The sequence below is a fragment of the Metabacillus arenae genome, from assembly GCF_014773385.1.
Lineage (GTDB): Bacteria > Bacillota > Bacilli > Bacillales > Bacillaceae > Metabacillus_D > Metabacillus_D arenae.
This window is the reverse complement of record NZ_JACXAI010000002.1, coordinates 1-57,671: the sequence shown is the minus strand read 5'-3', so window position 1 is coordinate 57,671 and position 57,671 is coordinate 1. Positions and strand designations below refer to the sequence as shown.

Sequence of the window (57,671 nt, the reverse complement as noted above, 5' to 3'; positions counted from 1 at the left end):
GGAGTTCTCTGGTCAGAAGAGCAGCCAAACATGATTTCCTCTTTAACTTCGGTTGTTAACCATGCAGAAAATGCTCTTTTTGGAAATGGAAAAGAACGGGAAAGAGCGATCATAGAATTATATAAAGCAGGTTTACCGAAAGGTTCGGAAAAGCTCTGGAACTATTACGATCAAATCTATTGGTTCATTACTTTAAATATTTATAGGGATCATTTCGATCCTACATCACCAAATAGAATTCACTGGAAATATTATTTGAACTTTACAGCGTCTGGTCTGCGAGATCGAAGCAATGATCATATTTTTCAACAATATGATTATGAAACTAGACCTGATAGCGTAAAAGAAAATATAAAAGAAGTTTCTAATACCGGGGATATAGATGTACCTTTAATTAGTTTAACAGGTTCCTTAGATGCTTTAATATTTCCAGAAATTCATGCAACAGGCTACCAAAAACTTGTAAAAAAATCTGGAAAAGAAAAATTTCATCGATTTTATACAATAGAGAACGGAAATCACGTCGATAGCTTAGTCTGGGAATGGAAAACAGATGCTGACCGAACTTTACAACCTATTCTGCCATATGTTCACCAATCATTTGATCTATTAGTAGAGTGGGTGGAGAAAGGGTATGAACCACCGGAGAGCAAGAGGGTTCCCCGACCTGAGAACTCAGAAAAAGTTATAGATTTAAAGACTGGGAACGAAGTAGATCCGTTTTAATCTCCATACTAAATAAGATGAAATTATTCATATCGATCTCAGAAAATCACCTACTTTCATAATGGAATGTATAGACAACATTTAAGCTGCTGCCCGGTATTCTGCGGGAGGGCAGTCCAAATCATTTACCTTGGGAGTGATAGAAATGGGAGTTAAAGCAGATAAAATTTTTGTTAATTTACCGGTTAAGGACCTGAATAAAACAGTCGAATTTTTTACTGAAATAGGCTTTGAATTTAATGCACAATTTACCGATGAAAATGCAACATGTATGGTCATTAATGACAATATTTTTGCCATGCTGCTAGTTGAAGATTTTTTCAAAACCTTTACAAATAAAGAAATTTCTAATGCAACAAAAAGTACAGAAGTTATTGTGGGTTTATCAGCTGAAAGCAGGGAACAAGTTGATGAGATCGTAAATAAAGCTCTTGCAGCAGGCGGAAAGCCTTCAAAAGAACCGGTTGACCATGGGTTTATGTATGGATGGAGTTTTCAAGATATAGACGGTCATATTTGGGAGTTCATTTATATGGATGAAAGTGCTATCCCTCAAGAGTAAGTTTGTAACAGGAGATGTATAATACCTCCTTATGTCTGAATCTATAAGAAAAAATAAAAACCATAATATGCAAGTTTAATATTCTTGTATACTATGGTTTTTTCTTTTCGCAACCTTATACTGACAATTCTAATTTTGAAAAGGGAAAAGGATAATGTCCTGGATAAGTCGAAAGTATTATATGATCGTCTTTTTTGCTGAAAAACAGAACTATTTCGGTATAGACCTCTTAATTACAATCCTTGTAAACTGGAAATGTAAGCGCTAATTATGTGAGCGAGGAGGTTGTTTATGTTCAATAGGAAAAGATTACAGATTTTTTTGTTGATGTGTGGGTCCCTCTTTCTTGGGAGTATTTCAGTATTTGCTCAGGAAACAGAAAAAGGAAGGGGTGAACAAATGTTCTCCATTTATCCTTTTCCTTGGGGACAGCCTGGAAAATCATCCAATGTGCTGCACAAAGGACCATTTCAATCCGCGGGATTTACCTCTAACTTAGACTCAATCGACCCCATCATCGAATCTGCATTAACAAACAGAACATTTTCAGGAGCAGTTATGCTAACAGCAAGAAAAGGTGTTGTAGTGAAAGAGGGTGCATATGGATATGCTTACCAATATGAGGATGGCTCTTTTACTAAAGATGAACAACCGATCCGAACCACTGAATCTACTATTTTTGATATCGCCTCTATCAGCAAATTATTCACCTCTACAGCTATTCTTATGTTATATGAAGATAACAAACTTCAATTAGATGATCCTGTTTCCAGGTACTTACCAGAGTTTGCTGCAAACGACAAGGAACAAGTTACAATTAGGCAATTATTAACTCATACATCAGGATTCAAAGCTTGGATACCCTTGTATCAAACAGAAGGCAATCGAGACGAGAAAATTCAAACTGTTCTTCATTATCCCCTTGACCATGCTCCTGGCACAACTTATACATATAGTGATCTAAACCTTATTACTTTAGGAGCATTAGTTGAAAAATTAACAAATCAACGTTTAGATGAATTTGTTACAAAACATATTACAAAACCGCTTGGCATGAAAGATACGATGTATAACCCGCCCAAAAAACTAAAACACCGAATCGCTGCAACAGAGTATCAGCCAGCAATTAAACGGGGCATGGTGTGGGGAGAAGTTCATGATGAAAATGCGTGGTCTCTCGAAGGGATTGCAGGACATGCAGGAGTTTTTTCAACAGCAAAAGATCTTGCCATTTTTGGCCACATGATTTTACAAGATGGAAAATATAAGGGAAAGCAATTGCTTGAAAAGGATACAGTAAGATTGTTGTTAGATAATCAGACCCCAAAATTTCCTGGTGACGATCATTCATTAGGCTGGGAATTAAATCAAAGCTGGTATATGGATGCCCTATCCCATTCAACAACACTCGGGCATACCGGCTATACCGGCACATCTCTTGTGATAAGTAAAGAAAATGAAACGATTGTAGTTCTGCTTACAAATCGTGTACATCCTAACCGAACAACTCCAGCTATTAATCCAGTTAGAAGAGAAGTGGCAAGGAAAGTAGCAGATGCCATTCCGATACCAGCTAAAAAGCAACATGCAATGTGGTTTGCAGGCTTTGGAGATCAGTTGGAAAATTCATTGGAAGCAAACCTATCGCTAGAAAAAGAAGCAAAGCTTACGTTCGACAGCTGGTATCGGATGGAAGGGAGGGCAGATAGCGAGAGGCCTGATCACGGCTCCTTGCAAATAACGAAGGACGGAGATAAATGGGAAACGATCAAGACGTTTAAAGGATTTTCTTCTGATTGGGAACATTCTGAACTAATTTTACCTAAGGACACGAAATCTATCCGATTTTTGTATGAGACAGATGATTATGGAAATGGGCGCGGCTGGTATTTGAATAATATAAAAGTACTTTTATCCGCAAAAGACCAAATTTCTGTTAATTGGAAGTCTGACTCATGGATAAAACGTAAAAATTGATAGGAGCTGGTTATAATGAAAAAATGGACACTCTTTTCCGTTATCATGTTCAGTCTCTTAGCTTTATCCTTTCAATCATCACAGGCAAGACCAGATAAGAAACAAATGAAGCTGGGAGTTGAGGTTTTACTTGATGAAGAACTTGAACTTCTGAAAGGGAAAAACGTCGGCTTGATTACGAATCCAACAGGGGTAGATAAAGAACTTAATAGTGTTGCGGATCGGTTATATGAAAATTCTAATGTAAATTTGGTAGCTCTCTACGGTCCTGAGCACGGGGTTAGAGGGGACGCGCAGGCAGGTCAATACGTTGAACAATATACAGATGAGAGGACAGGGCTTCCAGTTTACAGCCTCTATGGACAAACTCGAAAACCTACACCAGAAATGCTTGAGAATGTCGATGTATTACTATTTGATATTCAAGATGTAGGCACACGATTTTATACTTATATTTATACGATGGCCTACGCGATGGAAGCAGCTGCTGAAAACGATGTAGAATTTATTGTACTGGACAGACCAAATCCGCTTGGCGGAATACAAGTTGAAGGCCCCGTTTTGCATCAAGATTACTCATCGTTCGTCGGTCTATATCCGATTCCGTTAAGACATGGAATGACAGTAGGAGAATTAGCGTTATTATTCAATCAAGAATTTGAGATTGGAGCAGATCTTGAAGTCGTTGAAATGAAAAATTGGAAGCGAAGTATGGATTATCATGATACAGGGTTAGAATGGGTCATGCCATCGCCAAATATGCCCACGCTTGATACGGCATTCGCTTACCCTGGCTCTGCATGGATTGAAGGAACAAATGTATCAGAGGGCAGAGGTACAACAAAGCCTTTTGAATTAATTGGTGCACCTTTTATGAATAGCTTCGATACAGCGAAAGCCTTAAATGACCTGAATTTACCTGGTGTAACATTTCGGGCTGCATCATTTACCCCTACTTTTTCAAAGCATGCATCAAAGCTGTCACACGGAATCCAAATTCATGTATCCGATTATGATTTATACGAGCCGGTTAAAACAGGCTTATCAATCATAAAAACCATTCATAATCTATATCCGGAAGAATTTCAATTTAGTCCTGAAAACAGCAAAGGTCAATCATTTTTTGATTTATTAGTTGGTAATGGATGGATAAGAGAAGAAATTGAAAAAGGTTCATCAGTCAAAAAAATCGAACAAATGTGGAAGGCTGAATTAAATGACTTTAAGGAAATAAGAGAGGATTACTTATTATACAGCAATGGTAAGAGGACTAAATAAATCCTAATCCCTTCATTTTTGTGAAGGGCTTTTTAATATTGTCTTTCTTTATTTGTTTTCTTTTTATACAAGCACTAGAAAATTCTAACATCATAGATGGATGGCGACTGAAGTTATCAGAAATTCTACTCATATTTTCATAGCTCAGGCTGGATTATTTCTAAAGCTTTGTTTCATTTGTTTTTTGGATTATAAAAATGTTCGAATCAACAAATTGGTTGATGCATAAGGTACATATGATAACTACGTATATTCTTTTTCTATATAAAAAAATATGTTACGTTTGATTGAGAAAATATATGTACGATAAAAAAGGAGAAAAAAATGAAGTCTATTAAAATAGCTTTTTTTGACATTGATGGGACGATTTTTAATCATAATACGAACAGTATTGCTGAAAGTACAATAGAAGCTATTCAAGCTCTAAATCATAAAGGAATAAAAACGATTATTTCTACGGGCAGAACCCGTCAAAATTGTATAGATGTTGCTGAGAAAGTCGGTATTACTAACTTTATTAATGTTAACGGGAATTACGTGACAATTGATGAAAAGGTCATCCATAAAACAGCTATTTCATTAGAAACATTAAAAAAATTTGATGAATTTGCAAGGTCTAATAACCATTGTTTTTATTATTGTGGTGAAATGGATAATAATATTTCTAGTGCCAATCACCCCTATACGGAAAAGCATTTTAATCAACATTATTTAAAACAAATGAAAAGCGAAGCAGATTTTCATTTAAAAAATGAAGTGTTACAAATCGCTTTATTATGTGAACATGAATACCTGCCTCTTTATCATCCTCAATTCAATGATCTTACCTTTAAACCGTGGATTTCGATTGGCACAGATATTTTTGTAAAAGGTCAATCTAAAGCAAAGGGTATTGAAAAAGTGTTAGCATATTACAATTTTCATGCAGATGAGGCAATCGCCTTCGGTGACGGCGTGAATGATATTGAAATGCTGCAATATGTAGGTACTGGGATAGCGATGGGGAATGCGAATGATGAGGTGAAATCCGCAGCAAACATTGTTGCAAAATCAATTGATGAGGATGGAATCTTCCATTCATTAAAGCAATTAAGTATTATATAGAAAAAAGAGAGATCCATGAAACTCTGGATCTCTCTTTTGTATGATTGTAATTGAATAGTATGGCAAACCTTAAATTTTAACCGCATCTCCCTTAGTATCCCAATTTCTCTTCCAAGAAAAACTAGCCAAAAGAAGAATACCGAAAGCGATGATCGTAATGATAGAAAAGGTAATAAATCCCGAAGTGTATGTTCCGGTAAATTGTTTTAATGTACCTAAAATGTTTGGTAAAAAGAAACCGCCAATCCCACCTGCAGCCCCAACTATCCCGGTAACCATGCCAATTTCTTTTTGAAAGCGCTGGGGTACTAATTGGAAAACAGCACCATTCCCCATTCCTAGACACATCATTCCTACAAATAATAGAGCAGTAACAAGTAAAATAGGTGGCAGCTGGCTGACTCCAACCATACATATAGCTACAATTATAAATAATGTAGACAGAACCCGAACACCGCCGACTCGGTCCGCTATATAACCCCCAACAGGCCTAAAAAAGCTTCCTGCTGAAACACATATCGTTACAAAATCTCCTGCCTGAATCGATGACAATTGATATTGATCAACAAAAAAGATACTTAGAAAACTAGTTAGTCCTACAAACCCACCAAATGTCACGCTGTAAAGTAAACAAAAAAACCAAGTATCCTTAAAAGAAAAAACTTTAAAATAATTAGATAATGGCTGTGGTTCAGGCTGGGACGGTGCATCCTTAGCCATGATTGTAAAAATAATGAAGACGATCACTAAGGGTATAAGAGCAAATCCCATTACACTATGCCAGCCAAAGCTTTCTGCTAACCGAGGGCCGAATAAAGTCGCAAAAAGTGTCCCGCTATTTCCAGCACCTGCTATTCCCATCGCCAATCCCTGCAGATGTGGGGGATACCAGCGGCTTGCCATTGGCAAAGCCACAGAAAAACTTGCTCCGGCTACTCCTAATAATATCCCAATCGCGTAAAGCTCTGGTAATGAGGTTCCAGCAGTAAATCCCCAAATTAGAGGTATCATTGTAACCAACATCCCTATGGTAGCCGTTTTCTTTGGCCCGACCCGGTCTGTCATGATACCAAGAATGATTCGAAAAAATGAACCGGCTAAAGTTGGAATAGCAACCATTAATCCTTTTTGGGCTGGTGAAAGGCCAAAATCTTGCGAAATGAATACTCCAAGAGCACCAAGGAGAACCCAAATCATAAAACTAATATCAAAATACAAAAAGGAAGAGAAGAGTGTTGATGGATTACCATTGTTTTTCAATTCAGATAATTTCATAAAAATCTCCTTTCAAACATTGTTGTAAGTTTCAGTAAAACATTTTGCTTGTCTTTCTTTGTTGCTCATCAACCTGTGTCGATTATAAATGGAGTAATTCAAAGATAAAAGCTTTATGTTAGGAAATGTAACATCACAAATATTCATTTTTGATTAAAAGTAGATTTGGAGACTAATTAACCAATTCAAATAATTCCAATCGAACGAAATATGTGGTTGATGCTCCCCATCCATTTAATTACCTCTATATGGAAATGTAATTTTCTTGTTAGATTATATGACATGAATAATTTCAAATCTTAAATTTTATGAAATAATACTTACTAGCCACTTAATAGCTGGGGGTTTTAAACTATGGATAAGCAAAAGCTTGTACTAATTGGGAATGGAATGGCAGGTGTCCGCTGCATTGAGGAAATTTTAAATATTGATCCAACCTCATTTGAAATTACCATTTTTGGCAGTGAGCCCCACGTTAATTATAATCGAATTATGTTATCGTCCGTATTACAGGGCAAGACATTGCTGAAAGATATTACGATAAATGAACTGGATTGGTATAAAGACAATCAAATTGAACTCTACAGCGGAGAAACGGTTATTCATATCGACAAGGAAAACATGACGGTCACAACTGATAAAAACCGCACAGTTGCTTATGACAAACTTATTTTGGCAACTGGATCTTTGCCGTTTATGCTTCCGATTCCAAACATTGAAAAAGAAGGAGTTTTCACGTTTCGAACAATAGAAGATTGCGAGAAAATGATCGAAAGCTCCAAACAATATAAAAAAGCAATTGTAATAGGCGGGGGACTGCTAGGTTTAGAGGCTGCAAGCGGACTCGTGAACCTTGGTATGGAAGTAGATGTCGTTCATAACACTCCTTATCTCATGCAGAGACAGCTTGATTCAACAGCTTCAATCATGCTGCAAAAAGAATTAGAGAAGCAAGGGATTCGAGTTCATCTCGAAAAAAACACAACAGAAATTATCGGAGAAAACCGGGCTGAAGGTTTGAGGTTTGATGATGGTTCAGAATTAGAAGCTGATTTAATTGTCATGGCAGCTGGTGTCATACCTAATACTCAATTGGCTAAGGAAAACGGTATTCATACAAATCGTGCAATTGTTGTAAATGACTATATGGAAACAGATACACCTCATATTTACGCTGTAGGAGAGTGTGTAGAGCATAAAGGGATTGCATATGGTTTAGTAAAGCCTTTATACGAACAAGGCAAAGTATTAGCAAAACACGTTTGCGGCATTAGCTGTGAGGCCTATCAAGGATCCGTTTTATCTACACAATTAAAAGTATCTGGAGTCAATGTATTTTCCGTCGGGGTCTTTGAAGAAGATGACACGCTTAAAGCAGTAAAGGTTTTTGATGAAGTAGATGGAGTTTATAAAAAGATCGTCTTCGATCAAAATAAAATCGTCGGCGCTGTATTGTTTGGAGACACAAGTGATGGTACAAGACTGCTTGATATCGTTGTGAAGCAGAAGGATATAACGAATTTGGAAAAAGTAAGGCTTCTTCATTCAACAAGTGGAGAAAATCATTCCATTTCTGCCATGGCTAATAATGAAATACTTTGCAACTGTAATAATGTAACAAAAGGAACGATTATTGAAGCTGTTCAAACGAAAGGATTAACTACAATTGAACAAGTGAAACAATGCACGAAGGCTTCAGGCTCCTGCGGGGGTTGTAAACCATTGGTTGAAGAACTTCTCACCTATATTAAAAGCGGGGAATGTGAATCGCCGATTAAAGAAAAACCAATGTGCACTTGTACAGCTTTAACAGAGGATGAAGTTGTAAATGAAATACAGAAAAGAAATCTCCTTACTGTTCAAGAAGTAATAGAGAAGCTCGACTGGAAAGAAAAAAATGGATGTGATATATGCCATCCAGCTTTAAACTATTATCTAGGAATGATATACCCGGAATTTGAGACGAAAAAAGAGAGTTTATTTGTAAATGAGAGAATGAATGCTGCCCTTCAGCAAGATGGTACCTATTCTATCTTTCCACAAATGTACGGTGGCATGACAAATGCTGAAGAATTGAGAAGAATTGCAGATCTAGTAGAAAAATACCGGATTGATAATGTGTCATTAACGAGTCATCAACGACTCCTTTTAAGCGGTATACGGCAAGAAGATCTATCTAATATTTTGAATGATTTAAATATGCCGTTATTTTCAACGAATGGACATACAGTTCAAAATGTAAAAACCTGTAATGGTGACCATATATGCCAATGTGATAAACATCACGCTACTCATTTAGCTGTCAACCTGGAGAAGAAACTTGAAGGATTAACAACCCCTTATCTATTAAAGATGGGAGTCTCAGGCTGCATTCATAATGGCGGAGACGCGAAAGCGAAAGATCTAGGAATTATTAGAATTGAAAGAGGCTGGGAGATTTATATCGGAGGCAGCAGTGGAAATAATGTTCGTGCAGGAGAATTATTATGTGTAGCCTCAACAGAAGATGAAGCAATCGAAATAATCTATGGATGTATTCAGTATTATCGTGAAACAGCTATTTATTTGGAGCGAACTTGGGAATGGATGGAACGAGTCGGCTTGATTCATATAAGAGAAGTATTGTTTGATAGTGAACTTCGCCTTCAGCTGCTTGAGAGGCTTGAGGAGGAAGCTTCTAAGCGGAAAATTATTTCCGAGAAGACTTATTCAGAACCATTAATACAGTAAATATTGAACTACTAGGGGAGAGGTTGATGAGCTTTGACTGATTTGTTATTAAAATATTTTCGATCAAAACAGCAAGAAATTGAATCAGAAAAATCTTATCAGACACAATGCCCATTTTGCAGTATGCAATGTAAAATGGAATTAATCGAACAAACAAAAGTGACAAGAAAAAAGTATACTACGGTTGGAAAAGATAACCCGACTTCTGAGGGCCGTTTATGTATAAAAGGAATGAATGCACACCAGCATGCTTTGCATAGTGATCGGATAAAATATCCTTTATTAAAAGTGGACGGAGAATTTGTCCGAATCTCATGGGACCAAGCCTTAGACATTATTAAAGAACAATTCACTAAAATTCAAGCTGAAGATGGCTTTGATGCTTTAGGGGTATATGGCAGTGCATCCATTACGAACGAAGAAGCGTACCTTCTCGGAAAATTTGCAAGGGTTGCTTTAAAAACAAAATACATCGATTATAATGGGCGATTGTGTATGTCGGCAGCGGCAACTGCTGCGAGTCAAACGTTCGGAATGGACCGGGGATTAACGAATGCTTTAACAGAAGTCCCATTTTCCCGCGTAATCATCTTGGCAGGGACAAACATTGCAGAATGTCAGCCAACCATCATGCCTTACTTTGAACGAGCAAAGGAAAATGGAGCTTATATTATAGCTATTGATCCTCGTGAAACAGCAACAACAAAAATAGCCGATTTACATTTAAAAGTGAGACCAGGGAAAGATGCAGCTCTTGCAAATGGATTATTAAAAGTAATTATTGAAGAAAATTTAATTGATGAGGAATTTATTCAAGCTCGGGCAGAAGGGTTTGAAGAAATTAGAGAATACGTTTCTTCTATAAATTTAGAGGATATTGAAAGCTTAACAGGGGTACCTGCTAAGCAAATCCAAACAGCTGCTAGAATATTTGGCAGTGAAGAATCAGGTATGATTTTTACTGCAAGAGGTGTTGAACAGCAGACTGATGGATCAGCGGCTGTTCGTAACTTTTTAAATATTCTAATTTCAACTGGAAAAATTGGGAAACCTTATAGTGGTTATGGAGCAATTACTGGCCAGGGGAATGGCCAAGGAGCAAGGGAACATGGACAAAAAGCGGATCAGCTGCCTGGATACAGAATGATTGAAAACGAGGAGCATCGGGAATATATTTCATCTGTATGGGGGATAGGTAAAGAAGATTTACCAAGGAAAGGTGTATCCGCATTTGAAATGATCCAGAAAATAGACGAGGGTCAAATAAAAGGTATGTTTCTCATGTGCTCAAATCCAGTTGTTTCTAATCCTAATGCCCATTTTGTTAAACAAGCATTAAAGAAATTAAAATTTCTGGTAGCTGTAGATTTATTTGAATCTGAAACAGCAAGGCTAGCCGATTTAATTTTGCCGACATCATCCTATTTAGAGGATGAAGGAACGATGACCAATCTTGAAGGTCGCGTGACATTAAGAGAAGCAAGCAAACCGATGCCCGGAGAAGTAAGACATGATTGGCAAATTATATGTGATATAGCACGAGCCCTCGGAAAAGGAAATTATTTCTCTTATTCAAAAGCAGAAGATATTTTTAATGAGCTAAGAATCGCAAGCCGTGGAGGAATAGCAGATTATTATGGGATAACTTATGAACGACTGAGAAAGGAAGGGGGAATATTGTGGCCATGCCCAGACCTTGACCATCCGGGGACTCAAAGGATGTTTGAAGCAACCTTTGCCCATTCAAACGGAAAAGCGAAAATGGTTACTGTTCCAAACGATCCAGTCGTTTCAAAAGAGAAAACGTGTGATGAGTTTCCACTTTACTTAACGACTGGAAGAGTCATGTCCCATTATTTAACCGGAGTCCAAACGAGGAAGAGTGCGTCATTATCTGCGAGAAATTTTGAATCCTATTTAGAGGTTCATCCATCAACAGCCAAAAAATACAACATCCAAGACAATGTTTTAGTAAAAATAGATTCAAGGCGAGGAAGCATCGTTGTTAGAAGCAAATGGTCAGACAAAATTAGACAAGATACAGTTTTTGTTCCTTTTCATTGGGCAGACACTCAAAATGTGAATCGATTAGTAGCAGAAGACTTAGACCCTGCCTGCAAAATGCCAGGCTTTAAAGTAAGTGCAGTTAAAGTAAGCCCGGTTTTGTCGGAAAATTAGGAGTAACAAATTTCACCAAATACATTTTTGATAGAAATAGCCGGCTTTCCTTACTTTAAGAAGGTGAAGTGACCCCATAAAGTTAGACAAGTTTTTGTTTAGGCGGCTTGTAGGGCATGTGCTCGGTATTGTACTGGGCTCATGCCTTTTAATTTTGCCTTGATTCGTTTGTGATTATAAAATACTATATGCCAGCCTAAGATGGTCAATTTGATTTGAAATGATAAATGGAAAGTACAAAAATAATCAGCCATCAAAATTTCTGAAGGCTGGAGTTTCAAATAAAGGATAAACGAAATCATGATATAGTAGACCATTCAGAAAAAAATCCCCAAAAAAGGGGCTAGGTAAATAATGAAGCAACTATTCCTAAGAAGCCGCCGGCAAGGAAGCCGATTGAAATACACTTGGTATACTGTTTATAAAAATGAAGTTCCACAGCAATACCTCCTTTCACCCCAAAAATAACATACGAATATTACCTTGTGCAAACACTATTTTTCCTATTCAATTGATTTATTTATCTCAAATGAAAAGCCTTAAATATACTATTTTTTCCTTTAAACCATTTAAATCATGATATAATATAATGAACTATTTTAATATTCTAATAATTATACATTTGTCTGTAAATAAGGAGTGTCCACGTTGAAATCCTTTAAAAACTTATATTTTAGACGTATTTTTTTATTCGGAATTCTTTGTATTACAATTCCCATTTTATTATTTTCTATTGTGTCCTATTCCATATTCACTTCTTATTTAGATGAACAGGTTCTTCAATCAAATTTAGCAAATATAAGTCAAGTGAAAAAAAGAATGGATGCTGAGTTAGAATTTATAAGTAAATCCACCAAAAATTTAGTAGGGGATTCTGATCTCAATCAATTAATCTATAATTCCAACTTGAAAAATGAAAATGATCATATTCAAAGTATTCATACTAAATTGCGGGATATAAAAAAATCAATTAAAGATTCATACAGTATCGATCTCTATATACCAAAGCTGGAAATGATCATTTCCAGCGAGAAAGGCGTAATAAGTCCTTTATCTAATCAGTTACTTGCAAGCTATCAAAATGTTGAAGCAAATAGAAAACCAGTCTGGGACTACTATAATGAGCAAGGTGCAGCTGACCTGCTGGCTTATTATCAGCCTCTTCCTGTTATTTCTAATTTCCCGCAAGCTTACTTAACAGTTCATACATACGAAAGTGCTTTTTCAAGGATATACGGATTAGATATATACCAGACAGTTGGTGAAATGTATATTTTAAATCGTTCAGGAAAAGTAGTTTCCCATTCTAATAAAAAATTTCTTGGGACCTATCTCTCAAATAAATATCAGTCAGCTTTAAAAGAAATAGACAGGTCATCTGAACAAGATAATTATTACACTGATCAAGAAACAAAGGAAACTTATTTTTACAGTAAATCTACCACAAGTGATTTAATTGCTGTTTATCGTATTGATAATGACAGACTATTTCCACACCGTAAAACGGCTTCGATTTTCTTTGTACTTGCCTTTTCTTTAATCTTATTAGGTAGTATCTATATTTTTTATCAAGCTAATAAGCTATTGAAACCTATGGTTCTGTATTTAAAAGAAATGAATGTTCCCCTTGAAAAGTTAAATAAAGAAGAAATTTGGAATATTCTCCGAAAAAATAGAAAGCTCCTATTGAAGGAAATTTTTTCATTGGAAAAATGGAAGAAAAAAAATTCACTGGAATTAGAAAAATATTCGTGGTTAAAATTATTGCATGGACCCTGTGAAATGGGCACAAGTAAACAATCAATCGATCTCTTATCGAATCAATTGAACTTTGACAAGCCTTACAGAGTCATTTTTATTGAACCTTATGCAGGCTTGTCTAGTCAAAATTCTCTACTCCATGATAAAGGATTAATGTTATTCGCGATTAGGAATATTGGAGGTGAGGTATTAGATCAAAAAAATATAGAGGGATTTATTGTTGAGGCGATTGAAAATAACGGAATTGTATTAATCCTCTGGCTTTCAACTATAAGTGAAGAAAATTATCATGTGGAGACAAATCAAGTAATTGCTCTCCTGCAACAATCATTCTATTCAACATTAAAAATAGCTGCATGTATCGGAATTGGAAAAGTCTATTTTTCCTTAGATGGTATAAATAAATCGTTTAATGAAGCAACTGAAGCATTAAAAGAAAAATACATAAAAGCAGATCAAAAAATTTATTACTATGAAGAAGTTGAGACTACCAGACCTTTTTCCTATCCTTACCAGATTGAGAGTGAACTTATTAAAGAACTTAAAGATAATAATCTTGAGAATACATTGCAAAAATTTAATGAATGGTCCATTCAAATAGAAAATAACTGTAAAAATTGTCAAATGATTTCCGATGCTTACTTTATATTGTTTGTTTCATTTAAAAGAATACTCGATGAGATTAGCGACAACCAATTTGATTTGTTTTATGAAGTACCTTTTCGGAAGCTTTCTCATTTTCAGTCCTTCATCGCATTCAAAGCATGGTTTGAAAATAAAGTGGTTATTTTCGTTTTAAACCAAATAAAAACGATTAGTGAAAAGAAGGGGATAAAAGCAGTTGAATTTGTGAAATCTTACATGAAAGAACACATTTATGAAGATCATACTTTGACATCAGCAGCAGAGAAGGTAGGTTTAAGCAGTGCATATTTAAGCAGACTGTTTAAAAAAATAACAGGAGAAAGCTTTTTAAACTATTTATCTCATATAAAAGTTGAAAAATCAAAAGAGCTGTTACTTCAGACAGACATGAACATATCTGAAATTGCGGTGAAGATCGGTTATTCAGAAAGAACATATGGGAGATTGTTTAAAAAAATCACTGGAACTACTCCTAATAATTTTCGATTATCCCATTCTAAACAATTTTCTGAGAAATCAAAGAAAATAGGTGGGGGATAAATGTTCGCAGATGGCCGATATTTTCGGGCTGACAAAAGGAGAAAAACCCAGATGATGAAATTTTGTTTTTATTAAATAAGACAGTTTCGAAATGGCGGGGATTATTAACCGTCATTTTTTGTCTTTACGAAAAAATACATAACAAAAATTGACCAAAATTAGCATAGAACCTTGATATATCAACACTTCTTGATATTTTTGTACATTTAAAAATACTGACTATTGTATAAAAAATTCAGAAAACTTAGAATAACGATTAAGCAGGAATAAGTTTCTGAAAAATAAAAAAGGGGGGATTTGTATTATATACGAAGCATTAAAAATGAAAAATGATCTCATCCATTGGAGAAGAGATTTTCATCAGAATCCAGAATTGGGATTCAAAGAAGTAAGGACATCTAAGATTATTAGAAAAGAACTAATGGACATGGGAATCAAAGAAATTAGGATACTTGCAAAAACGGGGATTGAAGCATTAATAAGGGGAAAGAGGGAAGGCTCCACAATCATGTTAAGAGCAGATATGGATGCACTTCCTATTCAGGATCAAAAAAACAAGGCTTACTCTTCAAAAGTGGATAATATCGCTCATTTGTGCGGGCATGATGCTCATACAGCGATATTACTTGGTGCAGCAAGGTTATTGATGGATAAGCCGCTTGAGGCTGGAAATGTAAAACTGGTGTTCCAGCCTGCTGAAGAAGGCTTAGCAGGTGCTAAATCAATGATTGAGGAAGGAGTATTAAAAAACCCTGAAGTTGATGCAGTTGCTGCCTTACATGTTCAACCCTCTCTTCCAACTGGATACATTAGTGTTTGTCCGAATGATTGCACGGCAAACTCAGATCGATTTGATTTAGTTATCACAGGAAATGGCGGGCATGCGGGTCACCCACATAAATCAGTAGATTCAATAACAGTTGCCTCCCAGATTATTTCAAGTCTGCAGCAAATTGTAAGCAGACAAACTGATCCATTAAAGCCTGTTGTCTTAACAATTGGGAAAATTAATGGGGGTTTCGCAAGAAATGTTATCGCTCCATTCGTTTCCATAGAAGGAACGGTTCGTACATTAAGCGAAGAAATGAGAAAGGTTGTTCCTAAAAAGCTAGAACAAATTGTAAAAGGTCATTGTGAAAGTTTTGGATCTTCCTATCAATTTACTTATATAGAAGGTTACCCTTCTGTAAAAACTGATTCAGCTCTAATTCCACTATTAATGAATTCATCGTCATCTATATTAGGTGAAGGTAAATGTAAGCTAGAAAAACCTTCAATGGGAGGAGAGGATTTTGCTTATTATACGGAACAGGTTCCCGGTATTTATTTCAGGTTAGGGACAAGAAGTGAAGAAAAAGGGTGTATTTATCCTCATCACCACCCAATGTTTGATATCGATGAGGAGGCATTGCCAATTGGAGCGGCTTTAATGGCTGATTATGCTTTGAATTTTTTAAAAGAAAATAAAGGTCAGGAGCAGGGCCACATAATGGGAGGTAAAAATGAAAAAATTCACTAGTATTTTTGCAGTATGTATGGTCTTATTATCAGTTTTTATTTCAGGTTGTTCTTCTTCTGCCGGCACTCAGGGTGAAAGTGAAAAAGAAGAAACTGTAAAAAAGGATGATAATATATTAACCTTTGGCATGCCAGTTGATATGACAACTTTTGATATTCACAATCACAATACCATTTTAACTGAAGCCATTCATGTTAATTTATTTAATTATTTATTTAAACGGGATTCAAATCTTGAAATTAAACCTGATTTAGTGGATACCTATAAGCTTGTAAACGACACGACATGGGAATTTACGCTTAAAGAAGGTGTTACCTTCCATAATGGAGATGCTTTTACAGCAGAAGATGTGAAGTTTACTCTTGAAAGGGTTGCAAAGGACGAAAGCTTAAAGGAGCATTCCCAATACAAACAAATAGTTGAAGTGAAAGTTTTAGAGGAATTAAAATTCCAAATTATCACAGATGGCCCTCAACCTGCTTTGTTGAACAGACTTTCAAGGATAGGTTCTGGGATGCTGCCTAAGAAATACATTGAAGAAAATGGATGGGAACATTTTTTAAATAAACCAATTGGTACCGGCCCATTTGAATTTAAAGAATGGAAACGAGATGAAAAGATTGTTTTAAAGCCGTATGACAATTATTTTGAAGGAACTGTAACCGATTGGGAGCAATTAGAATTCAGAAAAATTGCCGAGGATTCTACACGGGTTAACGAATTGATTGCAGGCGGAGTTGATATTGTATTAAACACTCCTCCGAATGAAATTGAGCGGATTGAAAACAGCAGTGAAGCTAATGTCATAACAAGTGCCTCAAATGTTGTCGGATTGCTTGCTCTTAACCAGAAAGAAGAGTTTCCAACCTCAGACCCGAGGGTGAGGGAGGCCATCGATTTAGCTATAGATAAAAAAGCCCTGACTGAACATATTTTGAAAGGGGCAGGAGTGCCAACACGAACCCGTGTCACTCCAGGTAACTTTGGGGATCACCCTGAGCTTTTTGATACTTCCTTATATGATGTTGAAAAAGCGAAGGATCTCTTAGCAGAAGCTGGATATTCAGATGGATTGGAATTAACATTGCACGCTCCTAATGATCGTTATTATAAAGGAAAAGAAGTAGTTGAGGCTATCGCAGCCATGCTGTCTGAAGTTGGGATAAAAGTAAATATTGATTTGATGGAATGGAGTAAGTTTACTGAAATGAGAAATGCAGGAGCAAATAAAGAAATGTTCTTTGCAGCATATGGAAACTCTCTTTTCGATGCTGCAACTGCTTTGGATGTTTATACGACTGAAAGAGCTGAAAAAGAATTATCGTATTCGAATCCAGAGGTTGATTCCCTATTAGCACAGGCCAACACAAATATGAATCCTGAGGACAGGAAAAAACAGTACTTACGAGTGCAAGAAATAATTGCCGAAGAAAGACCCCATATTTATCTATACCTGCAAAGTGACAGCTATGGTGTGAGTAATGATATCAATTTTAAGCCGAGAGCGGACCAAATGCTGTACGCACAGGAGATTACGAAGAAATAGCATCTGAGATTTTATGACTGCCTGAGGTTACAAGACCTTGCTAACCTCAGGCTATATGAGGAGGGGATTAAAAATCAAGTACGTAGTGAATCGGATCATCCAAGCAATACCAGTTTTATTGATCATCTCATTTATTGTTTTTTCTCTATTATATATGGCGGGAGATCCAGTCCTTTTGATGTTGCCTGAAGATGCTACTGAAGAGGAACAACAAGCCTTAAGAAAAGCCCTTAACCTTGATCAACCTTTTTATATTCAATATTTTACTTTTCTGTTAAATATGCTGAAAGGCCAGTTTGGTGAATCCTATACTTACGGTCAGCAAGCCTTGCCATTAGTTCTCGAAAGACTCCCGGCTACATTTGAATTAGCATTTGCCGCCATTTTAGTGGCAACCTTTATTTCCATTCCACTAGGGGTTTGGTCTGCAACGAAGAAAAATTCATTTTATGATCTGTTCATTAGCGGGGGAGCGGTTTTAGGAAAAGCAATGCCTAATTTTTGGCTGGGTATTATGTTAATTTTACTTTTATCTGTATCATTTGGTTTATTTCCTGTATCTGGGAGAGGGACGATTGCTCATTTGATTTTACCAGCCATTACTCTTGGAACAGGCATTGCCGCACAAATGACGCGTTTGATTCGTTCGAATATATTAGACATCTTACATCAGGATTTTATTAGAACAGCAAGAAGTAAAGGTGTAAAGGAATTTTGGATCATTTATAAACATGCGTTAAGAAACTCGTTAATTCCAGTTGTTACGATTATGGCCTTGCAAACATCTTCCTTAATTGGTGGTGCAATTATAACGGAAACTGTTTTCTCGTGGCCAGGGCTTGGTCAATTATTAATACAATCTATTAATACGAGGGATATGGCAATCGTTCAGGCAAGCGTTTTTGTAATTGCTATTCTAGTTATCTTCATGAACTTAGTTGCCGATATTTTGTATCGTCTTTTGGATCCACGGATAACCTTAAAATAATGGAGGTATTTGATGTCTACACCTGTAACTGCCGCAAATCCTATAAAACATACCGGCAAAAAAAGAAAATACCCATTTAAAATCCTTTTCCAAAGCAGGACAGGAATCCTGGGGCTGATCATACTGTCAGTTTTCATTATTGTTGCATTATTAGCCCCTTTATTAGCTCCTCATGATCATACAAAGGTTGATATAACGGCAACTCTTATCCCACCTGTTTGGAGTGATGGAGGAAATCCTGATCATTTGCTTGGTACGGATCATATGGGGAGAGATTTACTTAGCAGAATTATTTATGGAACCCAAGTTTCTTTACTTGTGGGCGTAAGTTCAGTTGTTGTAGCTGGTTTTATTGGTATATGGATTGGTCTCATTTCAGGCTACTATGGCGGATGGATTGACAATTTATTAATGAGAATAGTTGATTCCTTTTTAGCAATCCCGAATATTTTATTTACTTTAGTCATATTAGGGGTGTTCGGTCCAAGTCTAGTTACGTTAATTCTCGTTATTGGGGCAACCAACTGGGTAAACTATGCAAGGATCGTTAGAAGTGAAGTATTAAGTTTGAAAGAACGTGAATTTATTAAGGCAGCGAAGACAGTCGGAGTAAAAGACTTCTATATCCTCTCTAGACATCTAGTCCCAAATGTTATGTCTTCTTTAACTGTTGTTTCAACACTAAGTGTTGCTACGACGATCATTCTAGAAGCTTCTCTTAGCTTTTTGGGGCTTGGCATCAAACCGCCTGATGTCTCATGGGGGGGAATATTAAGCGATGGCCGTGATTATTTGGCCACACATTGGTGGATTGCCACATTCCCGGGCTTAGCAATTACTTTTTGTGTCCTGGGAATTATAATGCTTGGTGACTGGCTTAGAGACATTTTTGATCCACGATCAAATATTAAAAATGATATTTAGATTGGAGGTTAATAGCTTATGAGCAAAAGAGATCCTTTACTAACTGTGAAGAATTTAAAGACATATTTTTATACGAATGAGGGGGTCATTCCCTCTGTAGATGGTGTTTCTTTCCAAATAAACAAAGGTGAAATAGTTGCTTTAGTAGGGGAATCTGGTTGTGGAAAAAGTGTAACCTCCTTATCCATTTTAGGATTAATCGATTCACCTGGAAAGATTGTCGATGGAAGCATCCTCTTTGGCGACCATGATCTTATTCATCTATCAAATAAAGAAAAAAGAAGATTGAGAGGCAATGAAATTTCGATGATTTTCCAAGAGCCATTAACCGCCCTCAATCCTGTTTTTTCAGTTGGTCACCAAATCCAAGAAGCCATTCTCGTCCATCAAGCAATCTCAAAAGAAAAAGCAAAAGAGAAATCGATAGAATTATTGAGAAGAGTTGGGATTGCTGATCCTAAAAGAGTCTTTAAGGAATTTCCACATTCACTAAGCGGGGGAATGAGACAAAGAGTCATGATCGCAATGGCATTATCCAGTAATCCAAAACTAATGATTGCGGATGAACCAACTACTGCCTTAGACGTGACGATACAAGCCCAAATTTTGGGCATTTTAAAAGGAATAACCGAAACTTTAGGAACGTCAATTTTGCTTATTACCCATGATCTTGGAGTTGTAGCAGAAGTTGCTGATCGAGTTATTGTTATGTATGCAGGTCAAATAGTAGAAGAAACAGATGTGTTTACTCTATTTCAAAGTCCACAACACCCTTATACGAAAGCATTGCTCAATAGTTCACCTAAAATGGATTTGATTCATGAGAAGCTGGAAGCAATTGAAGGGACTGTTCCAAGTCCTCTAAACATGCCTTACGGATGCAGATTTCAGCCAAGATGCCGTTTTGCTGTAGACGATTGTAAACATATTGTACCCCCATTAAAGGGAAGCAATCGGCATATGATCCGTTGTCTGTTAACAGATGAGGTAAATGAATTTGAGGTGAAGACGTGCAAAAAACATCTGAAAGCCTACTAGAGTTAAAAGGAATAAAAAAATATTTTACGGTTGATAAAAAGTGGCACTCAAGAGAATCGTCTTCGTTAAAGGCTGTAGATGGAATAGATTTAACATTATCTCAAGGAGAAATTCTTGGAATTGTCGGAGAGTCGGGGTGCGGGAAATCCACTCTTGGACAAATGATCGTGCAATTGCTGCAACCTACAGAGGGGGAAATTATTTTTGACGGAACACAACTAAATCAACTTTCCAACAAAGAATTAAGAGTGAAAAGAGCTGATATTCAAATGATTTTTCAGGATCCTTTTTCCTCTTTAAATCCAAGGATGAAAGTGTTTGATATTATCGCAGAACCTTTGAAAACTCATAAGTCTTTAACGAAAAAGGAATTAAAGATAAAAGTATTTGATTTAATGAAAACTGTGGGACTAAACGCTGATTTCAGCGATCGATATCCTCATCAATTTAGTGGAGGTCAGCGGCAGCGGATCGGAATTGCAAGAGCTCTCGCACTGAACCCAAAATTAATTGTGTGTGATGAAGCAGTATCTGCCTTAGATGTTTCAATACAGGCTCAAATATTAAATCTACTTTTAAAATTGCAAAAAGAATATAATTTATCTCTTATTTTTATCGCACATGGTATACCGGCAGTGAAATATATTTCAACACGAATTGCTGTCATGTATTTAGGAAGAATTGTAGAAATAGGAACGAAGGAACAAATTATAACGTCACCCAAACATCCTTATACAGATATATTGCTTTCTTCCATTCCAATTTCAAACCCAATATTAAGAAATGTATCGGAAAGAAAAGAAATCTCTGGAGAAATGCCAAGTCCATTAAATCTTCCTAAAGGCTGCAGGTTTCATACTAGATGTCCAATTGCTACCGATAAATGTAAACATGAAGCCCCGGAATTAATAGAAAAGGAAAATTCACATATGGTCGCTTGTCATTTTCCCCTTCAAGCCAAAAGGAGGATAGCTGATGGACACGGAACAACTTACGAATTTAACTGAAATGTATGAATCATTCTTTAAATTTAATAAATACGAGGGTATTGAACAATCCAACTCTGCTGTAGGTGCGAAATTCGGTTCTCTTCCTGTTTTACTATCAATGCCGCACTCTGTCGTTCATTATCGAAACGGTAATAGAAAGGAGGCTGATGACTACACAGGGGCTATCGGTTTACTCATGAACGATCTAACTGACTGCTATTGTATCTATTCCAAAAAAACAACAGAGGAAGATCCTAATTATGTAAACGGAGGCAGGTATAAAAAATGTTTAGAAGAGGTGATTGTGAAAAACAATATCTTATTTATGATTGATCTTCATGGTGCATCTTCAGGACGAACTTTTGACATTGATTTAGGAACGATGAATGGGAAGTCTGCGGATTTCAAACATATAGAAATGATGAAACAGGTTTTTTCCAAATATCATATTCTGGATGTAAGAGAAAACGATACATTTCCTGCGCTTCACCCGGGTACTGTTACTTCCTTTGTATCTACAAAATTGAATATTCCTTGTGTTCAAATGGAAATTCATGCAAAATATCGCACACCGTTAGAAAATCTAACTCAATTTATGAAATTGCTAGATTCTTTAAAAGAGATCGTAATGACTCTTTCAAAGGAAAGCAGGGAACAATGAAACAATTTGGAATAAGTGCAGCTCACCCTCTCGCGGTCAAATCTGGAGTCAAGGTGTTAGAAAATGGCGGGAACGGGGTAGATGCAGCAATTGCCATCTCTTTTGTTTTAGGTGTTGTAGAACCATACGCATCAGGAATCGGTGGAGGAGGTGTTATGTTACTTCACCAACGCGGTCAAAAGAATCCTTTATTTTATGATTATCGGGAATGTGCTCCCAAATCCGGCGTTATTTCAGAAGCTAAAGTAGGAGTACCAGGGCTTGTTCAAGGATTGGAAGCCATTCATCAAAAACATGGCAAATTACAATGGTGCGATCTTCTAAATGATGCGATTGATCTTGCTGAAAATGGCTTTTCTATTCATTCTATTTTCCATGAAAGATTAGTAATTGCTCAAAATATAAAAAAGGAAAAGGCTCCTCATTTTTATCCATTTGGTATGCCTTTAAAAAGCAGGGAACGATTAATTCAAAAGGAGCTGGCAAAAACCCTGCGTTATATTCAAGCTTTTGGTTCATCCTATTTTTATTTTGGTGAATTGGCGGGGAAGATAAGCGGGAAAATAGAGGGTTTAGAAGAATGTGATTTTCATAACTATAAACTGTTAAAAAGAGAGCCTGTTGTAGGCAGCTTTTCAAGTCATAGACTTTATACCGCACCAGCTCCTCTGGGGGGCATTACATTAATTCAAGCACTATCTTTAGCAGAAAAACTGAAAATTGAACAAGATAACAAAATCGATTTTCTGCTGAATTTAGCAAGAATAATGAATGAATGCCATCATGATCGAAGTCATTGGATGGGGGATCCTGATTTTGTATATGTTCCCGAAACAGAATTGATAAGTGAATCCTATATAAACAAGCTTAAAATGAGCAGCAACAAAACGAAAACTGTTTCTCTCATTAATGAGTATAACCATACCACTCATTTTAGCATTGTCGATCAAGAAGGGATGATGGTCTCAGCAACCCATACAATTAGTGATCCTTTCGGTTCAGGTATTTTAATAGACGGTTTCTTTCTAAACAATCAGTTAAGAAATTTTGAAAATGAAGCAGGATTGCCTAATAGTCCTGCACCTGGAAAAAGACCAGCAAGTCATATTGCTCCTTCTTTGCTTTTTTCAAAAGAGGGAAGCAGGATTGTGATAGGAGCATCAGGAGGCAAAAGAATACCAACTATTCTCACCCTGATATTAATTAAATTGCTGAAAAATAAAGCAGGCTTTAAACAAGCTCTTTCTGATCCAAGATTTTTTATCGAGGATTCTAGTATTTATATAGAGGAAATGTTGCCTTGCAAGGAAAAAAACTATCTAGAAAACTTGGGGTTTAAATGTTTTCCAAATACGAACCCTTTTTTCTTTGGCGGCGTTCATGGTCTTTTAATAGATGAAAATAATGTGATGAAAGGAGGTGCTGATCCTAGAAGAGGAGGAACAACAATTATAAGTGAAGCTTTCAGTAATAGTTAGTGTCTGTATGCGATAGCGAAATAGGTAATAGGCCAATTGGAGCTGCATAACGAGAGTGTGATTAAAAAGGGAGGATTATGATGGAGAAAAAATTGAAATCTATCGGAATCTGTTTTCTGCTCATATTTGTTTTGTTTCCATACCATAAAGGATTTGCATCAAGTTCTGCTATTTCAACAGGTGATTCAACAATTGATGGGCGTCCGGTAGCATGGAAAAATCGGGATCATTGGTCAACGCCAGATGGATGGAAGGTCATTCCTTATTACTATGAAGCTGATCAAACGAGTTTTGGTACAGGTGATCGATACAAATCACGGTTTAATTATATGGGAGTGACCGCGAAAGGGAGTTCAGGGATCGATCCTATCACGAGTACGCAAGTTCCTTGGGCTGGAGCAAACGATAAAGGCCTTGGTCTTGTTCAAGTAGCAGGTCACTCGCTTACTTCGAGCTTTGCCCAAGAAAATGGTTTTCCCATTTCACAGGATCTTGAAAAGGGAATGACAGGCGGTTATCTAAATCATCTCATCCTATCACGTGCAGAGCATATTGATGAAGTGGAGCAGATTCTTCGTGACACAAATGAAGGCGGAGGATTTAATCAAAGCAGTGCAAGAAACACCTCTACCATTATCTCAGTTTTTGACAGATGGGGAAATGCAGCCACTTTTGAAATAGATGGAGACAGCTTTACAAGAGACAATGTAACGAAAGAATATGCTCAAAATGCAAACGGAGATTTTGCCGATAAACATGATGACGACAAAGATATTGAAAATCCTTATGATGGAGATTACAGTGGTTTTGATTGGCGAACAAATTTTAGTAAAGTAGATTGGCAAAAACCAAATGGATTTCCGTATTTTGTTGATAATCAAAAAACTGAAGTCATTAATAATGAAGTGGTTAATAACGGAAATACGCCAGATGGTATTCATGATTGGGAATATTCCTCAAGCGCAGTTATGCGACATACGCGTGCAGGGATAAGGATGGATGACCCATTTAAAAAGGATTATCGATATTTTATCCAAAAAAATGTTGGCTCTCATGCATTAGGAACAAAATATGATATTGAAAGCTTATCAAAAAATATTGGCGATCTCCCTAGTCAAAATAAATCGACTGGATATCACCTTAACCGTTTTGTCTCCACATTCGGGGTTGTTCTCACGGGAAGCAAAATCGATGATCCGTATGACGGGAAACTTACCACCATGTGGGTAGCATTAGGTGAACCGACGGTTAGTATATTTGTTCCTCTTTTTCCTTATGCGGGTAAACCTCCTATAGAGCTTAATGATATGTATCAAAAGATCAATGAAAAAAGAAAGCAAGTGTATCATTATACAAATGATGAAGCCTGCGGCTACAGCTGTGGAAGAAATGAAATTCATGAAATTGATATCCAAGCATTAACTGGCGGAAAATATTATGGCGAAGGTGGAATTCAGGAATATACGTTTGGGATCGAAAATTGGGCCTTTGATCAATATGATTCCTTTATTGAAGATTTGAGAAATGGTGATCGTGATCATGAAACATTAAAAGCAGAAATGGCTGCCTGGCAAAAAGATATCATTAAGACAATGAAAACTCATTATATTAATGAAACTACTCCTTAATAGGATAAAGACGTCTGAAAACATTCATTCAGGCGTCTTATTAACCTAAATTAAGTGTTGAACAACCAGAATAAGGAAGGGGGTTGACACGACTTTTAATAGATTTATACCGGACTGTGTGACTTTTTAAGAATCTCAGTTAAAAGTAATCAAAGCTTATACCTCTTTTTCTTTCTAGCTAAAGTAGTGTAATCAATTCCAAGCGCATCTGCGCAACGCTTCATCGGTCTATAGTTTTCCAAAAAATAGGCAAGAACCTTTTTTTCATATTGGCCAGTCATTTCTTTTAAAGTTAATTCAGGTACTGCTGAGGGAATGAACTCTGCTTTGATATCTTGTACCTCTGTCCTCGCATTGCGTATATTGGTTGGAACCATGGAGTCATCTACGATATCTGTGTCTGATATAACAATAAGCTGTTCGACGGCATTTTTTAATTCACGTATATTCCCCGGCCATTGATAAGAAAGTAGTAAATCGATTGTGGAAGAAGAGAAAGACCTATTCATATTATGTTTCCGATTAAACATTTTTAGAAAATGGATTAAAAGAACAAACACATCCTCTTGTCTCTCACGGAGAGGGGGAATATTGAGAGACAACACATTTAATCGAAAATAGAGATCACTTCGGAATTGTTTTTCATTTATCATTTTCTCTAAATTAGCATTTGTTGCAGCAATTATCCTAACATCAATTGGTATTTGCTTCGTTCCGCCCACACGCTGGATCTTCATATCTTGTAAAACACCTAATAATTTTACTTGTAAAGATAACGGCATTTCCCCAACTTCATCTAAAAAAATCGTCCCATTATGAGCCACTTCAAACAGCCCAACTTTACCTTGGCGTCCTGCTCCAGTAAAGGAGCCAGCTTCGTATCCAAAAAGTTCTGATTCTAACAAATGCTCGGGTATCGCTCCACAATTGATTTTAACAAAAGGACCTTTATCCTTTCGATCACTTATGAAATGAATGTAATTGGCCAAAACGTCTTTACCTACTCCTGATTCTCCTAAAATTAATATAGGCGTATCGACTACAGAGAACTTGTGAGCAAGTGAAATGATTTTTTCCATGATTGTGCTGCGATAGATAATTTGATTACCATCAACGCTTGTCAGCTGTACCTCTTGCAATGTCTGCCTATACCCTTCTGTAAGCGCAGTGGTTTCATCCAATTGATGCTTTAGGTTATTAAGTTCTGTTAAATCCCGCACATTTCCAAGGGTATAAAGCAATTTCCCTTCATCGTCAAAAATTGGTGTAGCTGAAATCAATGCCTCGACTCCAGTAGGGTATGTCACCGATTTGGTAACGGTTACATTTTTCGTAATAGATTCCATGGAGGCAGAATCTTTCAACCAACCTTTTTCAACAATTTCAAATATTGTGTAATTATCCAGCTGAGAAGGAAGTAAGCCAGACATTCTTAAAAAAGAATCATTATACCAAATAGTACGTCCAGCTGGATCCGTAATGGTAATGCCGTCATATGAACTGCCTATCAGCTTACGAAGTAAAAACTCTGAATCATAATTTTTATTAAAAATTTTCTTCGCATTGTCATGGATATTCTCCATTTCTATTAATCTCCTTTATTATCCTTATCGTTAAATTGCGATATGTATAGCAATTTTGCCATAGTATTAATGCAATTTCAAATGATTATTACTGATTAGAAATATACTCCGTTTGTACAAAACATGCTCAAAAATCTAAAGAAACTAGAAGGTCGACACCAATAAATGTAATAAAGTTAAACTCTCCATTAAAACTGCTTATAAAAACAAGTCATTGATATAAATGGGTAACCAATGACTAATGAAAGGCTGACCAGGCTTACAAATTAGTAGAAGGCAATGAAGGTATCTATTTTATTCAATCTTAAATTTCTGTTTACTATAAATTTTTATGGCAAAAACGCAATTATTATAGCGTTTTTGCCATAGTATTTATGCTATTTTAATTGAAAAATTAATTGGCCGATCATATAATGTTAAATGTTTTGGAAAAATCCTGTCCTTCCATAGTTGGCACGTAAATTGCATCAAGTAAATCAAGCAAGCTAAGGAAGAATGATCATCATTATAAAGAGGGAATTTTTTCGATTAGGAATGGTTGTAAATGAAATTGTTATTCATTAATGCTTAAAAGGTTCAATAAAAGAAGTTTAACTGCTTAAAAAATTAAAAGAAGAGGTGAAGGTTTATGTTGGAATTAAGTAAAAACCATGATTTGACTGGGCAAGCAGCGATTGTAACAGGAGCTGCCCGCGGAATTGGAGCAGCGTGTGCATATGCCCTTGCTCGAAATGGAGCAAATGTTGTTATCGTCGATTTATTATCTGCCGAGGAGATTATTAATAAGATCAACAACGATTTTCCTAATAGTGAAACAGCTTCCTACCAGATTGATATCCGAAAAAGAGAAGAAGTTCAACTAGTCATTGATGAAAGCGCTAACAAATGGGGGAGGATTGATATTGTTGTAAATAACGCTGGTACTTGCGGCCGAATTGGATTAGATAATATGACTGATGATGATTGGTCTAGGGATTTAGATACAAATCTTGGAGGAACATTTTTGTTCACCCAACTGGCAATCCACCCTCATATGATTAACCAAGGTTATGGGAAAATCGTAAACGTTAGTTCCATTGCCGGTATTATGGGTGGACCAACTTCTAATCATGAAGGAGCTGAATCAGGCCGCTCTGGTCCTGCTTATGCTGCTTCAAAAGGGGGTGTCATTGCTTTTAGTAAATGGGTGGCAAAAGAAGTAGGCAAACATGGGATTACTTGTAATAGTGTAGCTCCGGGAGCTGTAGAGTCAGAGATGACGAAAAGTTTAAATTATCCATTAGATAATCAACCAATCAAACGAATGGGATCTGCCGAGGATATTGCTGAAGCAGTTGTCTATCTTGCTTCCCCTGCTTCAAATTATGTAACAGGTCAAGTTATTAAAGTGTGTGGAGGACTGGCAATTGGGTAACAAAGGAGGGCTAGAAGTGATCAGCGAAAAAGTTCAAAACCACTCTATATATGATGAAAAGAACGGGATTATCTTTGGGGCATTAACGGAAGGTTCTGACATTATGGAAGGGATTATGAAAGAATATAAGAAATACGATGTTCACTCGGGAGTTGTAACCTGCATCGGTTCTCTTTCTCAAGCAGGATATGTGTACCTAATAAAAGACGAAAACGGAAAATTGACTTATAGTGATTTAATCATTGAGAATGGACCGATCGAGCTTGTAAAAGGCTCGGGATTTTTGTGCAAAAATGAAGATGGAATGACCGATTTCCATTTACATGCTTTATTTGGTGATGATCAGGGAAACATTTTTGGAGGTCATATTTTCCCTGGCAACAATCCAACATTAATTACAGTTGAGTTCACCATTCAAGTTGGAAAAGGCATTGAGGCCGTTCGTACATTTAAACAACAGTTAGGATTTCAAACCATTACTTTTAAGAAAGGAGATTCATAAAATTGGAGACATTGGGCAAAGTCTATTTGAAAACGTTTAATAAGAGGACAAATGAACAAGCTTTATTGGATGGATCCAAGGCTTATACATTTTCTCAATTAAAAGAACGTTCATTGCGTTTAGCCAACGCTTTAATTTCACAACGTTTATCCAAAGGAGACCGTGTAGCCATTCTAATGTCGAACCGAATGGAGCATATTGAATTAGATGTAGCGATTGCGATTGCAGGACTTATCAAAGTACCGTTAAATTATCGACTACACCCAAAAGAACATCAATATGCTTTGGAGGACTCGGGAGCAAGCATATTAATTGGAGAAGACTATTTAATTGAACATGTTAACTGTAAGATTCCTGTTGTAAAAGTAGGAAATGAGTACGAAGCTTGGATTGCTTCGTTTCCAAATAGCGAACCGAAGATAGAGGTTCAAGAGAATGATGTATATGCGATTATGTACACCTCTGGTACTACTGGAAGGCCAAAAGGAGCGATGTTGTCGCACCGTAATTTTATATCAAGTTCACTTGCTTTGATCACCACATGCGATATGACTCAAGAAGATGTGGTTGGCCATGCAGCGCCACTAACACATGGATCAAATTTCCTTGCACATAGCGCGTTATTATTAGGGATTAAACAAGTGATTTTTAATAAATTCGAACCTGAATATTTTCTAGAATCTATCGAAAAAGAACGAATTACAACATTTTTCCTCGTTCCGACCATGGTTAATCTAATGATTCACGAAGAAAGCTTACCATCGCGTGATCTTAGTTCATTGAAAACAATTAATATGGCAGGAGCTCCAATGGCCTCGGAAAAAATAAAATTGGCACTTGATATTCTGGGACCTAAAATTGTGGAAACATTTGGGCAGATTGAAGCACCAATGACAATTACTGCGATGCCAAGACACGAACTAGGGAAAAGACTCGCTTCTTGCGGTGCGCCTGGACCTTTTGTTGAGGTTAAAATCGTAGATGATCACGGTAAGGAAGTTTCATCTGGAAATATTGGTGAAATTATTTGCCGTGGATCATTGGTCATGAAGGGTTATTGGAATAATGAAGAGGCAACTGCTGATGCAATTAAAAATGGTTGGTTACATACTGGTGATCTTGGGTGGGCAGATGAAAACGGCTTTCTCCACATTGTGGATCGAAAAAAAGATGTCATTATTAGCGGCGGGGCCAATACGTACCCACGCGAAGTAGAGGAAGTATTAAATTTACATCCCGCTGTAAAAGAAACATGCGTATTTGGTGTCCCTGATGAAAAGTGGGGGGAATCAGTTTGTGCACATGTTGTGCTTCGCGATGAAGAGCATGTGACAGTGCAGGAACTCATTGACTTGTGTAAAGAACATCTTGCTAGTTTTAAAAAGCCGAAGCAAATTTATATTGTTGATCGTCTGCCAAAAAGTTCTTACGGAAAAATAATGCGAAAAGAAATTCGAGAATCATATTGGAGGAAAACGGTATGAGAAATGCTTCAGTTATTGGACTTGGAATGACCAAATTTGGTAAGAATGAGGCTTCCTTAAAATCACTCGCAATTTCAGCTTGTAAAGAAGCCTTAATTGATGCAGGAAATCCAAAGGTTGATGCCATTTATGTAGGAAATTTTCTAGGCGGACAACTTGCCGGACAAGAAATTATCGGCTCAATATTGGCTAAAGAATTAGGACTAGGTCCAATCCCAGCAACAAAAACGGAAGGAGCCTGTGCCTCCGGCGGAATTGCCTTTCGTCAGGCTTATCATATGGTCGCTGCTGGTATTTACGATACGGTGTTGGTTGCAGGGGTTGAAAAGATGACTCATGCTTCTACGAATCTCGTCACTCAAGCTATTAATTCAGCTATGGATAATGATTCAAATGAAGGGATTTCTGGACTTACATTCCCGGGATTTTTCGGCGTGGTTGCCAATCGTTATATGTATGAATACGGAGCAAAAGAAGAGCATCTGGCCATGGTGGCTGTTAAAAATCGGGAGTATGCTATGCATAATCCGAAAGCCCAGTTCCAAAAGGAAACAAGCATCGATGAAATAATGCATGCACGTCCAATTACATCACCTCTGGGATTGTTTCACTGTTCCCCAATTACAGACGGTGCTGCAGCTGTTGTTATTACTGCGGGTAATACAGGAGTAAAAGTTCTTGCATCAGGTCAGGCGTCAGGACCTCCGCTTATGCAGGATATTCCTGATTTATTAAGTATAGAAGCTATTCAAGAATCTGCCCGCCAGGCCTATGAGGAAGCAGGTCTTGGACCAGACGATATTGATGTAGTCGAACTTCATGATTGTTTTGCCATGACTGAGATATTAGCTATTGAAGACTTGGGACTGTTTGAAAAAGGAACTGGGTGGAAAGCAGTCGAACAAGGTTTGACGAAGCATGGAGGAAAAGTTCCTGTTAACACAAGTGGTGGACTCCTATCACGCGGACATCCGATTGGTGCGACAGGCATATCGCAAATTGTTCAAATTGTCAGTCAGCTTCGAAGAACAGCTGTCAATCAAGTTGAGGGAGTAAGAATAGGGCTTGCGCAAAATTTAGGAGGAACAGGCGCATTCTCTACGGTCCATATTTTCGAAGGAAGCGGGGTGTAAACATGGACATTACATTACTTATATGTGAAAAATGCGACAAAAAGTTTATTCAACCAAAATATGCATGTCCTAATTGTCATAACGGTGATCTGATTGAAAAGAAAACAAGTGGGAAAGGAACAATTTACTCCTTCACAACGATCTATACTGCACCAGAAATGTTTACTTCACAGGTTCCCTATCATATTGTTCTAGTTGATTTAGATAATGGACCGCGAATTACAGCTCGAATGGTCGATGGTGAACCTATTATCGATCGGAAGGTTGAACTAGTTGACATTGAAAACTCAGTCTACTGGTTTTCAATAAATAAAGATTAATAGTATAATTGTCTTAATTTTTTATCAGGAATTCGGTTTAACTCGAGTTCCTGCTTTATAACTGAGCTAGCTGGGGGGAAGTTGAGTGAAGAAATTAGTAATTTGTTTTGTAAGCGCTATCATTTCAGTTGGGTTAGCTGGATGTGGAACTGTAGTAGACGGATCAGCAAAAGAGAAAAGCTACAATTTGAAAATGTCTGTTACAGTAAGTGAATCTTCTACTTGGTATAAGGGAGCCATGCATTTTGCCAAAGAAGTGGAAGAAAAAACAAATGGCCGTATTAAGACTAAAGTATATGCAAATGAACAGTTGTCTGCTGGAGATTCGGCTAAAGGTGTTGAAATGCTTTTAAAAGGGTCGACAGATCTAAGTTATCACTCACCGATTATTTATTCTGTTTTTGAGAAGCGGCTTGGTGTTATCTCTGCACCATTTTTATTTAAAAACTTGGAAGAGGCAGATAAGAAAATGAAGGGAGAAGGCGGCGAAGCCCTTAAGAAAATTCTTTTAGAAAATGGCATTGAACCATTAGGTTTTGGTGAAAGCGGATTCCGGCAGGTTACAAATAATGTTAGGCCGATAAAAAATCCTGAAGATATTGAGAATCTGAAAATTCGTATTCCTGGAATTAAAATGTTTTCAGATTTATGGAGAGAATTAGGAGCTGATCCTACAACAATGGCTTTTTCAGAAGTGTTTACAGCTCTTCAACAAGGAACAATAGACGGACAGGAAAACCCAATTGATGTTATTAAATCTTCTAAATTGGAGGAAGTTCAAAAATACATTAGTATGTGGAATTACTCCTACGACCCGCTTATTTTTGGAATGAATAAAGAAAAATTCGATAGTATGCATCCAGATGATCAAAAAATAATTAAAAAGGCGGCGGAAAACGCAAACAAATATCAAATAAAACTAGCGAGAGAGCAAGAACAAAGACAGATTGAGGAATTAAAGGCAGCAGGAATGGAATTTGTTTATCCGACAGATGCTGAAATCGAATTGTTTAGGAAAGCATCCGAAAAAATTTATGAGGAATATGAGTCTATATGGGGATCAGACTTGCTTGAAACGTTTCGAAAATAAAATCCATCATAATGGAGGGATGTATATGTCTAAAGTGATTAGTTATATTGAAAACTTTATTCTCGCTATTACAATGTTGGCAATGTCAGTCATCACCTTTACAAATGTCATTTCAAGATACTTCTTTCACTATTCATTGTCATTTACCGAGGAAATTACAATTAATCTCTTTGTGTTGCTTACATTTTTTGGTGCTGCGGTAGGGTTACGGAAAAATGCTCACCTTGGATTTTCATTACTATTTGAAAAAGCAAATGTTATCTCAAAAAAGGTTCTTATTTTGTTTAGTACCGCTCTTATCTCTACTGTGTTTTTTCTTCTTGCTTACTACGGTTATGATATGATGCTGTTTCAAATGGAAAGAAAACTGATTACACCATCACTTGGCATGCAGCAATGGGTATTTTCAATGGTCCTTCCTATTGGCAGTATTTTCTGCTTATATCGGTCAATAGAGGTGGGAGTCAAAGAGTGGAAAGATCTTAATAAAGTAGAGGGGATGAATTCATGAACGCGCTTATCTTATTCGGACTATTTGCGCTTTTCGTATTGCTCAGAGTCCCTATCGCCATTGCACTTGCTGGTTCTTCAATAGCTGTTATTCTAATCAATTGGGGTTTCTCAAGCTTTACTCTCCTGCCAGATATCCTGTATGCAAGCATTGCGAAATTCACACTGCTGGCAATTCCATTTTTCATCCTTGCAGGAGTCATTATGGAATATGCAGGAATATCACGAAGGCTGATTAACTTTGCGAATGTATGTGTAGGTCATTTTAAAAGCGGCATTATTCTAGTCACTGTGATTACAGCGATTTTCTTTGCAGCAATTTCAGGATCGGGTCCAGCTACTGTAGCAGCGATTGGTGGTATCTTAATTCCGGCGCTTGTTAAAAATGGTATGAGAAAAGAATCAGCGAGCGCCCTGTTGGCTAGTTCCGGTGCAATAGGAATTGTTATTCCTCCAAGTATTGCGATGATCGTTTTTGCCATTGTATCTGGAGATCAATTAAACATTTCGATTGAGCGATTGTTTCTTGCAGGAGTCATCCCAGGTCTTCTTCTCGGAATTGGCTTTATTATCGCAGCGATTTATGCAAGAAAACGAGATTTGCTAAATCATGTACTTCCAGTAAATGAAGTTGCTGCAACAATTGAAACTAGAGAGAAGGCAACCCCAAAAGAAGTGTTTCGTGCATTTCGTGAAGCTATATGGGGACTTCTAATGCCGGTCATTATTTTAGGAGGAATTTATGGCGGTATTTTTACTCCGACAGAAGCTGCAGTTGTAGCAGTATTTTATGGATTTTTTGTTGGTATATTTATTTACCGCGATTTGAAAATTTCACAAATTTATCGAATTCTATATGAATCCGGAGTTCAAACAGCTGTCATCATGTTAATTGTCAGTGCAGCCTCCTTATTTGCTTATATCATCACAACAGAAGAAATTGCCAAATCGATTGCTGATTCATTACTATCCATCAGTTCAAATCCTATCATCATTCTATTGCTTTTAAATGTGATTTTACTTATTGCAGGTGCATTTATTGATGCCATTTCAGCTTTTTATATTTTCGTACCGATCTTAATTCCTGTGATCCTTCATTTCAATATTGATCCAACCGTATTCGGGATCTTTATGACTGTAAATTTAGCGATTGGTTTGTTTACCCCTCCAGTAGGAATCAACCTCTATGTTGCTTGTGGAATAGGGAATGTAAAACTTCATAGTATTTCTAAAGCGATTTTGCCATTTTTAATTTCTGCTATAGTTGTCTTACTTCTAATAACTTATATTCCAGAGCTTTCAACATTTTTGCCGGATTTGTTGAATGTTAGATAGGGTTTAGACATGCTGGAACAATCAATGGTTAATAGTAATATTTTCAGTTAACATTAGATATTTAACATACGAAAATGATTAACCTTCTTTCTAAAAGGAATTATGAATTTGCTTTGGGATTATGTGAAAACAAGACCTTATATTACCGATAAATCAATTCACATTTAAAGGAAAAAGTAGAATTGTTTCATATCTTTTTTCTTGGTAAGTTGCTTATTATCAAGTGTATTCTTTTGCAAAAACCAAGTATCATGAAAAAAGCTCAGGAGTTAGTTTCTGGGCTTTTTTGTTTCCGTTTTAACCCTAAGTATCTTTTACATACCCTTTAAATCTAAATTTAAATTAAAATGGAAGTTTTATTATATAAATTGAATGGTCATTTTCATTTTGTCAGAAGATATATTTACACATGTTTTAAATTAAATAGGTTTCGATTCTTTGAAAAAGGGTAAAAACATCATTGTGAAATAATAAATTTCTTATGATAACTTAATGGAGGCCATTCATGATTCAATTAAAAAACATTTCGAAAAGGTACAATGATGGTTTTGAAGCTTTAAAAAATATTCATTTAGAGCTTGAAGACGGAAAAATACATGTCATTATTGGACCAAGCGGGTGTGGGAAATCCACCACTATGAAATTGATTAACCGCTTAATCACACCGTCAGAAGGAAAGGTACACATAAACAAAGAGGATATTGCCCAAAAAAATCCTGTTGAGCTGCGCAGGAAAATAGGATATGTGATCCAGAGTATCGGTTTATTTCCCCATATGACGATAGCAGACAATGTAGCGGTAGTGCCTAAGCTATTAAAATGGGAAGAAAATAAAATCCAAGGAAAAGTAAATGAATTACTAAATCTGGTTCATTTAGAGCCAGAAACCTATCGAAATCGTTATCCGAGTGAATTGAGCGGAGGACAGCAGCAGAGGGTAGGAGTCATTAGAGCACTTGCGGCTGAACCCGATATTATTTTAATGGATGAACCTTTCAGCGCACTTGATCCTATCAGCAGAGAGCAACTGCAAGATGAATTAATCAATTTGCAGGAAGAATTAAAGAAAACGATCATTTTTGTTACCCATGATATGGATGAAGCTATAAAAATAGCCGACAATATTATTCTGATGAAAGATGGAGAAGTTATTCAAGTTGGCTCCCCCGACGCGATCTTAAGACATCCTGCAAATGACTTCGTAAAAGAGTTTATTGGGAAGAAGAGATTAAAAGACCATGCATCTGCAGAATCAGGCATTTCTATGGACATTGAGGACATTCCTACTGTTGACGAGGTGATGATTGAAAAACCAGCTACCGCTTATCCGGAAAGAGGACTTGCAGCAGCATTAAAGCTTATGGAGCAGCGAAAAGTAGATTCATTAATAGTCATTGATCATCAGAAACTGCTTTTAGGTTACGCGCCGATCTTAAACGTTCTTGGACAGTACCGTGATGAATCAAAAACATTAAAAGATGTTATGCAGCCGTTTTCGTTTACTGTTCAATCCAATAGTCCTTTTACTGTCGCTTTAGACTATATGAGCCAGCATAATCTGCCTTATGTACCAGTCATTACAGAAGAAAATAAATTCTTGGGAGTTATCACGCGAGGAAGTATGGTCAGGTTAATGGCAGACGTATTCCCTACAGAGGGAGAGGTTATATAAATGCAATTATTACAAGATTATTTTGCTTTCCTGCAAGAAAGATACCCCGATGTACTTGCAAGAACTGTTGAACACTTAACAATCGTTGCACTCGCTGTATTATTTGGGAGCCTAGTCGCCATCACGACAGGAATTATATTAACCCGTTTTAAGGAAGGGCCAATAAAAGGAATCGTTTTTGGAGCTGTTAACATATTTCAAACAATTCCTACAATAGCATTGCTTGCGATGCTGATTCCTTTGTTTGGAATTGGGATGACACCAGCAGTATTCGCGCTATTTCTGTATTCTCTCCTTCCTTTGCTTCGCAATACCTATTCAGGGATTAAAGAGGTAGATGACAGTATCATTGAATCTGCCAGAGGAATGGGCTTCAGCTCCTTACAAAGGCTGTGGAAAATTGAACTCCCATTAGCGTTTCCTTATATATTGTCAGGAATCAGACTAACAACTGTATATATTATCAGCTGGACAACATTAGCAGCTCTAATCGGAGCTGGCGGCTTAGGTGATTTAATTGTTGCTGGAATGTCAAATAATGATAACTTTCTCATTTTTACTGGCACAATAAGTGCAATTATTTTAGCACTTATTGTTGACATCGCCCTTGGCTTTTTCAGTAAAAAACGTGATAAAGCGGAAATATAGTGATACAAGGAGATTATTATGAAGAGAGTAATGAAAATGATGCTGGTGATTCTTTTAGCTTCTGCCTTCCTCATGTCAGGTTGTAATTCAAAGGAAACCATTAGAATCGGCGCAGCGACTTACACTGAAACAAAAATCATGGCAGCCATATATAAAGAGTTGATTGAAGACCGGACTGATTTGGAGGTGGATATTACACCTGACTTATTGTCTAATCCGATGATATTAAATTCGATGAGTCAAGATGATTTAGATATGGCGTTAATGTATTCAGGCGTAATCTTTAGCAATTTTTTCCCTGTGAAGCAAACGACAGATCGAGAAGAAGTTTTAAAACAGGCGAAAGAGGGCTTTGATAAACATTACGACTTTACCTGGTTTGATCCGTTAGGTTGGGAGAATACATACGCGCTTACTGTCAGGGAAGATGTTGCAAAAGAAAAGAAATTACAAAATGTATCTGATTTGAAAAAATATCAATCTGAAATGAAGTTTGGAGTAGACTCTTCATGGATGGAGAGGCAGCAAGATGGATATCCAGCTTTTGTGAAGCATTATGGCTTTAATTTTCAACAAGCCTATTCGATGGATATCAACTTAGTTTATGAAGCAGTTGCAAATAATAGAGTGGATGTTGTTCTTGCCTATTCAACTGATCCAAGGTTGATTGAATATAACTTAAAAACATTAAAGGATGATCAACGATTTTTCCCGCCTTATGATGCCTCAATGGTTGCTAGAAACGAAGTATTAGAAAGGCATCCTGAATTAAGAGATATTTTGAATTTACTAACAGGAGAAATAAGTGAGGAAACAATCACAAAATTAAATTATGAAGTGGATATAAAAAATCGAAACGAACGGGAAGTTGCCAGAGAATTTTTAATAGAAAAAGGTCTCCTTTCTAACGAAGCGGGGGGAAGCTGATGGTATTTTTACAAGAATTACTTTCATACATGATAGAAAATTTTGATCTTATTTTGCTTTATACGGGTCAGCATGTGTTAATGGTTGTGCTTTCTGTCACGGCTGCCTTAATTGTCGGGACTATTCTAGGAATAATATGCAACCGATTTAAAAAACTTGCACCTGTTATTATATCAATTGCAAATATCATTCAAATCATCCCCAGCTTAGCCCTATTGGCTATATTGATGGTTTATTTCGGACTAGGGTTTTATACAGTAGTGGTCGGCTTATTTCTCTACTCCTTACTGCCTATTATTCGGCATACTTATGTAGGATTAGAGGAGGTAGATCCTTCGTTAAGTGAAGCTGGTCATGGAATAGGAATGACATACATGCAATTATTAACTAAGGTTCAACTGCCCCTTGCCATGCCGTTTATAATGGCAGGCCTCCGCATCGCTGCCGTTATTGCAGTTGGAGTTGCAGCACTTGCTCCATTTGTCGGGGGAGATGGATTAGGAAGAGAGATCTTCTCAGGAATCAACTCAAGAAACAATGTCCGCATCTTTGCAGGGGCCATTCCTGCTTCTATCTTAGCCATAATTGCAGATTTCATCCTTGGGAGAATGGAGAAAAGGATGAAGACAAGGGTGGCAAAATAAAAAATTGGGTCATAGTTTAAAAAACAAGGTCGGAGGTAGGATTTGATGAAATCAGCAAAAGAGCTGATTTCATTATAAGACTGTGTAAACTTTAATGTTGATAATTAGATAAAATTAAGGGAAACCAAAACTATAAAGGTTTCCCATTCTTTGTTAAAGAAACGAATCAGCTAGCACAATACTATTTTTAAAGTGGTGGATTTTGCACCCCTAAATGAATCCAATCTTCTTTTGGTGGTCCATAAACCCCAAAGGGTTTTATGCCTGCTTGACGCATAAGAACTGTAGCTTGTCCGCGATGATGAACAATGTGCTTGATTAGTCCCATTAGGATTGCAGCATTTGTTTCTTGTCTTCCGAACGCTTCTTGTATTTGCTTTAGAGATTCATCTGTCCATTGTTTCTCGATAACTCTGGCTGCGTTAAAGCTTATATTTTTAAAGGTTTCAGCAATTTCCTTAGCTGAGGTTGGGACACTTTCTGCATTTTCTTCTATGCCATCTATCTTAAACCCGAAATGGGCTAAGTAATCTGGAATATTTGTTGTAAAATGCCACACAATCCTTCCCAAAGTACGACCTTCTGGATAAACTTGCTGTTTTAATGAATCATCTGTCAAACCATCTAAAACTTTTTGAGTTAATAGTGCTTCCTTATTCCATTCTTTAATAAAGTCTGAAATTGTTACATACATAAATAATTCCTCCACATTCAATTCAACTGATAATTACATTATAAAACATTTGTTCCTATATCTCAATTTGCATTCTTACATTAGAACTATGCATTGAACTGATCCTCCATTAAAGAAGGCTCTTCTCACCAAAAAAATAAAGGTCAAAAAAACCCCTTGTTATACGCTTACATATGTATTATACTTTTACTAAACCGGTTTGCTAAATCGGTTTAGTAAGCTGGTAGTAATAGTTTAAACAATTAGAAGTTATAGGAGCAGAGCCAATGAAACCAATTACGATTGCAGATGTGGCAAAGCATGCTGGGGTTTCAAAGAGTACAGTCTCCCAATATTTAAATCAACGTTATGATTATATGGGGGAAAAAACAAAAAAGCGAATTGAACAGACGATCGAGGAATTGGGTTATAGACCCAATATCATTGCAAGGAGCTTAAAACAAAAGTCAACGATGACTATCGGTGTAATTGTTGCGAATATCCTTCATGTTTTCTCCACCCAGGTTATTCGGGCAATTGAAGATTTTTGTAATGAATCAAATTTCCACATTATTGTATGCAATGCAGATGATGACCCGATGAAAGAAAAACGTTATATTGAAATGCTTCGTGCAAAACAGGTAGATGGTATTATTGCTTTTCCTACAGGTGGAAATGTTGAACTGTACAAAGGATTAATAAAGGTTAATTATCCAGTTGTATTCATGGATAGAATTCTGCCGGAAGTAGAAATTCCGACTGTTTTGCTTGATAATGAAAAAGCTTCATTACTAGCAGTAGACCAGCTTTTGAAAAATGGTTATAAGAAAATTGGGATGATAGCTCCGCCGCTTAGTCCATATGTTACTCCAAGATTGGAACGAATTAGTGGATATAAAAAAGCGCTACAACAGCACGATATTCCTTTTAACCCAAACTATTTGATTAGCAGTGAAATTTTTGAATTAGAAGCAAAAATAAATCATATGCTGACGATGGCTGATCCTCCGGAGGCACTTGTGGCCCTTAATGATCGGGTATTAATTGAAATTTTAAAATATACGAAAGAACAACAAATTAACATACCCGGAGATTTAGCTCTAGTAGGCATTGATGAGGTATCATTTGCCAGCTTTTACAGCCCGGCATTAACGACCGTTGCGCAGCCAGCATTTCAAATGGGAAAGAAAGCAGCAGAGTTATTGCTAAATCGAATAAGAGATAAAGATACCGATGATTTTTCGAAAATTTATAGGTTTGAACCTGATTTAATAAAACGAGAATCATGTTAAAAATGTATCGTGAGTAATAAAGGCTATTGAAGGAGGAATGTTTTATGAAAGAAATAATTAATACGGTTGCAGGAGAAGTAAATGAAGTCCTGCAACAGGTAAATCCTGATGAAGCATTGAAGTTAGCACAAGAACTTCAAAATGCGAATCGAATTTTTATTGCTGGAACAGGTCGCTCCGGTTTAATCGGTAAAGTGTTTGCGATGCGTTTAATGCATAGCGGCTTTCCTATTTATGTTGTCGGGGAAACGATAACACCGAGTATTGAAGCAAATGACCTTTTGCTTGTTATTTCAGGTTCAGGAAGTACTGGAACTTTAAAGCAATTTGCAGCAAAAGCGAAAGATATTGATGCTAAGGTTGCTTTAGTTACAACCAATAAAGATTCTGTAATTGGACAATTAAGTGATTGTACCGTAAGAATCCCTGCAGCAACAAAGAAACGTCTTGAATCTGAACCGGAAACAATCCAACCGCTTGGGAGTCAATTCGATCAATCTGCACATTTACTTTTAGACGCGATTGTAGTCAACGTCCTGCAGCAGCAATCAAAAGAACAGGACAATTCAAGTTTAAATCAGAAGCATGCAAATTTAGAATAAGACCATTTTCGAAAAGCACTTTTAACTCTATCACTTCCAAGGTATCAAATCTCTTATTAAAAACATTCAGCTTCACATCGATTGGGTTCATTTAAATGTCTTTAATACTATAAAGTCAATAATCTATTTGAAAATAGCTTGAAATAATAAGGAGATGAATGAGATGACAATAGTAGAAACGATTAAAAATAATAAAATTGTAGCAGTCATTCGTAAAGCGGATAAACAAAATATTGTACAGATACTTGAGGCTTTATCAAAAGGAGGCGTAAAAGCAGTTGAAATTACAGCTGAAACTCCCCGCGTGGAAAGCGTAATTGAAACAGCCGTAAAGCATGTGAAAGAAGAAATTTGTATAGGGGCAGGTACTGTCCTCGATCCTGAAACGGCTAGAGCTGTTATGATGGCAGGCGCAGAATTCATTGTTTCACCAACATTAAATATCGATACATTGAAATTAACAAATCGCTACGGAGTATTAAATATTCCAGGAGTGTTATCCCCAACGGAAATTTTAACAGCTTATGAGCATGGAGCAAAAATGGTAAAGGTGTTTCCGGCGGATGCATTTGGACCGAATTATATTAAAAATATTTTAGGCCCACTTCCGCATGTACAAGCAATGGTAACAGGCGGTATCACCCTGGACAACATGAATGAATACCTTGCAAAAGGCAGCGTAGCTGTCGGAATCGGCAGTAATTTAGTAAATGCAAAAGTGCTGAAAACAGAAGAAGACTATGAGCAATTAACAGCGAGGGCAAAGCAATATGTTTCTAAATTAACAGAATTACAGAAATAATTTTACAAAATATATAGAAGGGGGTTTTGCTTCTTATGAAGAAAGTTATATGCGCTTTCATTTTGCTTGTGCTATCTTCTCTAGTACTAACCGCCTGCACAGATCAAGCGGACCCGAATGGGGATGGAAAGATTAAAATCATTGCAGCCCATAACCAGACATCACCTGAGAATCCATACCAGGCTGGATTATTAAAATTTAAAGAAATAGCTGAAAAAGAATCAAATGGAACAATTGAAGTAGAGGTTCATGCCGGAACAATTGGTACAGAAGAATCAGAGCTTGTGGAAAAACTTCAATTAGGTGCAGCAGATATCGTATTGGTATCCCCTGGCTTTATGACGCAAACAGGGATAAGGGAAGTAGATTTATTTTCTGCACCATATTTATTTAATAGTTATGAGCATTGGTTAAAGGTTGTTGATGGAGAAGTTGGACAGGAAATGGCTGAAATCATTAATGAAAAATCCAACAATTCTTTTAAACTATTAGGCTATTGGTCTGCTGGTGTGAGACATTTTTATGGAAAAAAACCGATAGAATCGATTAGTGATCTAAAGGGAATGTCACTTCGTACTCAAACATCAGGTGTAATAGGTGATTTCTGGAAAAAAGTGGGGTCTATCCCGTCATCTATATCTTGGGGGGAGCTATATCAGGGATTACAACAGGATGTTGTTGACTCATCTGAAAACGCTTACCCGTTTTTTGTACAGCAGGCCCATCATACAACTCCAAATGGAAAATATATTACGGAAACAGCCCATGATTTTACAACCAGGTTTCTATTAATCAATGGAGAAAAGTTTGATCAATATACTATGGAGCATCAGAAGATTATTTTGAATGCTGCGGAAGAATCCGTGCAGGCTGAACGTGCTGCTACGAATAAACAAGATGTGGAATATAAAGAAAAAGCAACTGAGGAAGGTGCAGTCGTTAATAAAATTGATCGAGAACCTTTTATTGAAATAGCCAGACCGATTCAGGATGAATTTGCTGAAGAAATCGAAGCAGAAGATATGTTAAAGGATATTAGGGAATTAGAATAAAAAAAACTTGGGGGAGGGTTGAGCAGTGAAGCGTTTTGTCCAAATTCTTGAAAAAGTACAGATTACCGTAGGATTCGTATTTTTATGTCTTTTCTTTTTGGTGATCATGCTGCAAATTTTAACAAGGCATCTGGGGATATCGGTTATCTGGACAGAAGAGGTTGCAAATTATTCCTTTATATGGGCAATTTTCATGGGAGCTTCAGTAATGGTCAATAGACGGGAGCACTTTAATTTTGATCTTTTACAGAGAAAGTTGAAAGGTAAAAGTAAAATATCTCTGAATATAGTTACTGATTTAGTATTAATCGTGTTTAATCTCTTTATCTTCCTATTAGGTTTCCAGGTTGTTACCGAGTTTTGGAACTATACGTGGGCATCCATCCCAGAAATGAAAATGGGTTATATTTGGCTTTCGATTCCGATTATGGCTGGAACGATGATTATCTATTCTGTATCACATCTGTTTGCCCACATGGGAGTGCTAAAAGTAAAGGAGGCAGGTGAATAATGGGATTCCTTTTACTTGGGCTCTTTATCGTTTTAATGCTGATTGGGGTCCCTATAGCATTTGTCATTGGAATTGTTGCATTATTAGGGATTTTTAGTATCCCTTATACTCCAGAAGCAACTGTTGTTATGAAAATGGTAAATGGACTTGATTCCTTTGTTCTTTTAGCTGTACCATTGTTTATTTTAGCTGCTAATTTGATGAATTCAGGGAAAATTTCTGAAAAATTGATTGATCTTGCTTTAGCTATTGTTGGTCCGATCCGCGGAGGATTAGCGCATGCAAATATCCTCGTTTCAATGATGTTTGCAGGGGTGTCAGGAGCTGCACAGGCGGATGCTGCAGGTGTAGGGAAAATACTTATTCCAAGCATGCTAAGAAAAGGGTATGACAAAGAAACTTCTGTAGGGGTTACGGCTGCATCCTCTACCATCGGCGTTATTATTCCGCCAAGTATTCCGATGATCATCTTTGCTGGTTTAACGAATGCATCAATAAGCGCTTTATTTCTTGGAGGAATTATACCAGGAATATTAATTGGACTAGGTATGATGATTATTGTTTATATTATCGCTGTTAAACGAAATTATCCAAAAGCTGCAAGACCGGATTTTAAAAAGTTTGCAAAATTATTGATTGAATCCATTCCTGCTTTATTAACTCCTATTATTATTATTGGAGGGATCATTTCAGGGTTTTTTACAGCAACAGAAGCTGCGGCAGTCGCATCATTATACACTTTTTTAATTAGTATGTTTTTTTATAAGACTTTAAAAATGAAAGATTTGCCTAAGATCCTAATGGATACCCTTGCATTGAGCTCGCTATCTTTGTTTGCACTAGCTTGTGCAAGTGCATTGGGAGAATTAATGAGTTATTACCGATTGGGAACGATTGCGCAAGAATTTTTCTCAAATAATGTAGGTTCAGAATGGTTATTTATTATCATCGTTATTGCATTCTTTCTGTTTGTCGGGACATTTATGGATGCGATTCCAGCAATGATTTTGTTCGTGCCGATCATCTTGCCAACAGCCATAAAGTTTGGCGTTGATCCGGTGCATCTTGGCTTAATAGTTGTTATGACATTGGCAATTGGGCTTGCGACACCGCCATATGGTTTGGTTTTATTAATCGCTGGAAAGATTGGAGAACTGTCAATTGAGAGGTCCTTCATTGCTGTTATTCCATATCTTCTAGTTATTTTAGTAGTCCTATTTTTTATAGCCTTTTTACCGGATCTAGCATTTTTTATTCCACATTGGCTCAATCCGGAATTGTTTTAGTTAACTTGTTTTCGTAAGCTGGATAAAAAAAGGGGTGATCTACATTTGGAACCAAAAAATAATGATAAACAAATAGCCGGTGAAGAAGCAGTAAAGTTTATAAAAGATGGTATGACCATTGGTCTGGGATCTGGTTCGACTGTAAACTGGATGTTAAAGAAATTAGGTGAGCGTGTAAAAGAAGGATTGAATATTAAAGGAATTCCTTCTTCATTAAAAACAGAGCGTTTAGCCAATGAACTTGGAATTCCATTAACAGACTTTTCTGAAGTAGCTCAGTTAGATCTTGCAATCGATGGTGCTGATGAAGTAGATAGCCGTTTAAACCTTCTCAAAGGGGGCGGGGGATCGCTAGTGAGGGAAAAAATTGTCGATATGGCAGCCAAAGAGCTGATCATTATCGTTGACAGGTCAAAAGTTGTTCCACAACTTGGCGCTTTTCCTTTGCCGGTTGAAGTACTTCCCTTTGGTTGGGAACTAACAGCAAGGAACATTGCAAAACTGGGCTGTGAACCAATAATTAGGAAGAAAGAAGATCAGGTTTTTGTTTCAGACAATGGGAATTACATTCTTGATTGCAAATTTAGTGCTATCAAACAGCCGGAAATTCTTCATGAAGATTTGAAGCGGATAGTGGGAGTCGTAGAAACAGGGTTATTTATAGGGATGGGTGTTAAAGTGATTGTTGCGAAAAATGGTGAAATTGAACTATTAAAATAAAAATATAATTGGAGGTATGGTAGTGATGGATGTTATTACAATTGGAGAAGCAATGATTGCATTTAGTCCAAGTTCCACCGGCCCAATGAAATTTGTTAATTCCTTTGAAAAAAAAGTAGGTGGAGCAGAGTTGAATCTTGCGATCGGTTGTGCACGCCTTGGACTAAAAGCCGGTTATATCAGCAATTTGGGAAATGATGAGTTTGGCAAATTTATTCTGACATTTGCCCGCGGTGAAGGGATTGACGTTTCTCAGGTTGGCCTTGTTAAAGAATATCCTACGTCGTTGAATTTTAAGGAAATAATGGAAGACGGGAATGTGAGGACTTTCTATTACCGCGATAAATCACCAACTTTACTGATGGAGCCAGACGGCTTGGACGAGACTTATTTTAGCCAGGCGAAAATCCTGCATCTAACTGGGATCTTTCCGGCGATACATGAGAAGAACATTGCCATTATCGAACGATCTATCGAGCTGGCCAAAAAACATGGTTTAAAAATTTCCTTTGACCCTAATATCCGATTGCGGATGTGGAGCAAGGAAGAAGCTCGCTCAGTTTTATCTAAAATTCTGCCTCATGTAGATATCCTGCTTGCAGGAGATGAGGAAATGGAGATTATTATCGGCGAAAAAGATCCTAAAACTATTATTGAAAAAACGAAGGATTTAGGTATTTCTTTTATAGCAGTAAAACAAGGAGATAAAGGTTCAGTTGGTTATTATAATGGCGAAGTCTTTGAGGCGCCTCCTGTCAAAGCTGCTAAAGTGGTTGATACAGTGGGTGCAGGGGACGGGTTTAATGCAGGAGTTCTATATGGCGTCCTGCAGAGCTGGCCGCTTGATAAAACATTAAATTTCGCTAACACGATTGGTTCGATGGTAGTTGGTATAGTTGGTGATAATGAAGGGTTGCCATACTATGAAGATGTTCAAGAAAAGTTGGGTGAAATAGAACGGATTGAAAGATAAAAAATGAGGTGAAACAATGAACTTGCAGCTTGCTTTAGATCGTTTGACGAGAGAAGAATGTATTCAGATCGTGAAGGAAACGGAAAATGAAATTGATATTATCGAAGTAGGCACAGGTGTCATTAAAGAATATGGAATGGCGATTGTGCGGGAAATGAGAGACCGTTTTCCAGAAAAGAAAATCGTTGCCGATATGAAAACCTGTGATGCAGGCAAGCACGAAGCCCACCAAGCATTTAAAGCTGGGGCTGATATCACCACCGTGATGGCTTTTTCATCCAATCAGACGATTATAGATACATTGGATGCTGCTAAACAGTATGGCAAACGAGTTATGATTGACTTATTAGAGGTTCATTCAAAGGATCGAATAAAAGAACTGTATGAACTCGGGGTCGACCTCGTAAGTCTTCATGTTGGCAAAGATAAGCAAATAGAAGGAAATTTTCATACAGATTTATTTTCATTATTAGAAGGTTTCGATTTTGAAGTGACTGTTGCAGGGGGAATTAATCTAGAAACATTGCCGGATATTGTTCAAAAGAATCCTGATACAGTTATTGTGGGCAGTGCGATTACAAAAGCTTTAAACCCTCAGCAAGTCGCTTCTGAGATGAAAAAGTTGATTTCTTAGTTAATGGCAGTTGCTTAATATATATAAATAGGTCAATTGAGTTGATACTCTTTTGATAAAGATACGTAATCTATAAAAGCCCGTTTTTAAATGCGGGTTTTTTCTATTTAAGAAGGCTTTAAACTTGATTGGATGATAAATGATGAGCCTACATCGTTTTCAATAAAACATAGACTTTTTTAAATAGAGGTTAACGTTTATTGTTGAATAATTAACAAAGTTCTAGATAATAATAAATCTTTGAAGTAAGAATAATGATTTACTGATTACATGTAAAGGAATGAGAAAATGTTTATTCCAAAAGCAGTATCAGAAAAAGCAGATGATATCTATAAAGCATTAGTAAGTGCGGATCAAAAATATCATGCGTTTTGGTTTGAATATGTATTTTTATCCTGGCAATGGTGGTTTTGTGTCATACTTGCAGTTATTCCATGGGTTTTTTGGTGGAAATTTAGAATAAAAGAGAGCACAAATCGGTTATTATTAGGGGCATTTTCGATCATTTCCATTTCGATGTTCCTAGATTCAATAGGAGCAGAATTGGGGTTATGGGATTACAGGTATGAGCCAATTCCTTTTTTACCATCTTTCTTACCTTGGGATTTAAGTCTTCTCCCGGTAATATTTCTTGTTCTTGTGCAAATAAAACCAAATATTTCTCCTGTTTTAAAAGCCATTTTCTATTCGGTAATAAGTGCATTCATTGGAGAACCTTTTTTTGAATGGCTGGGGTTTTATAAATTAATAAGATGGAATCACTTTTATTCTTTTCCAATCTATATTTTAATATTTTTAATTGTTAACTCCCTTGTGACAAGTGAGAACTTTGAGCAGCTAAAGAAAAAATGAGATCTTTTTCGATGAGGTTGAATCTTTTTTTTGGAGAAAAAGCCCACAAGAATAATGATGTTCATTAGCTTTTCATTCTTGAATAGAGAGTTTAAAACCAATTCTTTAAAGTCGATATGCCTAACCTCGGTAACCGTGAGATAAAAATGGTTATGTTTCAAAGGTTACATTTCTCCTCTTTGTAAAAAAATGTCCTCCATAATATTATCAAATTCATGCAAGTGATCATTCATAATTTGGAAAATTTGTCATGATGGAATATAGCCCATAAGATGCTTTTTTCTGAAATCCCTTATAAACACTTATAATTACTTGAAATAAACTAGAAAATAACTTACAATAACGTATAAATAGTAATGAGTTCACTTATTATTGTCAAAAAACAATGGAAGTGATGGAATGTATCAAGAGGAAAGATTGTTATCGATAGTTGAATATTTACAGGAGCACAAAAAAATTACTGTAGATCAGATTTGTTCTTTCTATGGTGTTTCAAGAGATACAGCACGCAGGGATTTGGTGAAATTAGAAGAGCAACAATCTATCATTAGGACTCGCGGGGGAGGTATCTTGCCTTCACATCCTAAAGAAGTGCTTGACTATCAAAACCGGTTAGAAGTGGTTTCGGATGAGAAAAAACTAATTGGCAAAAAGGCGGCCAGCCTAATTTCTTCAGGAGATCGGCTTATTTTAGATGCATCTACAACCGTTCAAGCTTGTGCAGAATTTATAGACAGTCCCAATTGTACGATTATCACCAATTCAATAAATCAAGCTGACATTTTGTCCCAAAAAGAAGATATTAGAATTCACCTTTTAGGTGGGGAATTACAGAAAGAACATCGGTATCTATATGGGGAATCAGTTGTAGACAAACTTGGAAATTATCATGTGGATAAAGCGTTTATTGGAGTTGTTGGTCTTTCAGAAAACGGGTTGACAATTGCACATGAAGAAGATGGAATAGTGAAAAGAAAAATGATTAAGCAAGCAAAACAAGTCATTATTCTTGCCGATCATTCAAAAATTGGAGTAACTGACTTTTACAGGGTAGCTGATTTGAATGAAATCGACCTTTTAATCACTGATAAAATTCCTGAAAAGCCTTTTAGAGATTTGTTAAAGCAACATTCTGTTGAGCTTTTGGTTTCTTCTGAAGGCAATGAGGAAGAGGAGGATGAAAATGACTAAATTAATTGCTATTGATTTAGATGGAACATTATTAAATAACAAGAATGAAGTAAGTAAAGAAAATTTGGAAGCTATTCGCAGTGCACAAGAAAATGGCGTAGAGGTTGTTATAGCTACTGGCAGAGCCTACTTTGATGTAAGAGAAATATTTAAAAATACTGGTATAAAGACTTGGATTATTGGGGCAAATGGAGCGACCATTCATCACCCTGATGGGGGGCTGTTCCACTCAGTGCCAATTGAGAAGGATGATGCTGCTGAGATTTTGCAGTGGCTTGAGAAAGAAGAGTTTTATTATGAAGTCTTTTCAAATGAAGCTATTTTTACTCCTCTAAATGGAAGAGAATTACTTCAGATTGAAATGGATAGAGTTATTAGTGCTAATCCTGAAGTAACAATAGAAGAACTAACTATGGCTTTAGAAAAACAGTTTAGCCAAACTGGTTTTACATTTATTGAATCTTATCAGGAAATTATTTCTTCGCCAGCAGATATCTATAATATTCTCGCTTTTTCTTTTCATAAAGATAAGCTTGAAAAAGGATGGAATAAATATAAGGAGCTGGAACACTTAACACTAGTTACATCTGCTAATCATAATTTCGAGCTGGAGCACAAACAAGCATCTAAAGGCCATGCATTAGAAAAACTGGCGGTTCAGCTTGGAATCGATTTGCGTGACACGGCAGCCATTGGAGACAGTATGAATGATGTATCAATGCTTAAAAAAGCCGGCCTAAGTATTGCAATGGGGAATGCGCGCCAAGAGGTGAAAGATATTTCTGATCATGTAACCTTGGGAAATGATGAAAATGGAGTCGCTCATACTTTAAATAGCGTTGTTGTAAAAAAGAAAATTATTAACTAAATAATGAATCGGCGTAACTCTTTAAGGAGGCGTAACGATAGAAAAAACCATTGGAAACAGATCCAGTGGTTTTTTGTTTACTCTTTTAATAAAATATGAACTTATTAAAGGAATAATCAACCTAACCCGGTCAGGTATCTAATATTTTTTTGAAAAAAATTCAAAAAAAAAGAAACTTTTCCTTCTCAAATTCAGTCTAATAAATAAGATATAGAAAAAAGGAAGTATAGGCAGCCGTATTAAATAATATAGATATAAATGGAAATTAATACCTGAGTATTGGAAAGAATTTTTACATGGAAGAGGGAATGGAAATTATCATGGGGGAAAAACAATTAGGGATTGGATTAGCTTTGGTATCCATGCTGTTAGTAGCTTCTGGATGCAGCGAGAGTAAAGTAACAGCTGCAGCATCGGTTGATAGTTCTAAGAAGACTTTTAGTTTAGCAATAAAGGAGATTGATAAAACTGTCGACCTTGTAAATCCTCGTACAAATAAAGTTCTTTATGAATTAAATCAATCAAATAATGCAAAGGAATTTGAAAATGAAGTAAAGGGATTCGTTTCAGATTTAGCAAATAAAGTAGATCAGCCGATGATCCCATCCAAATTAGACAGCAATGGAAAATTAATTCATGGTAAAAGCAGAGTCATTCTTGATGAGGAAAAAACTGTTCAAAGACTCCTTGGGCTCACCGCCCATGATAATATAGTTGAATTACCAATCGAAGAAACGAAACCAAATGTTTCGGCAGAAACAGTTAATGGAATTACAAATACTGTGATAGGATCGTATAAAACAAGCTTTGATCCCAGTGTAAAAGGCCGTTCAACGAATATTGCCATCTCTGCAAAAGAATTTGATCAGGTTGTCTTAGGACCTGGAGACAGATTTTACTTTAATTTGGTTGTTGGTGAACGAACTACTGAAAGAGGCTACCAAAAAGCAATGGAAATTGTAAATAAAGAATTTGTTGAAGGTATTGGCGGAGGCATTTGTCAAACATCAAGCACCCTTTACAATGCTGTCGAGAAAGCTGGTCTCGAAATTATTGAACGTCACAACCATTCTAGGTCAATCGGTTACGTTCCTGCTGGAAAAGATGCAACAGTTGCTTGGGGCTTTAAAGATTTTAAATTTGCTAATAATAAAGACTTTCCAGTGATGTTAAAGACAATAGTAGACCAGGTGAATGGAACAATTGAAGTTCAAGTATTAGCTGCTTCGAAAATATAATATTTTGACCAATCGAGCACTCCTTTATGGGGTGCTCGATTTATGGGAATAGAGAGTATTTGAAAGATTATCAAGTATGGAAAATTGGTTAAAAAGAGTCCATTCTTTGTAAGATCAGAATTTATATGCAATCCCATTTTTGGAGGTTTATCCACAATAAGTAACCTGTACACCACTTAGTTTTGTTGATATATGTCGAATAATCGATATTTTGAAATTTTCGAAGATGAGTCTGTCGATTTCGGAGATATATGTGAAAAAATCGAAGATAAGTTGAACAAGGAGTGGGGGATCAAGAGCGAATAGCTGTTTGTTATTGAATGAAATCGTTTGAATTAAGGCCAAAATAAGGCGAAACATCCTAAAAAACCATTCAAAATTATAGATAAAAAGAAATCAGCTCTTTCGCTGATTTCATCAATTTCACCTCCCAATAATAATGATGACCTTGGTATCGAAACAGGGTCATCATTTTTCAGACTAACAGGAGGGAACTTCCTTGTTTTAAATTTGCAATTGACTTTTAAACCGTCCGGACGGTATAGTGAGAGTAGTAAAGCTTAAAGTGAGGATAATAATAATGAAAAATAACCACTCAAAATCAGAAGCGATTCTCTCATCAGCTGCTCAAATTATCAGGAAAGAGGGAGTAGCAAGATTAACACTTGAAGCAGTTGCAAAACATGCAGGCGTTAGTAAAGGCGGCCTGCTTTACCATTTTTCATCTAAAGATGACTTAATAAAAGCTATGGTGACTAAACTGATGGTGAGCTTTGATACAGGAGTTCAGGCGAGAATAGAAGCTGACAATATAGAGACAGGCCGATCAAGTCGAGCATATGTGGAAGATACATTTGATTACTTGAACAGTGATCAAGATGTTAGTCCAGGATTGCTTGCTGCAATAGCTACGAATCCGGAATTGTTAACAATTATTCAGCAAAGCTTTGCTAAATGGCAAAACCAAATTGAAAATGATGGTATTGATCCAGTAAAGGCGACAATTATCAGGCTGGCTTCAGATGGTTTATGGCTCTCAGATTTATTCGGATTAGCTCCAATTGATGAAAATTTGCAAAAAAAAGTAAAAGAAGAACTCATTTCAATGACGAGGGGGATATAAAATGAAAGCCTATCTGTTTTTGTTAATTGCAATATTGGCTGAACTCTTTGGAACTTCTATGCTAAAATTCTCAAACGGGTTTTCAAAACTTTTTCCGAGTATCGGAGTCGTTTTAGGCTTTGGAATTGCTTTTTTCTCCCTTTCATTATCCCTTAAAAGTATTCCTTTAAGTATGGCATATGCGATCTGGTCTGGTGTAGGGACAGCGGCAACCGCAGTTATAGGTGTCCTTATTTGGAAGGAAAAATTAAGTATTTATAGTGTTATGGGTATCCTTTTCATAATCATTGGTGTTGTCATATTAAATTTAAAAGCCCCTATCCATGAAACAACAGATCAACAACCAAATATAGAGAAAAATCACCAAAGCTACCAGGACTTTTCTTAGGTATGCCGGAATAGAGGAACTCTAATATAATTACTTTAAGAAATTGGGAATAACCCTGTCGGTCTGAGATCTTAAACGGACTGCAGAAGTGAACTTTTATTGGTGATTATAATTAAAGTCTTTACAGGCATACAAACACTCTGTGAATCGCTTTTTATTCAAGTGCCTATATTTTAAAAATGTATTATGCAAAAACTCCAGCCAACTATCTGCTGGAGTTTTATAATGATTATTATTGAATAACTAGATCACAGGATAATATTGCTCAAATCGTGGGTTACAATAATACGGCGGTCTAGGTCCTATTTTCGGAATTAGCCAAGGATAGGGATAAGAATTATATAGTATTTCTTCTTTTTCATTAGAGTGCTCAATTAACAATAACTTTACTTCAGGGCTGAACTTATAAGGCAGCACAAACGTACCCTCCTTTAGAAAACTCTTTTTACCATTCAGTTTATTCAACCCTCTATAGTAATGAGCCCGTACTGAACTCACTTTCACCCAATTTAAAAAGGGCAGCTAAATAGTAGATACAAATGGTATACAATCTTTTGGAAGAAGGAAAAGTATATATGGTTTCAGCACAATCATTTAGAAAAGATAAAGAATATGATTGTACCAATGGATATAATCCATTAATTCCAGTTCCAAAACTTCTAAACTATCAAAATGGTGTCTTTTTACAAATTCTATCTTAAAGACTTTGAAGGAAAATAAATCGTACCTCGTTTAGATCGTGCTCTTCCTTCAAAAGATAAATTGAAAGTAGAACAGGAGGTATGTAAGTAGGTATATGGGAAAAGTAGATTTAGTCCAAAGGGGAGGAAAGAACGAAAGAAACTAGCAAACATATGTAATTTTTTTAAAATCATCTATTGAAAACACGATAACTAGAAGTTATTTATCCTAGATTTTTACTCTATTGGTCAATGTCATTGGCAGAAATGGCTTTTTTTATTTTTGAAATTTTCAAAATCTTGACACAATTGGTCTATTGAATTACATTTTAATAAAGTATAAAATCTTAGTTAGGATGGGATATGTTGCCACTTATAAGGAGTAGTATAAGAAATAAGATAATGTTTTTAATGCTATTAGTTATACTTATTCCTTTTATAATATCTACTATAATAGGTTCCTTTTATACTAAAGGTGTTTTAGTTGATGAAGCTATCAATGATAACGTTCAACTGTTATCTCAGGGGAATATCAATATGACTAACTATATTGAAAAGTTAAATGAAGTATCCTTATCCATTTACGAGGATAGCAATATGAGCCCATATATTTCAAATAGAACATTTGATTTAACGTATGAAAAGCAACAAAGTATAAAAGAATCAATGTTGTCCATATTCCAAAAAGATGCCCATATTCATCAAGTCTATTTTTCTTCCAAATTACAAAATAGAGCATTTTTGCTCACCAATAATCTAGGATTCAATACTAGTTCAATTATGTATGATTATCCTAAACCTAGTATTGAAAGCGATTATACTCCATTTTTAGAATTGCCTCATGGAAATCATGCGTATAGCACAAACGCTTATATACAACATGGAAATACAGTAATGACTCTGCATAGGCCTCTCTATCGAGTTCCTTCCTCAGAGCTAATTGGCTGGCTGGCCATTGATTTTGAATTAGATAACTTTCTTGATATCCTTCAGAATTTATATTTCCAAGGAGAAGAGGAAATATTTATATATGATCTCCATGCAAATCAGCTTGTATATCCAATCCAACCAAACAATACGAAACTAAATGTTCTTAGAAGCGATTGGGTCGATGCGATCAATCAGTCTGAAAATGATACATGGGCAATTTCTATTGATGAGGATTTATTTTCAGGGGTTATGATTTTTTCAAAAGTTCAGACGCAATTGCAGAATTGGGTTCTTATCAAAAGGATTCCAAAAGAAACCTTGTATCAAAATTTAAATAATATAGCTCAAATCAACAGGTTGATCATGTTTGCTTCGTTAGTAATCGCGATAATCTTAGTTTTGTATGTTTCTATTAGTATAACAACTCCATTAAAAAAATTAACCAATCATATTGAAAAAGTAGAAAAAGGTCAAATGTATGAATATGTAAATATGAATATAGATAGCAAGGACGAGGTAGGTATTCTAACTAAAAAATTCCAAGAAATGATGGATACAATTAATGACTTGATCATTAATAAATACAAACAAGAATTAATCAATACAAGAACAAAATTAAAAATGTTACAAGCACAAATTAATCCACATTTCCTAAATAATTCACTTCAGTCAATTGGTGCCGCTGCTTTAGAAAAAGGTGATTACAAGGTTTATAGTTTAATTTCTTCCCTTGGTCAGTTAATGCATTACAGTATGGAAACAGAAAATATGTATGTAACCTTGAAGGAGGAATTCAACTATATAACATACTACATTAATTTACAGAAACAACGTTTTGGCTCATTAGATGTAGATATGAAAATAGAAGACAGCATAAAAGACATTAAAGTACCCAAAATGCTATTACAACCTATTGTTGAAAACTATTTTAAATATGGTTATGAGCCATCTCAAACTAATAATATGTTAAAAGTAAGTGCTATAACATCTGATGGAAAACTTATTATTAAAGTGCTAGATAACGGTAAGGGATTAAATGAAGCTGATTTACTAAGTCTGAAAACAAGTATTAATAAATCTCTAAGTAGTAGTGAAGAAGAATTACAAAACAAAATTGGTTTATTAAATGTTATTAAGCGCGCCGTTTTATTTTGGGGGAAGGGTGCAAAAATTCAAATTGATAGTAATGAATTTGGCGGTTTGAATGTTGAACTACATATACCATTAGGGAGTGATGTGAGTGAGAGTTATTATCGTAGATGATGAACAACATGTACGAACATCAATAAAATCCTTAGTTGATTGGGAAAAACATGGAATTAGTGAAATTGATGAAGCAGAAAATGGTATGGAAGCAATAGAAATAATAAATAAAAGAAAGCCTAGTATTATCATTACGGATATGGTAATGCCATATAAAAATGGAGTTCAATTATTAGAATGGGTAGAAGATCATTGCCAGGATTCTCGTATTATTGTAATTAGCGGATACAATGACTTTGAGCTCGTCAGGAGTACCATAAAACACGGTGTTATTGACTATTTATTAAAGCCAATAGATCAACAACAGTTAATAGATACGATTGAACAGGCTATTATAAAATACAATAAATCATTAGATGAACGTAATGAACTTGTAGAAAAAAATAGAAAAGTAGTAAAGCTTAGTTCTATTTATAAAGATAAATTATTATCTCAACATTTAACACAGGAACACAATCAATATGACCAATTACTGAAGGAATTAGGACATGAATATCCACTCTTACACAACATCAAGCATACTAGCCTTGCTATTATTGATGTAGCCTTATTAAATAAACAGATTCGTCATGATTATAATTGGAATAACGAATTGCTAACTTTCTCTGTTAGAAATATATGTAACGAGATATTAAATAATGGAAAAAAAGGTATAGTTTTTCAGAATTTAAACTCACCTAATGAAATCGCTATTATCCTCTGGAATGACAAATATAGAGGAGAAGCTATTCTGCAGGAAATTAACCAGGTACTTGAAAAGTTATTATATACCAAACTATATATTGGTTTCAGCCCAGGTACGCCATACATGACTCGTTTGGCTGAATCCTATGAGAAGGCAAAAATAGCTTTATTAAACAATAATTTGCTAGATAAAGATAATTTTATTAACAGTTATACACAAAATGAAATAAAACGGTACCAATCCTTAAATTTTGCAGCGTATAGTGATGATTTAAAATATGCGTTGAAAAGTAGTAACCCAAACAGGATTAAATGTCTACTAGACAAATGGTATGATTATCTAAAACAATTGTATCCTATTACATTAGGTCAATTAAAAATGTGGTTACATGAGTTCAGTGTCATAAAAATGAGATGGTTACAAGAATTATCAGTAAAAAACGATTTAGTTTACGAAACAACATTAAATGAAATCGAATTATATGAGATGTTAGATCGAAATGGGAATTTAGATCTGTCCTTATTAATTCAAACAGTTGCCAAGGATTTAAAGGAATTATCTGTTTATTACTGTGAACAAATTGTTCAATCAACGAATGTAATTCATCAAATCGCCAGATATATTGAAATAAATTATGAAAAAAATCTCTCATTGCAAGAATTATCAGATGAATTTCTTCTGAACAAAGAACACATTTCTCGAAAGTTCAAACAAATATTTAATGAAACTTTTATTAACTATCTTAATAGAATTAGAATAGAGAAGGCAAAATTATTATTAGAAAACCCAAACATTAAAATTATTGATATTGCATTCATGGTAGGATATCAGGATGAAAAATACTTTAGTAGAGTGTTTAAGAAAATAGAAGGAAAATCCCCAAAAGATTACCGAGCATTACACACCATTTCAAATATGTTGTAATCAAATAATTAGAGATTACTTATAATTGAGATTTTCTCATAGACCTTTATTTAAAAAGTCTATGAGATTTTTTTATAAGATCAGAAAGCATTCCTGTATTAAAGCAAAATGGGGTTTGAATAAAAAAAGTCCCCTTGGTATGATACGAGGTGTCCAAAGCTGCGCAGCACAAGGA

General features: G+C 36.1%; 49 protein-coding genes and 2 pseudogenes (1 of these 51 running past the window's edge). 46 read left to right on the top strand and 5 right to left on the bottom strand.

Going from position 1 to position 57,671, the window contains the following annotated elements:
• From IC621_RS01825 to IC621_RS01805, 5 genes are all read left to right on the top strand, one after another.
• Positions 1-726: the end of an alpha/beta hydrolase gene (locus IC621_RS01825; protein ID WP_224752262.1), read on the top strand. The gene continues 789 nt to the left of window position 1, outside the view; the window shows 726 of its 1,515 coding nt (coding positions 790-1,515); its start codon lies beyond the left edge, outside the window; its stop codon occupies positions 724-726.
• 145 nt (positions 727-871) lie between these two features.
• The gene (locus IC621_RS01820; protein WP_191155167.1) at positions 872-1,288 is read left to right on the top strand and encodes a VOC family protein; all 417 of its coding nucleotides are present in this window, start codon (positions 872-874) and stop codon (positions 1,286-1,288) included.
• 291 nt (positions 1,289-1,579) lie between these two features.
• Complete coding sequence (locus IC621_RS01815; RefSeq protein WP_191155165.1) at positions 1,580-3,265, top strand: serine hydrolase domain-containing protein; 1,686 nt, start codon at positions 1,580-1,582, stop codon at positions 3,263-3,265.
• A 15-nt stretch (positions 3,266-3,280) separates the two neighbouring features.
• Positions 3,281-4,543, top strand: coding sequence for an exo-beta-N-acetylmuramidase NamZ family protein (locus tag IC621_RS01810; RefSeq protein ID WP_191155163.1), 1,263 nt, complete (start codon positions 3,281-3,283; stop codon positions 4,541-4,543).
• A gap of 324 nt (positions 4,544-4,867) precedes the next feature.
• Positions 4,868-5,647 (top strand): Cof-type HAD-IIB family hydrolase, encoded by a 780-nt coding sequence (locus IC621_RS01805; protein WP_191155161.1) that lies wholly within the window; start codon positions 4,868-4,870, stop codon positions 5,645-5,647.
• Between the two features lie 69 nt (positions 5,648-5,716).
• On the opposite strand, the gene IC621_RS01800 is transcribed toward IC621_RS01805, so the two are convergent.
• Entirely contained in the window at positions 5,717-6,922 is a 1,206-nt protein-coding gene (locus IC621_RS01800) for an MFS transporter (RefSeq protein WP_191155159.1), read from the bottom strand.
• Positions 6,923-7,276: 354 nt separating this feature from the next.
• Between IC621_RS01800 and nirB the strand changes: the two genes are divergently transcribed.
• Positions 7,277-9,652 carry a nitrite reductase large subunit NirB gene (nirB, locus tag IC621_RS01795; RefSeq protein WP_191155157.1) on the top strand — a complete coding sequence of 792 codons (2,376 nt, stop codon included), beginning with the start codon at positions 7,277-7,279 and terminating at the stop codon, positions 9,650-9,652.
• 33 nt (positions 9,653-9,685) lie between these two features.
• Positions 9,686-11,830: an assimilatory nitrate reductase catalytic subunit NasC gene (gene nasC / locus IC621_RS01790; protein WP_191155155.1), complete on the top strand. Its 2,145-nt coding sequence runs from the start codon at positions 9,686-9,688 to the stop codon at positions 11,828-11,830.
• A gap of 98 nt (positions 11,831-11,928) precedes the next feature.
• On the opposite strand, the pseudogene IC621_RS01785 reads toward nasC, so the two are convergent.
• Positions 11,929-12,021: pseudogene (locus IC621_RS01785) on the bottom strand (IS3 family transposase); the annotation flags it as partial.
• A 457-nt stretch (positions 12,022-12,478) separates the two neighbouring features.
• Here IC621_RS01785 and IC621_RS01780 point away from each other — a divergent pair.
• The 10 genes from IC621_RS01780 (at position 12,479) to IC621_RS01735 (ending at position 25,547) form a co-directional block, all read left to right on the top strand.
• Positions 12,479-14,776, top strand: coding sequence for a helix-turn-helix domain-containing protein (locus IC621_RS01780; protein WP_191155153.1), 2,298 nt, complete (start codon positions 12,479-12,481; stop codon positions 14,774-14,776).
• A gap of 322 nt (positions 14,777-15,098) precedes the next feature.
• Entirely contained in the window at positions 15,099-16,295 is a 1,197-nt protein-coding gene (locus tag IC621_RS01775; protein WP_191155151.1) for a M20 metallopeptidase family protein, read from the top strand.
• On the top strand, positions 16,279-17,841 hold the full coding sequence (locus IC621_RS01770) for an ABC transporter substrate-binding protein (RefSeq protein WP_191155149.1): 1,563 nt from the start codon (positions 16,279-16,281) through the stop codon (positions 17,839-17,841). Before IC621_RS01775 ends, IC621_RS01770 begins: the two co-directional genes overlap by 17 nt.
• Before the next feature lie 55 nt (positions 17,842-17,896).
• Positions 17,897-18,829: an ABC transporter permease gene (locus IC621_RS01765; RefSeq protein WP_191155705.1), complete on the top strand. Its 933-nt coding sequence runs from the start codon at positions 17,897-17,899 to the stop codon at positions 18,827-18,829.
• A gap of 12 nt (positions 18,830-18,841) precedes the next feature.
• The gene (locus IC621_RS01760; RefSeq protein ID WP_191155148.1) at positions 18,842-19,753 is read left to right on the top strand and encodes an ABC transporter permease; all 912 of its coding nucleotides are present in this window, start codon (positions 18,842-18,844) and stop codon (positions 19,751-19,753) included.
• An 18-nt stretch (positions 19,754-19,771) separates the two neighbouring features.
• The gene (locus IC621_RS01755; protein WP_191155146.1) at positions 19,772-20,791 is read left to right on the top strand and encodes an ABC transporter ATP-binding protein; all 1,020 of its coding nucleotides are present in this window, start codon (positions 19,772-19,774) and stop codon (positions 20,789-20,791) included.
• Positions 20,764-21,798 (top strand): ABC transporter ATP-binding protein, encoded by a 1,035-nt coding sequence (locus IC621_RS01750; RefSeq protein ID WP_191155144.1) that lies wholly within the window; start codon positions 20,764-20,766, stop codon positions 21,796-21,798. Before IC621_RS01755 ends, IC621_RS01750 begins: the two co-directional genes overlap by 28 nt.
• Positions 21,767-22,441 (top strand): N-formylglutamate amidohydrolase, encoded by a 675-nt coding sequence (locus IC621_RS01745; protein WP_191155142.1) that lies wholly within the window; start codon positions 21,767-21,769, stop codon positions 22,439-22,441. The genes IC621_RS01750 and IC621_RS01745 overlap by 32 nt, the downstream gene beginning before the upstream one ends.
• Positions 22,438-23,919, top strand: a complete 1,482-nt coding sequence (locus IC621_RS01740) for a gamma-glutamyltransferase family protein (RefSeq protein ID WP_191155140.1) — start codon at positions 22,438-22,440, stop codon at positions 23,917-23,919. Before IC621_RS01745 ends, IC621_RS01740 begins: the two co-directional genes overlap by 4 nt.
• 80 nt (positions 23,920-23,999) lie before the next feature.
• Entirely contained in the window at positions 24,000-25,547 is a 1,548-nt protein-coding gene (locus tag IC621_RS01735) for a C45 family peptidase (protein ID WP_191155138.1), read from the top strand.
• Positions 25,548-25,696: 149 nt separating this feature from the next.
• On the opposite strand, the gene IC621_RS01730 is transcribed toward IC621_RS01735, so the two are convergent.
• Positions 25,697-27,130 carry a sigma-54 interaction domain-containing protein gene (locus IC621_RS01730; RefSeq protein WP_191155136.1) on the bottom strand — a complete coding sequence of 478 codons (1,434 nt, stop codon included), beginning with the start codon at positions 27,128-27,130 and terminating at the stop codon, positions 25,697-25,699.
• Positions 27,131-27,758: 628 nt separating this feature from the next.
• On the opposite strand from IC621_RS01730, the gene IC621_RS01725 reads away from it, so the two are divergent.
• From IC621_RS01725 to IC621_RS01670, 12 genes are all read left to right on the top strand, one after another.
• Positions 27,759-28,544: an SDR family NAD(P)-dependent oxidoreductase gene (locus tag IC621_RS01725; protein ID WP_191155134.1), complete on the top strand. Its 786-nt coding sequence runs from the start codon at positions 27,759-27,761 to the stop codon at positions 28,542-28,544.
• A 16-nt stretch (positions 28,545-28,560) separates the two neighbouring features.
• Positions 28,561-29,046 (top strand): PCC domain-containing protein, encoded by a 486-nt coding sequence (locus tag IC621_RS01720; RefSeq protein ID WP_191155132.1) that lies wholly within the window; start codon positions 28,561-28,563, stop codon positions 29,044-29,046.
• A gap of 2 nt (positions 29,047-29,048) precedes the next feature.
• A complete protein-coding gene (locus IC621_RS01715) occupies positions 29,049-30,530 on the top strand; it encodes a class I adenylate-forming enzyme family protein (protein WP_191155130.1) in 1,482 nt (493 codons plus the stop codon).
• Complete coding sequence (locus IC621_RS01710; protein ID WP_191155128.1) at positions 30,527-31,663, top strand: thiolase domain-containing protein; 1,137 nt, start codon at positions 30,527-30,529, stop codon at positions 31,661-31,663. Before IC621_RS01715 ends, IC621_RS01710 begins: the two co-directional genes overlap by 4 nt.
• Before the next feature lie 2 nt (positions 31,664-31,665).
• On the top strand, positions 31,666-31,983 hold the full coding sequence (locus tag IC621_RS01705) for a Zn-ribbon domain-containing OB-fold protein (RefSeq protein WP_191155126.1): 318 nt from the start codon (positions 31,666-31,668) through the stop codon (positions 31,981-31,983).
• A gap of 85 nt (positions 31,984-32,068) precedes the next feature.
• Complete coding sequence (locus IC621_RS01700) at positions 32,069-33,073, top strand: DctP family TRAP transporter solute-binding subunit (protein WP_318152995.1); 1,005 nt, start codon at positions 32,069-32,071, stop codon at positions 33,071-33,073.
• Between the two features lie 25 nt (positions 33,074-33,098).
• Positions 33,099-33,584: a TRAP transporter small permease gene (locus IC621_RS01695; RefSeq protein WP_191155124.1), complete on the top strand. Its 486-nt coding sequence runs from the start codon at positions 33,099-33,101 to the stop codon at positions 33,582-33,584.
• Entirely contained in the window at positions 33,581-34,918 is a 1,338-nt protein-coding gene (locus IC621_RS01690) for a TRAP transporter large permease (protein ID WP_191155122.1), read from the top strand. The genes IC621_RS01695 and IC621_RS01690 overlap by 4 nt, the downstream gene beginning before the upstream one ends.
• 505 nt (positions 34,919-35,423) lie before the next feature.
• Positions 35,424-36,590 carry an ABC transporter ATP-binding protein gene (locus IC621_RS01685; RefSeq protein WP_191155120.1) on the top strand — a complete coding sequence of 389 codons (1,167 nt, stop codon included), beginning with the start codon at positions 35,424-35,426 and terminating at the stop codon, positions 36,588-36,590.
• The gene (locus IC621_RS01680) at positions 36,591-37,238 is read left to right on the top strand and encodes an ABC transporter permease (RefSeq protein WP_191155118.1); all 648 of its coding nucleotides are present in this window, start codon (positions 36,591-36,593) and stop codon (positions 37,236-37,238) included.
• 18 nt (positions 37,239-37,256) lie between these two features.
• The gene (locus IC621_RS01675) at positions 37,257-38,165 is read left to right on the top strand and encodes a glycine betaine ABC transporter substrate-binding protein (protein WP_224752260.1); all 909 of its coding nucleotides are present in this window, start codon (positions 37,257-37,259) and stop codon (positions 38,163-38,165) included.
• Complete coding sequence (locus IC621_RS01670) at positions 38,165-38,809, top strand: ABC transporter permease (protein WP_191155116.1); 645 nt, start codon at positions 38,165-38,167, stop codon at positions 38,807-38,809. Before IC621_RS01675 ends, IC621_RS01670 begins: the two co-directional genes overlap by 1 nt.
• A 187-nt stretch (positions 38,810-38,996) precedes the next feature.
• Here the strand turns inward: IC621_RS01670 and IC621_RS01665 are convergent, their stop codons facing one another.
• Entirely contained in the window at positions 38,997-39,503 is a 507-nt protein-coding gene (locus IC621_RS01665) for a DinB family protein (RefSeq protein ID WP_191155114.1), read from the bottom strand.
• A 266-nt stretch (positions 39,504-39,769) separates the two neighbouring features.
• On the opposite strand from IC621_RS01665, the gene IC621_RS01660 reads away from it, so the two are divergent.
• From IC621_RS01660 to IC621_RS01590, 15 genes are all read left to right on the top strand, one after another.
• Positions 39,770-40,774, top strand: coding sequence for a LacI family DNA-binding transcriptional regulator (locus IC621_RS01660; protein ID WP_191155112.1), 1,005 nt, complete (start codon positions 39,770-39,772; stop codon positions 40,772-40,774).
• A 44-nt stretch (positions 40,775-40,818) separates the two neighbouring features.
• Positions 40,819-41,376, top strand: a complete 558-nt coding sequence (hxlB, locus tag IC621_RS01655; RefSeq protein WP_191155111.1) for a 6-phospho-3-hexuloisomerase — start codon at positions 40,819-40,821, stop codon at positions 41,374-41,376.
• A 163-nt stretch (positions 41,377-41,539) separates the two neighbouring features.
• Complete coding sequence (locus IC621_RS01650) at positions 41,540-42,178, top strand: bifunctional 4-hydroxy-2-oxoglutarate aldolase/2-dehydro-3-deoxy-phosphogluconate aldolase (protein ID WP_191155109.1); 639 nt, start codon at positions 41,540-41,542, stop codon at positions 42,176-42,178.
• Positions 42,179-42,213: 35 nt separating this feature from the next.
• Positions 42,214-43,230, top strand: coding sequence for a TRAP transporter substrate-binding protein (locus IC621_RS01645; RefSeq protein ID WP_191155107.1), 1,017 nt, complete (start codon positions 42,214-42,216; stop codon positions 43,228-43,230).
• A gap of 25 nt (positions 43,231-43,255) precedes the next feature.
• The gene (locus IC621_RS01640; protein WP_318152994.1) at positions 43,256-43,741 is read left to right on the top strand and encodes a TRAP transporter small permease; all 486 of its coding nucleotides are present in this window, start codon (positions 43,256-43,258) and stop codon (positions 43,739-43,741) included.
• Complete coding sequence (locus tag IC621_RS01635; RefSeq protein WP_191155105.1) at positions 43,741-45,027, top strand: TRAP transporter large permease; 1,287 nt, start codon at positions 43,741-43,743, stop codon at positions 45,025-45,027. Before IC621_RS01640 ends, IC621_RS01635 begins: the two co-directional genes overlap by 1 nt.
• Positions 45,028-45,072: 45 nt before the next feature.
• Positions 45,073-45,747, top strand: coding sequence for a ribose-5-phosphate isomerase RpiA (gene rpiA / locus IC621_RS01630; protein ID WP_191155103.1), 675 nt, complete (start codon positions 45,073-45,075; stop codon positions 45,745-45,747).
• 22 nt (positions 45,748-45,769) lie between these two features.
• Complete coding sequence (locus tag IC621_RS01625) at positions 45,770-46,720, top strand: sugar kinase (protein WP_318152993.1); 951 nt, start codon at positions 45,770-45,772, stop codon at positions 46,718-46,720.
• Between the two features lie 16 nt (positions 46,721-46,736).
• Positions 46,737-47,354 (top strand): 3-hexulose-6-phosphate synthase, encoded by a 618-nt coding sequence (gene hxlA, locus IC621_RS01620; protein WP_191155101.1) that lies wholly within the window; start codon positions 46,737-46,739, stop codon positions 47,352-47,354.
• A 288-nt stretch (positions 47,355-47,642) separates the two neighbouring features.
• Positions 47,643-48,206 carry a CBO0543 family protein gene (locus IC621_RS01615; protein ID WP_191155099.1) on the top strand — a complete coding sequence of 188 codons (564 nt, stop codon included), beginning with the start codon at positions 47,643-47,645 and terminating at the stop codon, positions 48,204-48,206.
• 399 nt (positions 48,207-48,605) lie between these two features.
• Positions 48,606-49,397 carry a DeoR/GlpR family DNA-binding transcription regulator gene (locus IC621_RS01610; protein ID WP_191155695.1) on the top strand — a complete coding sequence of 264 codons (792 nt, stop codon included), beginning with the start codon at positions 48,606-48,608 and terminating at the stop codon, positions 49,395-49,397.
• Positions 49,384-50,265, top strand: a complete 882-nt coding sequence (locus tag IC621_RS01605; protein WP_191155097.1) for a Cof-type HAD-IIB family hydrolase — start codon at positions 49,384-49,386, stop codon at positions 50,263-50,265. The genes IC621_RS01610 and IC621_RS01605 overlap by 14 nt, the downstream gene beginning before the upstream one ends.
• A 308-nt stretch (positions 50,266-50,573) precedes the next feature.
• A complete protein-coding gene (locus IC621_RS01600) occupies positions 50,574-51,503 on the top strand; it encodes a VanW family protein (protein WP_191155095.1) in 930 nt (309 codons plus the stop codon).
• A 580-nt stretch (positions 51,504-52,083) separates the two neighbouring features.
• On the top strand, positions 52,084-52,626 hold the full coding sequence (locus IC621_RS01595) for a TetR/AcrR family transcriptional regulator (RefSeq protein WP_191155093.1): 543 nt from the start codon (positions 52,084-52,086) through the stop codon (positions 52,624-52,626).
• A 1-nt stretch (position 52,627) separates the two neighbouring features.
• Entirely contained in the window at positions 52,628-53,014 is a 387-nt protein-coding gene (locus IC621_RS01590; RefSeq protein WP_191155091.1) for a DMT family transporter, read from the top strand.
• A 594-nt stretch (positions 53,015-53,608) separates the two neighbouring features.
• Here IC621_RS01590 and IC621_RS27125 read toward each other — a convergent pair.
• Positions 53,609-53,713, bottom strand: a pseudogene (locus tag IC621_RS27125) (IS3 family transposase); the annotation flags it as partial.
• A gap of 518 nt (positions 53,714-54,231) precedes the next feature.
• Between IC621_RS27125 and IC621_RS01580 the strand changes: the two are divergent.
• Positions 54,232-55,887 (top strand): cache domain-containing sensor histidine kinase, encoded by a 1,656-nt coding sequence (locus IC621_RS01580; protein ID WP_224752257.1) that lies wholly within the window; start codon positions 54,232-54,234, stop codon positions 55,885-55,887.
• Positions 55,865-57,496 (top strand): response regulator transcription factor, encoded by a 1,632-nt coding sequence (locus IC621_RS26950; RefSeq protein ID WP_191155087.1) that lies wholly within the window; start codon positions 55,865-55,867, stop codon positions 57,494-57,496. The genes IC621_RS01580 and IC621_RS26950 overlap by 23 nt, the downstream gene beginning before the upstream one ends.
• Positions 57,497-57,671 lie beyond the last annotated feature (175 nt).

Bases quoted from the DNA above. Each gene is read 5' to 3' on its own strand.
- IC621_RS01820 (WP_191155167.1), top strand. From the start codon at position 872: ATGGGAGTTAAAGCAGATAAAATTTTTGTTAATTTACCGGTTAAGGAC.
- IC621_RS01815 (WP_191155165.1), top strand. From the start codon at position 1,580: ATGTTCAATAGGAAAAGATTACAGATTTTTTTGTTGATGTGTGGGTCC.
- IC621_RS01810 (WP_191155163.1), top strand. From the start codon at position 3,281: ATGAAAAAATGGACACTCTTTTCCGTTATCATGTTCAGTCTCTTAGCT.
- IC621_RS01805 (WP_191155161.1), top strand. From the start codon at position 4,868: ATGAAGTCTATTAAAATAGCTTTTTTTGACATTGATGGGACGATTTTT.
- IC621_RS01800 (WP_191155159.1), bottom strand. From the start codon at position 6,922: ATGAAATTATCTGAATTGAAAAACAATGGTAATCCATCAACACTCTTC.
- nirB (WP_191155157.1), top strand. From the start codon at position 7,277: ATGGATAAGCAAAAGCTTGTACTAATTGGGAATGGAATGGCAGGTGTC.
- IC621_RS01775 (WP_191155151.1), top strand. From the start codon at position 15,099: ATGAAAAATGATCTCATCCATTGGAGAAGAGATTTTCATCAGAATCCA.
- IC621_RS01770 (WP_191155149.1), top strand. From the start codon at position 16,279: ATGAAAAAATTCACTAGTATTTTTGCAGTATGTATGGTCTTATTATCA.
- IC621_RS01765 (WP_191155705.1), top strand. From the start codon at position 17,897: ATGAGGAGGGGATTAAAAATCAAGTACGTAGTGAATCGGATCATCCAA.
- IC621_RS01760 (WP_191155148.1), top strand. From the start codon at position 18,842: ATGTCTACACCTGTAACTGCCGCAAATCCTATAAAACATACCGGCAAA.
- IC621_RS01755 (WP_191155146.1), top strand. From the start codon at position 19,772: ATGAGCAAAAGAGATCCTTTACTAACTGTGAAGAATTTAAAGACATAT.
- IC621_RS01745 (WP_191155142.1), top strand. From the start codon at position 21,767: ATGGACACGGAACAACTTACGAATTTAACTGAAATGTATGAATCATTC.
- IC621_RS01740 (WP_191155140.1), top strand. From the start codon at position 22,438: ATGAAACAATTTGGAATAAGTGCAGCTCACCCTCTCGCGGTCAAATCT.
- IC621_RS01735 (WP_191155138.1), top strand. From the start codon at position 24,000: ATGGAGAAAAAATTGAAATCTATCGGAATCTGTTTTCTGCTCATATTT.
- IC621_RS01730 (WP_191155136.1), bottom strand. From the start codon at position 27,130: ATGGAGAATATCCATGACAATGCGAAGAAAATTTTTAATAAAAATTAT.
- IC621_RS01725 (WP_191155134.1), top strand. From the start codon at position 27,759: ATGTTGGAATTAAGTAAAAACCATGATTTGACTGGGCAAGCAGCGATT.
- IC621_RS01710 (WP_191155128.1), top strand. From the start codon at position 30,527: ATGAGAAATGCTTCAGTTATTGGACTTGGAATGACCAAATTTGGTAAG.
- IC621_RS01705 (WP_191155126.1), top strand. From the start codon at position 31,666: ATGGACATTACATTACTTATATGTGAAAAATGCGACAAAAAGTTTATT.
- IC621_RS01695 (WP_191155124.1), top strand. From the start codon at position 33,099: ATGTCTAAAGTGATTAGTTATATTGAAAACTTTATTCTCGCTATTACA.
- IC621_RS01690 (WP_191155122.1), top strand. From the start codon at position 33,581: ATGAACGCGCTTATCTTATTCGGACTATTTGCGCTTTTCGTATTGCTC.
- IC621_RS01685 (WP_191155120.1), top strand. From the start codon at position 35,424: ATGATTCAATTAAAAAACATTTCGAAAAGGTACAATGATGGTTTTGAA.
- IC621_RS01680 (WP_191155118.1), top strand. From the start codon at position 36,591: ATGCAATTATTACAAGATTATTTTGCTTTCCTGCAAGAAAGATACCCC.
- IC621_RS01675 (WP_224752260.1), top strand. From the start codon at position 37,257: ATGAAGAGAGTAATGAAAATGATGCTGGTGATTCTTTTAGCTTCTGCC.
- IC621_RS01670 (WP_191155116.1), top strand. From the start codon at position 38,165: ATGGTATTTTTACAAGAATTACTTTCATACATGATAGAAAATTTTGAT.
- IC621_RS01665 (WP_191155114.1), bottom strand. From the start codon at position 39,503: ATGTATGTAACAATTTCAGACTTTATTAAAGAATGGAATAAGGAAGCA.
- IC621_RS01660 (WP_191155112.1), top strand. From the start codon at position 39,770: ATGAAACCAATTACGATTGCAGATGTGGCAAAGCATGCTGGGGTTTCA.
- hxlB (WP_191155111.1), top strand. From the start codon at position 40,819: ATGAAAGAAATAATTAATACGGTTGCAGGAGAAGTAAATGAAGTCCTG.
- IC621_RS01650 (WP_191155109.1), top strand. From the start codon at position 41,540: ATGACAATAGTAGAAACGATTAAAAATAATAAAATTGTAGCAGTCATT.
- IC621_RS01645 (WP_191155107.1), top strand. From the start codon at position 42,214: ATGAAGAAAGTTATATGCGCTTTCATTTTGCTTGTGCTATCTTCTCTA.
- IC621_RS01635 (WP_191155105.1), top strand. From the start codon at position 43,741: ATGGGATTCCTTTTACTTGGGCTCTTTATCGTTTTAATGCTGATTGGG.
- hxlA (WP_191155101.1), top strand. From the start codon at position 46,737: ATGAACTTGCAGCTTGCTTTAGATCGTTTGACGAGAGAAGAATGTATT.
- IC621_RS01615 (WP_191155099.1), top strand. From the start codon at position 47,643: ATGTTTATTCCAAAAGCAGTATCAGAAAAAGCAGATGATATCTATAAA.
- IC621_RS01610 (WP_191155695.1), top strand. From the start codon at position 48,606: ATGTATCAAGAGGAAAGATTGTTATCGATAGTTGAATATTTACAGGAG.
- IC621_RS01605 (WP_191155097.1), top strand. From the start codon at position 49,384: ATGAAAATGACTAAATTAATTGCTATTGATTTAGATGGAACATTATTA.
- IC621_RS01600 (WP_191155095.1), top strand. From the start codon at position 50,574: ATGGAAATTATCATGGGGGAAAAACAATTAGGGATTGGATTAGCTTTG.
- IC621_RS01595 (WP_191155093.1), top strand. From the start codon at position 52,084: ATGAAAAATAACCACTCAAAATCAGAAGCGATTCTCTCATCAGCTGCT.
- IC621_RS01590 (WP_191155091.1), top strand. From the start codon at position 52,628: ATGAAAGCCTATCTGTTTTTGTTAATTGCAATATTGGCTGAACTCTTT.
- IC621_RS01580 (WP_224752257.1), top strand. From the start codon at position 54,232: ATGACTAACTATATTGAAAAGTTAAATGAAGTATCCTTATCCATTTAC.